This window comes from Bdellovibrio bacteriovorus (assembly GCF_048286975.1).
Taxonomy (GTDB): domain Bacteria; phylum Bdellovibrionota; class Bdellovibrionia; order Bdellovibrionales; family Bdellovibrionaceae; genus Bdellovibrio; species Bdellovibrio bacteriovorus_H.
In genome coordinates this window covers 398653-455532 of the sequence record NZ_JBLVRT010000001.1, presented here as the reverse complement: position 1 = coordinate 455532, position 56880 = coordinate 398653, and the positions used below count along the sequence as shown (strand labels likewise).

The window sequence follows — 56880 nt, the reverse complement described above, 5'->3', positions numbered from 1 at the left end:
GTGATGCTGGCCCTGGCCCTGTATTGCGGAAATGCGCGCGCTGAATACTCGGAAGCCGAGTCGGAGTCCAAGGAAGGCAAATGGGAAAAATCCTTCATCACCGGCAATATCGCCATTTCTGAGTGGTTTGATGGTGTGGCCGAAGGGGTGGATTTATTTCTGGCCGGTCAGCAGTACACCACCAAACAGAATAAAACCGCTTTTTTGATTGAGCCGTCTTTTTATTACAATGAAAAAGAAGGCTACACCGATGCCTTTGGTTTCAATTTTAATTTGCGACTTCCCAATGTGGAAGAATACTGGCAGATCACCTTTACCAGCTATGACGAGACCAAAGAGCGTGGTATTACCCAGACATATCTTCGTCAGACCCCGCGTGAGCGCGACTATGGTGCGACGCTGGGTTTTTTCCGCAAGCTGGGTGATGTTAAAGCATCCTTCCAGCCCCGTATTAGTTTTGCCGGATCTTTTCTGATTTCCCACTCTCTGACATTTGAAAGTGTTGTTGAACGGGGCAAAAACTATCGGGTAAATCCGAAACTGCAGTTTTATGCCGAGGCCGACAGGGGGACCGGGATCTTCCTGGCTTTCAACTTTGCCTTTCAACTATCCCAGCGCTTCAATCTGACTTTTGTGAATGAGGGTGATTATGAAGACCGCGCGCATTTGTTCACGGTGACCAACGGTGTGGCTCTGGGGCACTGGTTCTCGAACCGGTCCAACATGTCTTATAATATTTTTGTGACATCAACAAATCGGCCGAACTATCAGATGAAAAGCTACAATCTTGGTGTGGCCTGGAGCCGCATTCTTTACAAGAATATGCTCGACGTTCAGGTGATCCCGAACGTCGATTTTGCTGATAAATACGATTACGAGCAAAATCCCGGCATCACGCTGAACTTCAATCTGAAGTTTTAAAGAACGCCTTCTTTTGTCAGCAGATATTCTTTTACTTCCGGGCCCCAGTGATATTTCAAAAGATTGCTGCCTTTGCCAATCACACGGTGGCAGGGAATCCAGTAGCTGATGGGATTTTTTCCCACTGCCGTGGCGACAGCGCGCACCGCCGACCCCTTGCGCAGTTTTTTGGCCAGTTCAGAATAGGTGACGGTTTTACCGGCGGGAATTTTTAGAAGCTCCAGCCACACTTTCATTTGGAATTCGGTGCCTTGAAGTTTGATCTGGTGCTGAGTTGTCCAGAAATTACCCTGGTTCCATTTGGCAGGCTGGAAAGAGCCGATTCGCACGGAATAGAATTTTTCGATCAAGGCGGCAAGGTCACCTTCCACCAGCTTTTTACCGGCATTGTAGCTGCCCAGAAAAATCAGCTGGTCGCCTTCAAAGGCTGCCAGCCATTCGCCGAATTCCGAAGGTACTTTGTAAATATTGAATTCAAGGTCGGTCATCTGTCACCTCACAGGGAATGTGACAGATGTACCTTAGATAGAAGGCTTAAACAACCTCTTCAATCGCGATGCCCGTGCAGTAGCGAATATCAAAGGCCTTGTGTTTTCTTAGGATCGGTACCGCCACGTCTTTTTCTTCGACGTTCATGGTCACCAGGCACATCAGGATATGCCCTCGGCGCAATTCATCGTCGGCCTCGGTCAAAAAATGCCATTCGGCCGAGTCTGAAAATTTCACAAATTTACGATAGTACTTTTCCATAAGGTCGGCGTGGATTGAATCCAGATCCACGGCTTCAACTCCATCGTCGCCTTCAAAGACATTGAGGTCGGCTTCATGAAAGCCGGCATTGACCAGCTCTGAGGCAGCTTTGCGAGCGTCCTCGGGGTTGGAGAAAAAGGCCAGTGTGTGATGGTTCAGAGAAGGCAAGCGGCTGGGGTGAGGCAGATGCTCAAGCTGACTCATGGTTTCCTCCTTCGGCTATGATGTTTTTATTATAGTAAAAGAGAGGATCAAGACCGACGCAAAAATCAATCTTTGCTGATTTGCAAATCAAGGCCGGACATTACTCCGGCCTGATGTGAGTTTATTCGAACATTCCATCCATGGTGATGTACTTTTGATTGCCACTGGTCATACGAATGGATTGATAGAAGCTTTTCTGGCACTGACCGCGCAACAAAGCATCCACTGCCCCGATCATCGCGGTATAGACATAGTCCACGTTCAACACATCCATCGAGCTGATGACTCCGGAATTCGGCGCCACAGCCCGTGTGCGGCGCAGGAAGTGATCTCGGGAAGCGCACGCCATCAGCCCAACCACCGGAGCCTGCCGGGAAGAATCCAGTGCACTTAGCATCTTGTTAAACCCGGGGCGCTTGGCTTTGTAATAGCCGCTGTAGTTCAGCTTGTTGGTGCCGGGAATAAAAACGGGAGGATAAAAATCCGGTCCTCCGCCATTTCTGGCATGCCCAAAGTAAAACACGGCGTCAGCTTCCCGCAGAGATCGACTGAAGAAGTCGTCTGCATAGCGGGAGCGTTGATTTTGAGTGTCGCGATATCTGCCCAGGTTTTCGGACAGGATTTCCGTCGCTGATGAGAAGCGAATTTCCACACGGGCCAGCACTTTCTTGCCATGGATTGTGACTTCGCGGGTGAATAGTGAACTGTTCTGCGGATCTTTGCGGAAGCCGCAGAAGCGGGCCTTGCCACCACAAGAGGACGTCAAAAGATCTTTCAGGGCCTCATAAGCACCGATGTCCAAAGAAGGACTGACGCCGTAACTGCGTCCGGCGTAGTGCACGTTGCTTCCTGTTGTCCAGTCGAAGTAACCGATGGCGATGCGAATGTCCAAAGTGTTGTCATTGATGATGGTGCCATAGCGTTTGTAGCAGGCATTGCGCTGGGATGATTCCAGGGTTTTGGGATCATCCGTGCTTTTGTCTTCAAGCAGGGACAGATAGCGCCATCCCATGGATGAAAAACTGGTTTCGTAGATGTAGCCGACGTTTCGTTTTCCGAATCCGAAGCCAGCTAAAGATTCTTGCGCAAAAGTGAACAGGGCAGCGGTCAGCAGCAGTGCTGATGGCAAAATCATTTTCATGGGTCCCCTCCAGGATTCCCAGAATAGAAAATGGGGCCGGATTCAGCTACAAAAACCAAAGCTTGTTGTGTAAGTGCAAATCAGGAACGGTAGATGGAAAAATGCGCGAAATGCTGAGGCTCCTGAATGGCCGTCAGCCAAGGGTGGTCCTTGTGAATGCAGAATCTGGACAGTTTTCCCCGGGCCACCACAGTGATGGACTGGCGTCTGGCAAGGTCTTTCAGGTCGTTCAGGGTTTTTTCAACTGATCTTTGATTGCCGAAATCAAAGATGAAATAAATGTCTGCCGCCGGGGGGATGAAATCAGCGGCCGACAGATCCTGTGCCAGGGCATTCAGATTTTTTCCCGTGTGATGGAAATAAACCCGTTGGGCCTCGTGCACACGTAAAGCTTCCAGTTCGAAGCCAGTGAAGCTGCAGCCGGGATAATGGCGATGCAGAACAAAGGCCATGCGCGCATAGGCGCAGCCCAGATCCACGATATGTTGACCGGGTTGTGGCTGCAAAAGATCCAGAATGTTGTGAATTTCGCAGTATGGGGTTTGAAACGCCTGCAGCGAAAGGTGTTCCCAGTTCTGATGTTCGCCCGCATTTTTCGGCAGAGAGCGGATTTGATTTTCCACCTCAAGGCACTGAAAGCCCAGCCACTCGTCCACCAAAGCCGCATGGGCTTGAGCTTCGTGATAGGCATAGTCCGTCAGGGGTCTCAGGGGGAAAGGGTTTTGCGGATCAAATATCATGTCAAAGGGGTTGCGACACTGTTCAGGAATTTTTCCAGCGTCGGCGCATATTCGGATTTGAAATCACGCAGCCCCGTCAGGTGACCGGCTTCGGGCAGTGACAGTTTGGTCCAATCCAGATTCGTGTGGGGTTCAAACACGTGGTCGATGTGATCCGGTGGAATCAGCAGGTCCTTCCAGCCACGAATGGAAAGAATCTTGAAGCCTTGCGGGAAAGTCTTTAGGTCCTTGTCCAGATCCTTGTGCAGGAACGGGCTCCAGGCAAGACTCAGCACCGGGGTCAAAGCCAGACGCAACGGCAAAGGGCGGATCTTGTATTCGTGCGTGTAAAGGTTGTAGGCCGACGGAATGAACTTTCCGGAGGGCCCGCTATCACACACCAGTGCCACAGTGTCGCTGCAATTGCGTCGTGCCATCGCTTCAATGGCCGAAGCCGTGGGATTTGAAAACGAAAAGATGATTTTTCTGCCCGGCACTTGATTCAGCAGGGTTTCGATCTGATCAGCATAGATATGTTTAAGCCCGAACCCGCCTTTGGAGCTGATGGGAAGCTTAAGTGATGTCAGATCTTTGTGGGTGCCGGTAAGATTGAAGGCGAAGGCATCAAAGCCCATTTCGTTGACGAGCTTGATGTGACGAAGCAGCTGTTTTTTGCTGCCTTCGAAGAAGTGGACGAAAAAGACGACTTCTTCAAAACGTTTGCTGCGGGAATAAAAGAACTCCCCATCGAAGGGGAGTTCTTGTTTTTGCGTTTTGCGCATTAGTGTTTCTGGCTGTGAGTTGCGGATGGCCACAAATCAGTCCAGTGAGCGGCCTTGTGGGAAGCTTGGTTTGCTTCGCCCAATGCCTGTTCAGAAACCATGACTTTTTCAAGAGCGGTCTCAGAAAGAACCTTGCCGCAAGCTTCAACGATCGAAGCGTCGTCAAGGTGGTGGTACTTGAAGATCTCAGAAGGGCGACCGCACTTGGAGTGCTTGCGAACTGCAAGGCATTCCTGGCGAACACCAATGATAGAACCCAAGTTATCCAACAGACCGGCTTCACCATCGTGAACGCTGACAATTGGAACGCGGCGACCCGCAACCGTGATCAGATCACCAGTGGAGATCTCTTCTGCTTTTTTCAGATAAAGATCCGCATTGATGCCCAGTTCGTTGCGTAGATAGTGGTAATCGTTTTCGTGAGCCTGGATACCAGTCAACAGATCAGATGAAGTCACCACGATCACGTTGGCATAGATACCACGAGCCAGAAGAGCTTCAGAAGCTTTCATGGCTTCAGCCACCAGTGCACCCATCGCGAAGATATTGATCACGTTGTCGCCCGGCTCGTAGCCAGCGTAACCACGGTAATCAATCAGGAAGTACGCGCCTTTCAGAACGTCTTCACGAACAACAGCGAACATTTCTGCCTCGCTCATCGCCGCCACTTCTTCTTCGTTCACCGCGCCCGCCACCGGGAATTCCGCGCGGGACAGTTTGCCTTCCAGACCCACTTTGAAGCGAGCTTGTTTGGAAAGATATTTCGTGAAGTCTTTTTGTTCTGCACCACGAGTCACCAGACGAAGCAATACGCCAGAGCGGCCTGCGTTGTCGTTCAATACGTGTCTGCGGATCGCATCCACCATGATCCAGTCAAGCTCCTGGCAGAAGTATGGTTCCCAAGTGATCTGATTTGGAATCTGAACGTCAGATTTCCAGCCGTGCTGAGCACCTTCCGGAGAAAGTGTCACACCTGATGGAGTACCCACGCAGATGAAAGAGGATTTCCAGTAAAGGTTGTAGAAGTACTGATCCAATGCACGTTTCAGGAAGAAGTCATAGACGGTCATCAAAGGGATGATTGGCACGCCCACGATATCACGCATTTTTCCGAATGCGCCCACGCATGACATAACGTTGCCTTCCGCGATTTCAAAACGCAGGAAACGATCCGTAACGTCTTCACCAGGAACCAGATCCGGAAGCTTGCCGTCTTTTACGCCCAGCTCAGCCTCGATGTCCTGAACTTCCTGAGCACCGAAGATCTTGCCATCCATCGCTGGATTCAAGTTCGTGGAAGTACCCACGTCCGGAGCCATGGAGATGAACAGCTCACCTGGCAGTTTGAATGGTTTTTCATTGTCCGTCAGGGCTTTTTGGCCCGCTTTCAATTCAGACTCATTCAAAGAAGTGTTGGAGATACGAGTCAGTTTTGCAGTCAATTGGCCCAGCATCCACTGTGTGTGCGGGTAGCTTGTCATCTTCGTGTTGATTTCCAAAGAAGATGGCATATCGCCGAACTCAGCAAGTTTGGTCAGGAAGAATTCCTGGTTTTTTGCTTTCAAGGCGTTTTGAGCCTTGATGTCAGCATAGATCTTCTCGCCACGAGCAGCCAGGAATTTGCCTTCAACGGATTTGTCATCAAAGCGAGCATAAAGTGTATTGCCAGTGATGCCTTGTTTTGCGCGCAGTTCTTCAACTTCATCTTCGTGTGGAAGAGAAGAGTGGTTGCCCTGCTGAGCCGCCGCCTTCAAGCCCCAGCCTTTAAGGGTGTGAGCGATGATGATGGTTGGTTTGCGCTTGGACTCTTTGGATTTCATCATGGCTTTCGCCAGGGACATCATGTCGTGTCCACCGAAATCACGAAGTGCTTCATAAACGTCCTGGTCTGCAGTTGCAGTCAGGAATTTTTTAAGTGAAGGATAGTCCTTGGCCAAAGTGTCTTTAAGCAGCTTCAGGTCATGAACCAAAAGCAACGCTTGAAGATCATAGTCAGTCAGTTCTTTTTCAAGGAAGTTTTTGAAGGCTTCGCCTTCTTTTTTCGCGAACAAGGCTTCACGCTTGCCGCCGTGACGAACCTGGATCACTTCCCAGCCGTTGGCAGCCATTGTTCTTTCAACACGGTCTGCATCCGTACCACCCAGGATCGCGTTGTTCACCAGACGGTGACCATCCAAAGACTGACGGTTGTAATCAAGAATCCAAGTCAGGTTGCCGATCTCACGTTCAGAGAAGTCAGGCACCGCTTCGTACATGGAACCTTCACGGAATTCAGAGTCACCGCAAACAGCCCAGAAGTGTGCGTCTTTAGGCACATCGTAACCGTGTTCAGCAGCATAGCGGTAAGCCAAAGCCATGTAACCGGCCTCAACAGGAGGAATGCCCACGGAACCAGACGGGAAGAAGTTGTGCTGATCCGGGTCATACGCAGAATGGTAGGACTGGAACACATATTCGTCACCGTTGGAGAACTTGCGCAGACCGTGCATAGCCTGGTTGGCTTCTTCCAAAGAAAGTTTGGAAAGATCGGACTTCAGCAAATTGTCCAAAAGATAGTTGTAAGCGTGATCTGTTGGGGAAGCATGCGGTTTGTTCGCGATGTGATCGAAACCTGATTTTACCAACAGGTGCAGCGCACCCATGATGTGAAGGGAGCTTGCGCAGCCGGCCGGGTGACCACCAATTTTTGGGTCGCCTTTTTCTTTGTCGGTGCGGTGATTGGCTTGCCAGATCATCTGGGTAGCCAGGTAATGGGCGCGTCTCGCGATAGAGTCCAGAACCTCAGGTTTTGCGTTTTTGAGATTAGTGTTATCCACGTGGTTCTCCTAAGTTTTTTCAGTCTTTTATAGCGACTGCAAACTAGCACTCTACAGAGGAGGAGTCCATGCCTTTAAGCCCCGCAGCAAGAGTTCTGGCTCTATTTAGGACGAAGGGGCTGCACCCTGCACAGCCCCGAATGAATATTTTTCAGTTTAGGGGGCCTGTTCTTCGTGGCTTTCCTCTATGGTGCCTTCGGGAGTGTGTTGTACGCGGCCCACCTCAGGTTTTGATGGTTTTTGATGTCGCCCGGTTTCATGCAACGGGGGGCTGCGTTTTTGTGTGGGTTTGCCTGCGGAAGGGACGGGTTTGGTTGGATGATGCTTCACGGAGGACCTCCTCTTCATCAATTTTGATGGATAAGAAGGCCGTGGATGCAAGTTTTGCGCTGTCTGTGTTCGGCTTAAATTGAGTTACACGAAACAAGGCAGGGCAGAGTGCCCTGCAACCGGGGAAATGTGCCCGCAGACGATCAGACGGTTTTTTTCACCAACAAACGATGCAGTGCCAAGGCCAGCACGCCACAGAAGCCGATCATCGCACACATCGGCAAAGTTGTGCCATCATGCAAACGACTGACAGCCGCCGACGACAGCGCCGCAATCCCGTACTGCAAAGTTCCCAATAGGGCAGAGGCACTGCCCGCTGCCTTTCTTTGTGTCGCCATGGCGCCCGCGGTGGCATTTGGGAAGGTCATGCCCAGGGCCGCGATGAACAGGAATAACGGGATTGCCAGACCCCAGAAGCCCCAGTTAAAGATCCCGGCCATAGCCAGGATTGCGCCCAGCACCCCAAGAACGACAAAGATTTTTTCTAAGATCACGTCATAGCTCAGGCGTTTCAGCAGGCGGGCATTGATTTGTGAACAGGCAATCAGGCCGATGGCGTTTGAGCCAAAAACCCAACCAAAGCTCTTCGCCGGAATTCCAAACAGGTTGATGAACACGAACGATGAGCCTGTGATGTAGGCAAATAATCCCGCCTGGGCCGCGCCGCCAGCCAAAGCATAACCCATGAAGTGGCGGTCTTTGATAATCTGCACATAGTTTTTCAAAGAGTCTTTGATATGCACCCGTTGATCCGGCTGATGTGTCTCAGGAAGGAAGATGGCCAGCATCACGATACAGGACGTGCTGATAATCACCATCAAAGCAAAGATGGCGCGCCAGCCGAAGAACTCAGAAATGTAACCGCCAAAGAACGGAGCCAGAATCGGAGCAACCCCCATCACCAGCATCAAAAGTGAAAACACACGAGCGGTTTCCTGGTGGGTGAACAAATCACGCACGATCGCACGTGAAATCACCACGCCCGCACAGGAACCCAGAGCCTGCAGGAAGCGGAACAAAATCAGCATCTCCACATTTTTGGTGAATGCACACACCAAAGACGCCAACGCGTAAATTCCCAAACCCACGTACAAAGGTTTTTTGCGCCCGAAACGATCGGTGATCGGACCATAGAAAATCTGACCGGTGGCAAGGCCGATAAAGAAAGAGGCCAGTGACATCTGCACGGAAGACAAAGGCACATTCAGATTTTCTGCAATCGCCGGAAACGCCGGCAGATACATGTCGATGGAAAGTGGGCCGAAAGCCGTCAGACTGGCCAGCAGAAGAATCAGTAATGCGAAGGGAGTGTTGGGCTTTGCAGAAGTGGATTGCATAGGCCCGTCATAACAGGAAGCGAAGTGATTTGCACGAGGGAAGTCGGCAGAGGCTTTTTAATGAAAAAGCCTCACGAAAAGAGCTTAGGTTTCCAGAACAAAGTCCCAGCGGATTTTCACAGTGCCGTCACCTTCCACAATGCCTTTTGGCGGATTCGGGAATGGAGCAGCAGCGCGGAAGGCCTCGATGGCAGCGTCATCCAGATCCTGCACGCCAGAATCACTCAGAACCTGAACACGCACCAGGGTTCCTTTGTCATTCAGAACAATCATCAGTTTTGTGATGCGATCCTGATTGGCAGCAGCTGGAGCACGTCCTTCTTTGAACATTTTGCTCAGTTTATCACGCACGCGGCCTTCCCAGTGCTGGGACAGCTGTTTGCGAATGCGGTTGTAGTAAGAGTAGTACTTGAACTCGCGAGTGTTCAGCAAAGTCTCAAGACCCACTTCAACGTCTTTAATATAATCATTGGATTGGCTGGCTTCAGCGCCGGTTCCGGTGTTTTGTTCACCGGTGCCACGACCTTCACCCAGTCCAGTTTTTTGGTCAGCAACCTTCTGTCTTTCGATGGCCTCATTGGCATCAAAACCTTTGAAAAGATCCTTGGCGATTTGTTTCTGGGACTCTTCAGACTTGGCCACATTTTTCTGGCGGCCATCGCCTTTTGGACCCGATTTTACAGCCTGGTCTTTTTTGGTGTTCTGGAATTGACCACGTTCAGCGGCGATAGTTTGCTTGTTAACCTTCTGATTTTTGGCGGAAAGGAAGCGCGTGTCGACCTCTTCCTCATTCGCAGAGGTCTCACTTTGCTCTACAATCTGATTGGCAGGCACCTGCAAAGCCTTCTTTTGCAGGGCTTGTTCAGCTTGGGCAAATTGTTGCAATTGTTCCGGCGTCAGAAAATCAATACTGACAGTCTCTTTCAGGGGGGCTTCTTCTTTTAGCAAACTCGTGATGTAAAAGCCTCCTACGACCACAAAGTGCAGAAGCAGGGACAGCACAATATATTTTCTGAAAGTCGGTGACTTCTTCATAAGACCTCACCCCTTTCTATCGGTATTATGACACTTGAAATTGAGAAGATGGTGAGCCGGACTCAAAGATTGCGACCCAAGTCTAGGGCCAGACTTTGACTCTTCTGTCGGTAGTGGGTGAAAATGATACAACTATGAAATTTGACTCGTGGTATCTGACAGATAAAGGTCTTCGTCGTGATTCGAACCAGGATTCCTGCCTTATTAATCGGGAACTGGGTTTGTTTATCGTGGCGGATGGAATGGGTGGCCATATGGGCGGGGAAGTCGCTTCCAGCATGGCTGTAGAGACGGTTGAAGAAATCATGCTTCAGCCCGAAGCTGCAAAAAAATCGCCGCGCGAAATGATTTTGCACGCTTACGAAGAGTCTTCAAAACGCATCTTTGACAAGGCCGCCAACGAGCGTCCCGAGCTTGCCGGCATGGGCACCACCATGGTGATGGCTTACATCCGCGGCAAACATCTTTATGTCGGAAACGTCGGCGATTCCCGCTGTTATTTGTTCAAGCGTCCGAATCTGTGGCAGATCACGGAAGATCATTCTTTGATCAATGAACAGCTGCGTGCCGGTGTGATGAGTGAAGAGCAGGTGCGCCAGTTTGTGGGGCGAAATGTCATCACCCGCAGTGTGGGTTATGAGCGTGAAGTTTATCCTGATATCATTGAGCGCGAGATCTTCCCTGGGGAAATTTTCCTCATGTGCTCTGACGGACTTTCCGGTTTGGTGGAGGATGGAAGAATTTCTGAGATTTTAAATCAAAATACACCTGACAAAGCCGTTAAAGCCTGTGTAGAACAAGCCCTGGCAAATGGTGGAGATGACAACGTCACAGTGATGCTGGTGCATTTTCACGAATAACTCTGGTGAAGACATCTAAGTAGGGGTCAAGGTTTGGATAAAAAGAAGGTCACGCTGTTTATTGTGAGCAATCAGACGGGGAAAACCCGTAAGCTTGTGCTCTCGGCTGCCTGGCTTAAAGCCATCTCCTTTATTTCCGCCATCGTTATCATCATTTTTGCCGCCGGTCTGGTGGATTACTTCGGTCTGCTTCTGCAGGCCATGGAAAACAAACGCCTTAAAGCTGAAAATGCGCAGCTGATCAAACAGTTCCAGGTGGTTGAAAGCAAAGTCAGCGCCTTGGAAAACTCTTTGGAGCGTGTGAAGACCTTCACCACCAAATTGAAGTTGATCACCAACGTCGATGCCGACGACCGTATCACCAAGCTGACCATGGGTCCGAAGCCTGCTGCCGGGCAGCCGGTGGAAGAATACGAACCTATGGAACAGCGTGAAAGCACGGACGTCCTGGAAGAACAGGATCAGGTCTTTGCCAACAAAAAGCCTTTGAATGATCAGGCGGGAGAGCTGGCCAACGAAAATGCGGATAAGGACTATGCCTCTTTGGTGGTTCGCATCGACAAGGCCGTGAAAGAAACCCAGTTGAAAGAACAAAGTGTCATCGATCTTTGGGAAAGTCTTTCTGAACGTCAAAGCTTGTTGAATTCCACACCGAACATGAAACCTGCCAAGGGCTGGATCACCTCACGCTTCGGTTATCGTGTGTCTCCGTTCACCGGCAAGACGGCTTTGCACGCAGGTCTGGATATCGCGGCAGCTCCGGGTTCACCGGTGTATGCTCCGGCTGACGGCGTGATCGTCTTTGCCAGTTACGATGAATCTTACGGTAAGCTGATCACCATCGATTACGGTTATGGTGTGACGACTCGTTTCGGTCACTTGTCACAGATCTATGTTCAAGTGGGTCAACGCGTGAACAAATGGGACGTTGTGGGCGCTGTGGGTAACACCGGACGTTCAACAGGCCCGCATTTGCACTATGAAGTCCGCATTAATGGCACCGCAGTAGATCCAATCAACTACATCTTGGACGAATAGACCGGAACTGTTGAAAAAAGGCCCATCCGACTGCGTTGCCTTGCGGCTGGACCTTTTTGAACGGTCCTCGTTCTTGGTTTTGGCAAATATCATGGAAAATCTTTGAGTATAATTTTTTGTAAGCACTAAACTTGAGGTGAGGTGCTTATGAAGGTTCTATCTTTTGTCTTGGTTCTTTTGGTGTCATCTGCCGTGTGGGCGGCGTTGCCTCCGCAGTTTTCGGAGTGTTTGCAGCAGAATTCGGGTTCGAATATGACGGCGGCGGATGTGACCGAGATCGCGAAGGTGTCGCGTATCACTTATTGCCAGAACCAGGTCAGTTTGATTGGCAAGGCAGAGCTGCTTTCCATGCTTTCCAATCCCAATGTGAACATAGGCCTTTCAGTCAGTAAAACCAGTTATACCAGTCAGGACTTTATCGATATGGCGGCGGCAGGCACTTATGTGCTTTATGTCGATAGCAGTCGTCTTTCCCGTGACAATCTTGTGGCGCTTTTGAATGCGGGGGTGCAACTGGTGGTGATGTCGGGAAGCTCAGGGCTGTCCCGCGGGGATCTTTTGATTCTGGCGGCGGCTAAACCGTTTATTTACAATGTTAATTCAGTGGTGCTGAAGACGGACTTGCAGGACTATGTGCGTGCCGGGGTGCAGGTGGTGATTCGCACGGCGCAGGCGGGTCTCAGTCGTCAGGATATCCTGGATGTCGCTCAACTGAACTCGGAGCGTGTTTCCATCTTCCCTTAAAAAAAGAAAAGGGCCTCTTTTCAGAGACCCTTCACTTGGCATTAATTTAAGAAACTCTTATTGATTCATTACGGAAACAGCTGGCATTGGGCACTGAAGCTCTTTCAGCTTTTTGCTGACCAATGTAGCTTCGTTCTGATAGCCCTTAGTGCTAAGAACTTGCTTCGCCAGATCCACAGTGGATTTAACGTAGCCACGGCCATTTAGCTGAGCGTTACCACGGCAGGAAGTCACAACAGACGCATCCATTTTAACATCCAAAACCGGATCGATCATATCACAGAAGAACTGGATCGCACCGATATGGTCAATCGCTGCAGACCAGTCCAACCAAGCGGATTCAAGTTGCTGACACGCGATTTCGTTTTCACGAGAACCCACTGGCAACTGATCCAGAGTGAAGTTCGCCAGGTTCTGGCTGATCTTCGCACTTGCGACTTGAATTTTAGGGTCGGTATAGTAACCGCCCGCCGGAGTGATGATCAAGCCCTTGCCCAAGCCAGCGTCAGTCAGGCTGTAAGAACCTGCGCGCAGTGCTTTCATGTTGGCGATGAAGCCGGAAACAGCCTGGTCATGCATGGTTTTAGTGTGGTTGATCCAAGCCAGAACCGGTGGTTTACCGAAGCCCCAGGAGCTGCGGGAACCGAACAGACCGGATTTCAAATTCACCATACGCTGAGCCAGCTCAGAGCGGTCGATGATGGAATTGTCCTGAGACAACTGTTGCATTGCTTTCTCAACACGTTTGATCGTAGTTCTTTCTGTTTCGATCAAAGTGTACTGAGCTTTCCACTGACGGTAGTCCGCGCTGCTGGAAAGTTGAACTTCCAGATCAGACTTGGATTTAGCCACCACGTTGCCAGTGGTGTTCACAGCCTGACGAATGCCCTGGATCCAGGAACGGCCGGTCTGCGCACAGGCTTTCAAAGCCGCTTCGTTGTCACCGGATTTTGCTGCGTATTCAGCAACACGTTTCATGGAATTGGTGTGCAGGGTTTTCAGCGTCAAAGCCTGAAGTTTTGTTGTACGGTCCGATTGAACTGTCGCACGCTCCAGGTTCAAGATCGCAGAAGACGGGAAGGTCTTGCCATCCGCACCCCAGTTCACCAGCTCGTTAGCCAGTGTACAAACCATCAGGTCGTCGTTGTTGCTTTGGATTTGTTCTTCAACCGTTGTGATGTCCGCTTTATCGCTGACAAACTGATTGCCCACGGCTGCCAGGTATTTCTCGGAAGAATCCTTATACTTCAGCAGGTTTGCCAGTTCGCCAGTTGGCTTGGCAAATTTCGCGTTGTAAAGGTCCACATTCTTTTCAAGCTCCTGAGTGATCTTTTCGATCTTGCCGGATTGAGCCAGTTGCATGAAACGAACTTTTTTCGCCACCTTCGTGTATTGGCAGGTGTTCTGAAGAACCGCTTTACGGTGCTCAGGATTGCTCATGTCCAGAGTGTTCTGATCGATCATTTTGGCAATCGCAGAAATACCGCTGGTAGCAACCGCACCACCGATAACAAATGGAAGTGCCGGACCCAACGCCGCGTTCATGGAAACTGCGAACAATGCGTAAGGAGCCAGACCATTGATCACGTCGTTCAGTGCCAACAGAACTTTACCAGTGGACATCGTCTGACGACCACACTTGGAGTTCAGGAAGTTGTTGTTGTTGACGATATCACCCAGATTGCCCACCGCCGTCAAAGCAGACGCCATTGTGGATTCGATGGAGTTCACATTCACCTGGGAAGGATCCTGCGCCGTCATTAGTTTTTGAAGAGCAGAAATGCTTTCTTTGATCGCATTACCGTTGTCTTCCAACGATTTCGCGGAAGGACTGCCTGTACATTCCGGAGAAGCTTTCACCTCTTTGGACAGGGAGTCGATGGCAGAAATAAGTTCTGCGTGAGGTCTGTTGTCGAAGAGTGGACAGCTGTAAGCCTCCGGAACCTTCGCCGCATTCATTTTACCCGGCGTGGTTGAAGTCGCTTTCACCGTCGAAGAACGAGGCTGTGAAGAAGAGCCGCTGGAGCTTGAGTTGGATTTGCCGCCGCCAGCACCGCCTGTGGATGGAATTGTCGGGGATGTCGAACCCAGGCCTGTATCGCTGTTGTCGTCATCGCCAAATAAATTCAGCGGGAATGTTGATGTGCTTCCAGCCGCCCACACCTGTTGAGGTGTTTGGGGGACGATGAAGCTCGCTGTCAGCGCAAATGCCATTACGCCACATTTAACGTTCTTGAGTTTCATAGAGTCTCCAGTGTTTAACTTTTCGACAAGTAACTAATTTTGTGTGCCGTTTTGAGCCAGTCAGCAGGACGGCTGTGATCTAAGTTCTTGAAATCACAACAAACCCGCTGACTGAATTCTTAGGACCCACAAGTTCACGCACCATAGATGCAAAACCGGTGCGCAGATGAATCGTTTTGAAACAAGTCCATCGACTGGCTGACAATTAGTTGTCATGTGAAGTGCCGCTGGACGTCCTTGGTCTTAGATCCCGCTCTACTGCTGTTATTTGCTCATTATCTCCGCTTTAAAGGGACTGGAGTCACTTTGGGTGGAATGCTCTTTGTATATGGAGGTATGTATGAGACTGCTGGTTTCTTGCCTTCTAATGATGATGGGTTTTTCAGGTGCCTGCTGGGCCAAGGTGGACTTGCGTACCACGAAGCCTCTGGTGATTCCTGAAGATAAAGTCACACCAAAAATCACCAAAGAAGACGTCGCTAAAATCATTCCTTTGGACATTCAAAGCAACGAAAGCACGGGTTCCGTGATGAGCCGAATTGCTGACCGTGGTTTCAATATGTGGTTCAATTCTCCAATCATAAAAAACAGCCTTTTGGGGCGTGCTGTGGAAGAAACCCAGGAAAAGCTGAAAACCGACGTGGTGGTGCCGGCGGCAACTCCGCGCGGAGTCAGTCACAAGTTCTCTTTCCGTGTTGAAGCCTTCCAGGCTTTGGCGAAGGTGGAATATTCCGGCTGGGTGAAGGCTGCGGTCAATTATGATGCGAAAGCTTCGGCAACCGATATTCAATTCAAAGACAAAGTCATGAACAACAAAGATCTGGTTGTCAGTCACAAAGCCAACAAAGAACAGGGCCTGTCGATGATTGGCCTTGCCTGGTCCTGGTAAGCGTCCTACCCTTAGGGCATGGAAAAAATCGTATTTATATCTGGAAAAAGAACTCCCTTCGGAGCCTTCGGCGGCTCATTGAAGGACGTATCAGCAACGGATCTGGGTGTCGCTGCCGCTAAAGCGACTCTGGAACAAGCCGGTCTATCTGCAGACAAGATTGATCACGTGGTTTTTGGCAACGTGGTTCAGTCCGGTGCGGATGCAGCCTATCTTCCAAGACATATTGGTTTGAAAACCGGAGTGCCGGTCGCGGTGGGCGCTTTTGCTGTCAACCGTCTGTGTGGCAGTGGTTTCCAGTCCTGGGTGAATGCCGTGCAGATGATCCAGTGTGGGGAAGCCACCGCTGTTCTTGCCGGTGGTGTCGAGCAAATGTCCCAGATTCCTTATGTGGCTCGCAAAGTCCGCTTTGATGGCATGCGCATGGGGAACTTCGAACTTGAAGATTTGATGACCTCGGCGCTGACGGACGCTTACGCGAAGATGCCAATGGCAATCACCGCTGAAAATCTGGCAGTGAAGTACGGAATCACTCGCGAGGAATCTGACAAGTATTCCATCCAGTCCCAGCAGCGCTTTCATGCCGCGGTTGAAAAAGGTTTCATGAAGCAGGAAATCTGCCCGGTAACTGTTGAAGGTCGTAAAGGCACGGTGGTTGTTGAAAAAGATGAACATCCAAAGCCAGATTCCACTTTGGAAAAACTGGCGACGCTGAAACCTGTCTTCAAAAAAGACGGGATTGTGACAGCGGCAGCGGCTTCTGGAATCGTGGACGGGGCGGCCTGTTCATTGCTGATGAGCGAATCCAAAGCCAAAGAACTGGGCATGAAACCAATGGCGCGTATCGTGAGTTACGCTTCTGTGGGTTGTGATCCTACGATTATGGGTATTGGTCCAGCGGGCGCAGCTCGTCTGGCATTGCAGAAAGCCGGACTGACTCTGGATCAGATGGATCTGGTGGAAGTGAACGAGGCTTTCGCGGCCCAGTACCTGGCGGTTGAAAAAGAATTGAAACTGGATCCGGCAAAAACCAATGTAAACGGTGGTGCGATTGCGGTCGGTCACCCCTTGGGTGCTTCCGGCACCCGCATTATGAATCACCTGGTGTATGAGCTTCATCGCCGCAACGCCAAGTACGCTCTGGGCTCTGCTTGTATTGGCGGTGGTCAGGGTATTGCGATCATCATCGAGAGAATCTAACAGCGAAGGGGCCGTTACGGACAACGGCCTCTGGAACAGGGGCTCATGGAATTTAATTTAAGAGAGCGTACGGCACTTATCGTTGGACCATTTACTTCAACTGTTCAAAGTCTGGTGATGGGTTTGACCCAAATGGGTTCTGACTGCGTGCTGCTGGATTTTGATAACAGTGCCAGCCAGCGTTTTTGCAATCAGATCAATGATGCCCGTGAAATCAATCCCAAGTTCGGTCGTGCCCTGGGCATCAAATCCCCGATGAAGACTGCGGAAGACATCAAGGATGCGGTGGGCTCCGCGGCTCACTCGTTTGGCAGTGTGGATCTGTTCATCGATGCTCAGGCTTATAACAAACCCAACCGTTATAAGATCGGCGACAGTATTGATTATCTGGATGATGAAATTCAGCATAACTTCAAAGCTTCGGTGATGCTGACCCATGCGGTGTTGAACTTCCTGAAAAACCGCAAGCGCGGTCGTATTCTTTATCTTTTGAATGAAGTTTATCCGGATCCGATTCTTGCGGGTTCCCGCGGGGCGCTGGTGCCGTTTGCGCAAAGTCTTTCCAAGCAGGTGGCTGAACACAATATCACCGTGAATGTGTTGAAACTGGGTTTGACCGAGGAATTCATTCTGGCGATGCACCCGGAAGCAAAGTCCATCAAAGAAGCAGTGGAAACTTTAAAAGTGAAAGAACCACACTTGCGCATCACGGAGCCTGAGAAAATCACCAACACCGTGACCTATCTGGTCAGTCAGTTTGGTGCGGCAGTGAATGGTCAGGTTATTTCTTTAAGTTAGGTTTTTAAAATGCAGGCGACTGGTAAAATCAAGATCACTCCTCATTCTCCGATGTTCCAGTGGTGGGACTTCATTCCTCATTACACACTGAAGGATTTTTGGAACAAGGCGACTTTGGAGCTGGATCTGTCGGAAGTGAAGGCGATTTACAAGCGCGGGCCCGCGTATTTGATGGCTTGCCAGCGAGATGGCGTGGATTATCTGATTTATATGGGCTCTGTGCCCGAGATGCTGGGTCACATCCCGGTTACGGATGTTGGGCCCTTTGAAGTGGTCAAAGTCATCCGCAAGTTCCCGTCAAAATGGAAAAAGGCCTTCCCCAAGCTGTTGGGTCTGGCCTTTGTCACGATCATCCTTTTAAAGATGTTCTTTTCTTTCCGAAACTAGAAGCAGGCGGCCTTAAACGGGCCGCTTATAGTTTCAGGCTTTTCAGAATCAATTCTGCCTGTTTTAGATTTTCAGGTGCCACATAGATTCGGTCGATGATACGAGCGCCTTCATAGCGCTGGAAGATCTCCGTCGTCTGATTGATCGGGGATGGCTGCGCCCAGCGGTCATACTGGTCCACCACGTAAATTTGCAAAGCACGCTCTTCCGGGGAAGCCGTGTGATACTTCGACAGACGCGCCTTGGAACTGGTGCGGATCACTTCAATGCCGTCAGCTTCCAGGGCCTTTTTGATCGCTTCCGGGCTTTCCGATTCCGCCGTGTTGTGCTGCTCGATCAGAACCTTGAACGGTTTTCTTTGCGCGATTCTTTGCGCCCACGGGTTGTTGGCGCCGGAAAGATGTTCGTGCAGGCGATAGTCGTTGTATTTGGTATACTCGTTGATATCCCCCGGCAGCACGAATGTGCAATCCGGTGAAGTCAGATAACGGTTCAGCATTTCCTCATAGATGATGCTCTTGTGATGGCAATACACCATCAAGTGCATATGGTGACGGGAAATCAGGAAGTCATCGAAGGAATAAAGCGCCCGGCGGTTCAGGCCCAGATACATTTTGTTTTCACGACGGTGGAAGGTCATGTTCTGAATCAACCAGGACAGATCGATTTTTCCGTAGTTTGTGCCGCAGAAATAACTGTCACGCTCAAGGTAATCCATGCGGTCCACATCCAGCTCACTGGACACCAGCTGGCTTAGGATCGGGCGGAAGTCGACGCCATTGTCGACAAAGAAATCATCCGGGCAGTGCAGGGCCTTGTCGATCAGGCACGCCACGTGGATCGGCTGAATGTCAGGGAAGTTCGTGCGCAGGGTTTCGGAGATCGCAGAATCCGTGACGTATTTAATTGTATAGTCTTCGTGATTGGCGCGACGGTTGTGATTCATCACCGTGTGCGCCTCTTCGCCGTATTGTTCTTGTTCTTTGTATAGCTGAATCTTCAGCTCGGACAAATGCGGCATCACTTGCTCTGTGGTGTGGCTTAAAGGCCCGTGGCCAACGTCGTGAAGCAAAGCCCCCAGGCGCAGCACCTGACGGAAGCGCGTTTTGACTGAGGGTTTTGAGAAGGGATAAACGCGGAAAATCGCATCGAACGTTTCACCGGCAAGATGGCCCACACCGACAGAGTGAATGTAGCGGTTGTGAGTCGCACCCGGGAAGCTGAACTCGGCATAACCCAGTTGTTTGATCGCTCTTAGGCGCTGATATTCTGCCGTATCAAGCACGGCGACTTCCTGTTCAGAGTAGTAAATAGAGCCGTGAACGGGATCGCGAATTTCCATGGGGTCTCCTAGCAGTGAATCTCAATTAGCTGTCATTCATGGGGACTGTCAAACAGCTTCATCTATAGATAAAGGAGGTCTTTGCACTTGCCTAGATATGCCTGTTTGATACAGGACCAAGGGCTAGATACAGGGTTTTTGCCTCTACAGGCTGCGGCGAAAGGGTTTGAAAAAACTTCATTGATAATAGCTATTTAGCTTTGATTTCGGGTGGTGGGGCGAGGGTGCTTGATACAAGCCCTCGGTCCAGAAATGTAAAAAAATGAGACGTATCACTTTAGGAATTTCTGGGGACTCCGATGAGTAAGGTAAGCAAATGAACCACCCAAGGGCACCAAACAGGTGCACTGAGTTTCAAGGATCGAAACTCAGCAAATCTTCAAGGAGGAGGAAACATGGGTCTCAGAATTAATACGAACAGTGCTTCGTTGAATGCTCAGAGAGTTCTCTGGGGGACGAAGATCGGTCTGGATAAGAGCATGGAAAAGCTCGCTTCCGGTTTCCGCATCAACAGAGCTGGTGATGATGCCGCCGGCCTAGCGATCTCTGAGAATTTGAAAGCTCAGATTCGCGGTCTAAAACAAGCATCCCGAAACGCTCAAGACGGTATCTCTCTGGTCCAGGTGGCCGAGGGTTCCATGAACGAGATCTCTTCGATCTTGATCCGTCTGAGAGAATTGTCCGTACAAGCAGCTTCCGATACTATCGGTCCTGTAGAAAGACAGTTCCTGAACGTGGAATACGATCAGCTGGTTTCCGAGATCGACCGTATCTCCGAAGGTACAGAGTTCAACGGAACTCAGTTGCTGGCGGGTGTAGGTTCCATCCTGGACTTCCAAGTTGGTACCAGAAATAATCCTGAAATCGACCGTATCTCTTTCGACGCTTCCAAAGCCGATGCAAACTCTGCCGCTTTGGGTGTGAACCTGACCTCAGTTTCTGACAAAGCTTCTGCACAGAACGCTTTGGCGGCGATTGACCAGGCGATCGTGAGTGTCTCCGCGATGCGCGCAGACTTCGGTGCGATTCAGAATCGTCTTCAATCTACAGTTTCAAACATTCAAGTGTCTGTAGAGAACATGTCAGCCGCAAACTCTCGTATCAGAGATGTGGATGTAGCTGAAGAGACATCTGAAATGACCAAGAACAACATCTTGTTGCAAGCCGGTACTTCCGTCCTAGCACAAGCGAATTCCCAAGCTAACGTAGCACTTGGACTCTTGAACAAGTCATTCCAGGGTTAATCCTGGAGTGACCTAGGTTCCCGATCTTGACTGATCAAGATCACCCTCAAGTGTAACGACCCGAGCTCTGTAAAACGAGCTGACAATTTGATCTGTTTCCTGCGACGAGGCCGTCTTTCACGGCGGCCTCATTTTTTCAGTCAGCCACTGACTGGCGGGGAGTGGAATACGCGTTTCTTCTGACGAAGACCCATCATGGGTGACTTTGTCCGCCACTTTTCAAAGCTGCATTTTTCTGTCGCAGCGACCGAATTTTCAAAAAGATTTTCCTCAGCAAAAAATAAAAAAGAAAAGACAAAAACTGGACTCGAGCAGTTGTATTATTTTTCCGAAAAGTAAGCAGGGAACTGTATCGCAAGTTCCGAATATTAATTTTACAGGTGCACGGATCGCGCCTTATGCCAATGGATGGCACACTTTCACGGAGGAAGAAATATGAAGCACGGAGGATAGAATGGGATTAAGAATCGGTACCAATGTGGCAGCGTTGAATGCACAAAAAAATCTGTACATGACTAACATCAACGCAAACAGATCAATGGCAAGATTGTCCTCTGGAATGAGAATCAATCAAGCTGCTGATGATGCTGCAGGTCTTGCGATCAGCGAAAACCTCAAAGGACAAATCAGAGGTTTAAGACAGGCCAACCGAAATGCCAACGACGGTATTTCCCTTGTGCAGGTCGCGGAAGGCAGCTTGAATGAAGTATCCAATATGCTCATTCGTTTGAGAGAATTGGGTGTACAGGCTTCCTCTGACACAATTGGTGACACAGAAAGAAAGTTTTTGGACGTTGAGTATCAACAGCTGAAATCCGAGATCCAGCGTATTACTGAATCCACGGTCTTCAACGGTTACGAACTGCTCAACGGTACTGGTGGGATGATTGACATCCAGGTCGGCGTAAACAACGACGCTTTCCGTGACCGTATCAGCTTCAATGCTGGCGCGGCCAACGCCTCCATCGATGCCCTGGGATTGACGGCAGAGAATGTGGGGACCAAGGAAAGTGCTCAATTGAGCCTGGGTACTATCGATTCCGCTTTGACATCGGTGAACGCGATTCGCGCGAACTTCGGTGCGCTACAAAATCGTCTGCAATCAACATCGAATAACTTGTTGATCGCTGATGAAAACTTGTCAGCCGCGAATTCCCGAATCAGAGACACTGACGTGGCGGCAGAAACCTCCGAGATGACAAGAAATAACATCTTGTTGCAGGCGGGTGTGTCAGTCCTGGGTCAGGCGAACCAGTCACAACAATTGGCTTTGAAGCTCTTGGGCTAAGGCTGAATTACAACCAAAACCAGAAAACGGCTTCCTTCGGGAGGCCGTTTTTTTTGTTCCCGTCGCTGCAAGCGATCATTTGCATTTTCAACGCGTTTTCATTTAGACATTTCCAACCCCGGCCAGAGCGAATATTGTTGAATCAAAAGCCTCTCCAAGGAACAACCAATCCTATGAAACTGCTAATGATTCTTCTGACCAGCATGGCTGTGCACGCTCAAGCGGCGTGGGACTTGAACGATGTCACTTATCTGATGCCTTTGCCCCAAACAGTGGGCGGGGATGGTCTGCTTAAACTTGAAAGTCCGGCACGTGGGGGCGCTTTGCTTCCGGTGGCCCTGGTCAATCAGCTGCCGGTTTTGGCGATTGATCGCACTCGTCCGGAAGTGAACAGCACTCTGCGTGTGATGGCTGTGCGTATTGATCCGTGTTTTCCGCTTCCGACTCCGCAATCATGCCAGCGTCAGATCCGTCTTGCGTGGCAGCCGATTGAGCTGAACCGCCGCAATGAGGTTGAAGCCGTCGATGCGGCTTTACACAGCTTTTATGTTTTGCAGGACTGGGAGTTTGCAAATCTTCTGAAAGAAATCGACGCCTGGAAATCCAAACACTCCGTGAATACCAAGTATATGCCTTTGCAGGTGCATCCAGCGTGGGCGGCGGAAAAAGATTCTTCTTCGGCACTGGCGGACTTCCAAAAAATTATTCTGAAATATGCCGGGGTTCAGAACTTCAGCCGGGTGACGGCGATGGTTTTGCGTGGCAATGGGGACATGTGGGCTTTTGCCGGGTTTGAACCGCGCAATAGCAAGCTGGAACTTTTGCCGATCCCTCGTTTGAACCGTCTGTCCCAGTCCTTTATCAATATGGCGGTGCCAGCGGATCATTTCTCTGGCGGCGGAATTTCTCCGATTCCAAAGGGAGCAGACACTTTCAACAACATCGCTGCGGAATCCATTCGCATGGGTGAAGGCACTGAAGACACCATCCGCGAGGAAGTTCGCGCCGCTTTCCGTATCGAAAATCCCAAGTTCTTCAACCCGGAAAACATGGACTGCGTCAGCTGCCACGTGGCCCAGCCAGCGATTCACTGGGTGCTGAACAAACGCCCGGAACTGCAGGTTGAAAAACTGTGGAGCCAGGAAATTTACGGCAATCCAAAATATGATCTGAAAAACACGAGTGTAGAGATCTGGAATACCCAGCAGATTCGTGCGTTGGGTTATTTCGGGAAGAACGTGGCGATCAGCCAGCGCGTGATCAATGAGTCCGCCGAAGTGGCGGACTTCATCAACAGAATTACTGCGCCAAAGTAAGAGGAATAAGGTCGACCGCGAAGCGGGCCTTGTCCTGGTACTTGTACTCGATATCACCCGGAAGCAACACAGAGTTGTTCTCCGGATCGTAAGTCCAGCCACCGTTAGCTTTGTTTGGGATCACCTGACCGCGACCGGCATTCAGCTGTTCCGGAGTTCCGTAACGAACGCGGATTTGCAAAGAACCGTCAGCCGTCGCACGTGGACGCTGAGTCAGGAAGATCTCTTTAGCCAGAGTCTTTTTGGTGATGTCAGAACCGATGCGGGCCAGATCCTCACCGAAGTTTTTGTTCACGATACCCACGATGTATTTGGATTTGATCGCGTCCGGAGCACCTTTGTCCTCGTTGGCGCGAACAATCAGCTCTTCCAGCTTCTCAGGGCCAAAGCCGGTGCAAGTGCCGTTGTTCTTAGGCGTCTTCTGAGTCATATCAAAGCACTGTTCGTTGTACTTAGGGTGAATACGCAAAGCCCAGTCTTTGTATTGATCAGAATCTGAAGCCTTCACCAAAGCACCATAGACCGCCAGTTTGTTGGCCTTGCCTTTTTTGAAGTCCAGCAGAGTGCGGGCCATTTGTTCCGGAGTGATACGGGACTGTTTGAATTCGTCCGCATCCGTCAGGAACACCACAACCAGTTGGGCGTCTTCACGGAAGAAACCTTCATTGACACCGCCACGGCCGGACTTTTCCAAAGCCGCTGTCAAAGGAGCAAAGAATTCTTCATCCTCGGGGCCACCTTGAGCGTACGGGGCCACACCCAGATCCAGCGTGGAAGCCAGAAGGTGCTTTTCTTTTTTGGTCACGAAGCGCTTGTTGTAGTTCTGGGACTTGCCGTCTTTGATATGGCGAAGTTCGCCGATGCCGTATTTATCTTTTTTGGTTGCAGAGAAACGCTCAGAGCTGTCCCACGTGGAGATCACACCGATCTGATAATCGATCATGGCGTTTTTGTTGATCCCGTTGGTGAAACGATCCAAGTTGCGCACCAGATTTTCCTGGGCGGACTTCATGGATTCAGAGTTGTCCGTCACAAATAAAATGTCCACTTGCGGATTGAAGTCCAGCTGACTTTGGCCGCCGTCTTCGGTGATCCACTTGAATTCCTGCTGAGCCGGCATTTCATACTGCGGGATCTCAACCGGTGTTTCAGGGATAGGATCCTGCTGGACCATGAGGCCCGGAGATTCAGGACTGCAGCCCGCAACCAGCATCAAAGCAGATGTGTAAATGCAAAGAGCGATGATCTGTTTCACATTTTCCTCCTGATGTTCTGCGGGCAGGATTTGGCTGCCACGTCGTACTTATCAAGTTCATCAATCCATGGACGACCGTCGTCCATGAAAACCAACTGATCTTCACCGGACTTTTTGAAATCGCCCTTGGAGTAAAGCTCCTGAGCCAGTTTCATGTCGGTGTGAATTCTTTGAATGGCTTCAACCTCAATCAGGTTCAGTTTCTGCACGATGCGGAAGTTTGCATCGGTTTCTTCCTGAGCCAGTTTTTTCAGACGGGACTTCATCTTGTCCAGGCTGTCTTGTTGAATTTTGCTGACCTGTGACTGTAAAGTCGGGTGAGTGCCGCGGTTTTGCAGAACCTCCAGAGCTTTTTCAGCCACCTTGAAACGCAGCATCTGACCCTGCAGCTCGGTGTCTTTATAGTAAAGAACCGGAAGATCCAGCAGGGATTCTGCCACGTCGGAAGCTTTAACCGGGAAGCTTGTCACCTTGGTCAAAGCTTTAGCAAAGGCCGCATTCATGCCGGTCTTGGAAAGGTTTTGAACTTCCAAAATACGGGCCTTTTGTCTTTCTTTGAAAATCTCGTGAGTTTCAAAGACGCCTTTGTAGTCACAAATACGCAGCTGAGTCAGGGAACGCAGGAAGTACGCTTCTGAGTTCACGACTTCACCAAATTGCGGGCTGACCAGAGTTTTGGTTTGCGCCAGGGCTTTTTCAGAGTCATTTTGGCGGAAGTAAGCCCAGCCTTTTTCCTCGACAGCCTGGAACCAATAATCACTGCCTTTAGGCACCTGATTGTAAAGCTTCAGGGATTCGTCAAAGTTGCCTTTGGCAAAAAGAACGCGGGCTTTTTTAATCGCGTCCTTGCTGGAGCAGTCCACGCACTTTGGCAGAGCGTCTTTTTCCAGATTTTTGAAGTCCAGCATCTTCAGAGCATCAGAGGAATTTTTGGCATCCAGGGCCGTCTCAAAAGATTTGCCCCAGTCCTTGATGGACAGCTTGTCGGCCGCGCCTGCCACAGAAGCAGAGCTGACCAAAGCCATCATCAGAATGTTTTTCAGGAACAAATTTCCGGAAATCATAAAATCCATCCAAGTCCCAAAGAACCCGTCACAGTGTCCAGAGTTCTGGAACCAGTCACTGGTTGATCTTTGTAAGTCTGGTATCTCATTTCGGCACGAGCAGAAATATTTTTAGTAATCCAGGCGCCCACACCGGCACCCGCCGTCATCAAAGCCGTTGTGCCGCTGGAAAGAGTCATCTGACCGCCACCTGCCAGCAGGTATAGGTCAAACTGAGTCACGCCCATATCAAGGAAGCTGGTTTTGCCATAGATTGGGTACCAGTTCACAACTGCCAAAGCGGCATTTTCAGGATAGTCGATATCCACAGCGTAAGCGCGGCCGCCAGCTTCGTAGTTCTTACGAGCTTGTTCGAACACACGTTTACCTTCGTCCGTCAGGTTGTTGCCGAAGTCCATATAGCGAACACCCAAAGACCAGCGCGGAGTGATGTGATAGTCCATCGCAAGGCTCAGGGACTGAGTTTTCACGTAAGAGTCACCACCGAAAGTGGAACCATAAGCCAAGCCGAACTCAACGCGGTTTCTGCGCTCAACGATACGGTCCTGCACGATGCGAGTGCGAGTCTGGGATTTGATGTTTTGAGCCATCTCTGCCAGTTCTTTGTTGCCGCCCAAGGAATCAATATCGTCAGCCAGTGTCGCTTTTTTAGCGGACGCTTTGCCTTGAGCCATTGCCGGGGAGGCCATAAATGTTGCAGCGATTACAGACAGGGAAAGCAGTTTAAGTGTTTTCATGACTATTGTGCTCCTGTGGTTGCTTGACCCACCGCTGGAGGAGGAGTTGTTGGCTCCTGGGAAGCAAAGCGGATTTTAAGCTTGGACAAAGTCTCTGGGGTGGAGAGGCTGTTCGGGCTGTAAGCTTTAAAGCTCAAGCGAACACGCAGGCCGTTGGCGTTGACCATGAATGAACCGTCTTTCGCCAATTGTGGCTGTACAGAGATATTCTTGGTGTCGAACACCAAAGAGAATTTCCATTTGGAATCACCCAGGTACTCGGGGTCTTTTTTGTTTTTGTCAGCAACAACGTGACGGGAACCATCCAGCTCCAGGAAGTCATTGCCTGTGGTGTAGCTAACACCGTCATAGCTGATAACCAGACGCGGTTTTTGCGCAGAACGACCGTCGATGCCCGGAACTTTCACTGTTACAGAGAATGGAATTTCCTGACCTTGAGCCACTTCAGCTGCAAGACCATCAACTTTCAGTTCAGAAGGAGCTTCCTGGTTTTTGAACAGGAACAAATTCACTTCACGCTCACGAACCAGGCCTTTGAGTTTGTCGGCGTTCTGCTGGCTGGAAACAGAAGTGATTTCAGCAACCAATTTCACGTTGAAGGTCTTCATGTTTTCATTGGAAGAAACCGTGTAAAGAGCCGGATTCCATTTCAAAAGATAAAGATCTTTTTCAGCCTGGGAAGCTGTCAAAGTCGCGCCTTCCGGCAGGTTTTTCGCCGTCAGGGAGATTTGCACACCCGGAACCAGAACGCGGGCATAAACTTTAAACACACCTTCTTGACCTTCGTTGAAAGTCATCTGCGCATCAGGCGTGATGACGATGAATTTCTGGTCGATGGTGGATTCTTCTTTCACCACCACAACCGGTTTTTCAACGATAACGGTGTTGGTGATTTCACGGGGTTTGTCCTGGCCGTGAGTGATCACGTCCTTGGAGTGCTTTCTCAAAGTGTCCAGATCGAAAGCCTCACCTGTGGAAGTCTTTGATTCCGGAACCGGGTTTTTATTCCAGTCACCGCAGCCAGACAGCACCAAAGTGACAGGGACAGCTAGAAGAGTGGTTTTAAGAAAGTTCATATTCTACCTCGCTTAGCGACTGCTTACGCGCATGAGTTCGAATGGATAAAGAACATCTACATTTACGTTTCCAACCGGACGGGGGAACTGCCATGTTTTCATGCGTTGAAGCATGCAGTTTTCCACCATGCGGGAGCCCAAAGAGGACTGCGCCACTTTGGCTGTGGTGATGCGACCTGCAGGGCCGATCACAAAGTCCACCGCCACACGACCACCGATGGATGGCTGGGCTTGCAGACCTTTTTCATAGCAATAAACGATTTGACCTCTGTTTTTGTTGATCACGGCGATGATCTGATCGCGATCCAAACCGCCTTCAACGCTGGCTTCTTCATCCAGAGGCAGGCTCACCGCGGAAGTGCCACCGACCAACGAGATTTTGCCATTACCAGCTCGGCCACCGCCGATGCCTGCTGTCCCGTAACCGCCAGCGCTGACAGCTTTGCCGCTGCCTTCACCCGCAGAACCGGCAATCAGACCGTTGCCTGGCATATAACCTTTGATACCACCGCGACCCGCAGAACCAACGCCACCACCACCGCTGCCAACACCGGCAGAACGAATGGCTTTCATGGAGTTGTTATCAAGACCCTCGTAACCACGAGTGCCCTTTGGAGTTCCACCCAAAGCAGCCAAGGCGCCGAAACGGGAAACGTCTTTGGCTTTCGCCGTGTTGACTTTGTATGGCTTGGTTTTCAGTTTCGCCTGAGCTTTCGGGCGATAGACTTTGTTGGTTTGTTTGATTTTCTTTTGAGAGACCTGAACGTGCTGACGTGGCTCCTCTTTTTCCACCGGTTTTTCCTGTGGAAGTTCAATGGTCACCAGCATTGGTTCTTCAGTTTTAGTAAAATAAGACGCCCAGATCCAGGCGCCCATCATCAGGCTCAACACCGCGGCCAGATGAGCCAGCGAGGTCTTTTTGAGCATGACCTTAAGTTGTTCATCGTCCTGTTCATCCGCCAGCTGATAAGTCGGGCTGTTTTGAGCAGAAGCATCAGCCAAGCGCAGACGACCCAGGCCTTCAAGCGCCACACCCTGATCACCCATCTGGGAAAGGTTCACGGTCTGCAACAGACGGTATTCAATGTCGTTGGAATCAAGAGCCTGCAGGTTGGAAACAGCCTCAATGCGACGGCTGTTTTTCAGGTAAACGATGTTCAGCGATTCGGAGTCCACAGCAAAGGTGCGGACTTTTTGTCCTAACCTGTTTTCGAGAATTAACAACTTTGCAGTACTCATATTTACGTCCTAGTTTCTTTTCTCGTCTTGGTCGATTTTGTCATCGAACCGGTTTCGGCCACCCAGGAGATCTTCAAGAAGCTTGTCGTTCTCTACGGTGGCTTTCGTATTCAGTGAGCTCTGGTACTTGCCTCTCAGCGCACTGCCATCAAATTTGAACGAGGTGCCGAGTTTGGGCCTGTGGCTTTGCTCTTTTTTCACCTTATTCGATCCTGTCGCTTTTTGAGACGCCAGGGAGGGTACCGCTAGTAGACTAAGCAAAAGGGGGGCCACAACAATCAGGGATTTCATAGGCTCTTTCCTTTCTGAATTTGATTTAAACGGGCTTCCAGATACGACGGCATCAGCGGATGGCCCATTTTTGTCTCTAGGTATTTCAGGTTTTCCAAATCACGCACATTGGACGGGTTTTCAGACACGGATTTACGTGCAGACACCAGATCACGGCTAGAGAAGGAAGAAGAACCCAAAGCATCAGAAACCGCTGTTTTCATACGGCCACGGCCTGGAAGGTCTTCCAGAATCTGCATTTCACGCAGAAGCAGCTTCTGGATTTCAGGGCGCGCCATTTTGTATTCAGCAGCCAGTTGACCCAAAGCCGGGGACTGAGCCCACAGTTCATCCATCTTCTGCTTTGCCGTGCGAGCCTTCAGCAGGTACGGCTTGGAACGGCCTTTCAACAGGTCCACATACTGACGCTGTTCTGCCGGGCTCAATCCCTTTGGCATTGGCAAAGAAGCCAGGTCTTTCACCAGACGCTCATTTTCAGACGCCACGATATTCAACATAATGAGCTGAGCTGTGATGTCTTTCAGTGCCAAAGATTCTTTAAGCATGCCGTCGGCTTTCGCGGTCAGGTTCATTCGCTCCTGAATGGATTTCTGAACAGTGCGATCGTTCTTGCCATTCAACTGGTGGGAGGCAATCTTAGGATGGAAGTTAGCCACCTTGTTGTAGAAGTCCTGCTTTTGGAAGAACTGCGCCGCGGACTTGCGACGAAGCTCTTTCATTTCAAACACGGATTTCAAACCGGATTTGTCCATGGTGCGGGCGTAAACCAGCAAAGCGGTTTCGTTCAGCAGATCCGGCTTCTGTTTCAAATCTGGCGCCTGAGCTTTCAGCTCTTTCACCGGGTTGGAAGAAAGCAGAACCAGTCGGGATCTCATGATCAAAGAGCGTTCACCTTTAAGACCGGCTTTCAAAGCAGCCTTATAGTGTTTTTCCGGATTCATTTCTGCCAGATCCGCCAGTGTGCCCAGACGGAACTCGCGGTCTTTTTCAGACACTTTCGAGCCACGCACCTGAGAAGCCATGCGGTAAGCATTTTTGAAATCCAGATGTTTTTCGTAGTGAGCTGCCAGTTGTTCACGCAGTTCATCTTTTTTGGAATCAGAAACTTCGTTCATCGCAATCAAAGCCAGAACAGACTGAACATAGATGCTGTCTTCCCCGGTTTTCTGAGCCAGAACACTGGCATTGGTATAGAACAGAACCTTTTCAGCAGGTTTTGCTGTCGCCACATCCGTGTTCATCACTTTCTTCAGGGCTTTTTTCATGTCTGAAGAAGACGATTTTGGATTGTTGGCGACAGAGGCCACCTGGTTCATCAGAGCCTTGCGTGCCAGTGCTTCAAATTCTGCACGGTGTGCCGGGAAAATCTTTGCATAGTCCCAAGCCCATTTTTGCAGGGATTCTTCATCCTTCAATTGCGCCGCCGAATCCAAAGAAAGATCCGCAGCTTTCTTGCGAAGATCTGCAGAGCCTTTTTTGTCTTCTGCCAGGTCATTGAATGCAGCCGCCGCTTCTTTCAGCTGTTTTTGCTGATAGCTCAGGTAAGCCAGCTGGTAACGAACCTCGAAGGATTTTGCGTCGTTGTCGGAATACTTCAGATAGTGAACATAAGCTTCACGACGCAGATTCAAATCCTGGGATTTTTCCGCCGCGGATACTTCATTGTTCAAAGCCTCTTCACGCTCTTTGGAAGAGAACTTACGGCTTTCGCTGATGCTGCGATAGATTTGGATCGCCAGAGGATATTTCTTCATGTCCATCGCGATTTGGGAGCCACGATTGGCCATTTCGATATCAGTCGGGAAGGTCTTGTTATAGATAACGTAAGCGTTCAGCAGATCCTGATCCGGATTCAGCTTTTTCAGACGGTGAAGCTCTGTTACATAACGCTTCATTGTCTTTTGCAGTTCTTCACACTTGGATTCATCATCACAATCGGTGGTTTTGAAGGCCGCCGCCGCTTTGGCGAAGTCTTGCGTGGATTGAGTTGTTTGACCACGGTCATAGTTCACTTGTGCCATACGTACAAATGCAGACAGGCGCTCTGATTTGGTCAGATCCGGCTGTTCAAGATAGCGGTTCAGGATTTTGTGTGCGGCTTGTTTTTGCCCCAAACGGTCGGCTTCACCGGCAAAATGGAACAGCAGTTCCTTGCGGTTTTGCGGCGGAGCGAGGGTTTCAAACTGGGCAATTTCCTTGTCGTTGATGTCTTTACGGGAATAGAAAGTCGCCAGATCACGCATGATATCAGCATGGAAAACCGGGTCGTACTTGGAACCCTCTTCCGTGTCGCGGGTGATCAGGTGTTTGTTTTTAAGAAGCGTTTCCAGAATCGTGATCGCAGAGGAAAGTTTGTCCTCGTTGAAATCACACCAAGCCATGTTGTAAGTCACCAGGGCGCGGTTTTCCAGTTTGTCGTCTTTAAGAGCGATCACATAGTGATAACGGGCATCTTTGAATTTGTTCTTTTGGAACAACAGATCGCCCAAAGAGGCGTGGGAACGGGAAACAATCGCCGGATTGATTTTCTTGGCTTTGGCTTCCTTGATGATTTGTTCAAACAGACGAATCGCGTTTTCGTTCTGGCCGGCCATTTCGTACAAATGAGCCAGTTGGAACAGGATAGGACCATGTTCGTTCAGGCTGACCTGACGAAGCAGTTCCTCATAAATACCAATGGCTTTCTGACGGTCGGCTTTCGAGCCTTTGCAGCCGTCACAATTGGCTTCGACTTCCAGCATGAAGCGGTCACGCGCACGTTCAGCCAGCAAATCGGCCAGGCGCTGCTGGGTCGGAACCCAGGATGGATCTTCTTTGCCAATGGCAGATAGGACCCGCTCCATTTTCTGGATAACCAGGTCCTGCGTTCCGGCGTTCATCTTGTCAGCAAGGGCAAGACGACCATTCAGAGCACCAAGGACTACGATACTGATCAGAGTGATTCGTCTTAGATTTTTCATTTGCCCGGCACCACAGCGAATTTAAGTTTTTCGATACCGGCCAGGGATCCGGCTTTTAACAGAGGATCCAGGTCGGCGTATCTCATTTCCGTGTCTGCTTGAACCATCAGCTCAAGTTCTTTTTCCTCGGTGTTCTTTTTCAGTTCCGCCAGCTTGTTTGTGAGGTCGTTGGCGGCAACGCGCTTGTCATCAAGGAAGTAGCTCCCTTTTTCGATGCGCAGAATCGGGGTGATCTTTTCCACACCCTGGCTGTGATTGGCCGAAGGCAGAGTCATTTTATTTGGAATCTGTGTTTCCATCCCGCTGTTTTGAGTCCCGATCAGCAGATAGATCACGATGATCGAAAACGCATCGATTAAGGACGTTAGTGGCAAAGCCAGAGCCAGCTCACGACGGAACAGGCCTTTCTTTTTACCACCACTGCTCAAAGTCAGCGATTCAGTCATTGGCGAACGTTTAGGGGATGCCGCATTTTCCAATAGTGATTTTCTCATAGTTCCTACCCCAGCGGGGACAAGCCCACGCCTTCAAAGGCACTTTGTTTCAGGCGGTCCATCACGCGAATCACATCACCGTAGGAGGTGTTCGCTTCCGGGCGCACAACACTTGTTTTAAGATCCGGATACTGATCTCGCAGAGCCTTCAGCTTTCCTTCCAGCGCCTCCCAGTTCACACCCTTGGTGGATTTGGTAATGCGGGACTCAAGAACCTTGGCCTGGGGAAGATCACGCAAAGAGAGCTGAACGCCACCGTCAGCAGCCATCGTCACCCACAGTGAAGGGGGATTCTTGGCGCCGGCTGTGGAGTTGTCTCCAATAGCCTGCTTGGTATCCAGTGTCCCGATCTGGATCCACACCGCAGTCAGAAGCAAGAAGCAAATCATGACTGACAGGATGTCCAGAATGGGCAGGATGTTGATTTCGAAGTTCAACTCTTTATTGCTGCTCATACAAGAGTTCTTTCTTTCTTGTCAGAAACCGGAGCGTAGTGGAAGCCCAGTTGGATGAACAAATTCAAAGACGCTTTATTAAGATCTTCTGACAGTTTGGTCGCACGATTCTGCAACACTGCATACATGATCAGAGCAGGCACGGCGACAATCAGTCCGTAAGCAGTTGTATTCATCGCCAAAGAAATACCATTGGAAAGAATCGCCGCTTTTTCAACCGGGTTGGCATTGGCAATACCGGCGAAAGAATGAATCAGACCGGTGATAGTACCCAACAGACCCACCAGAGTGGCCACGTTGGCAAACATCGCCAGGAAGCCGATGCGTTTTTCAATGCGGGAGTTTTCTTCAAGCAGGACTTCGTCCATCTTTAACTGGATTTCCTCTTTGCCGCCCATATCAATAGCCGCCTGGATACCAGCGGAAGCAACAACTCCCAATGGCTCTTTGGCGCTCATTTGCAGGGATCTGCGCAGAGCCTTGTCCAAGTTACCGCTTTTAATGTCTTCAGCGATAGTTTTGGAAAGGTCTTTTTGGTTCACCTTGCGGTTCACAAAAAGAGCGATAGAACGTTCGGCGATAATCGCCACGGACACTACCTGGGCAGCCAAAATAGCCCACATCCAGAAAGCGTCAGAAGAAGTGAAAGCGCGACCAAGTGACAATAGGAATTCCATAAGTCCTCCGTTAAAAGAATCCGGAATCCTTATGAGCAAGGGGGGTGCCAGAGCCCAGTGTCTCAATACGAGGCCCCCACAGAGCCCTGTGTGAATAATTTCAACAGTGGTGACGTTTTATGGCGTCACCGGCCCGTCACTGTGAGGGAAAGTGGAATCATTCCTCGATAGCGGAAATAATGTTTTCCCAGAGCATGGGATTGAGCAGTTCGGAGCCGATCATCATCACGGGTTCGGCATCTTTGGCGCGACCGCGTTTTGCTTCGGTGGGAAGATGTCCGGTGCCACCGTGTTTATCAAACCAGGAACGGCGGATCGCCAGGGAATTGGAAACGAAGACATGAGGGAAGTGTTCCAGTTCACGCTTGTTGGCGCGGCCGTATTCGAATGTGGATAGAACATTGAATTTTTTCGAGGATTCAATGTGCTCCAGTTTCTGGAAGCCCAGCTCCATCAGATATTTGAACTTCTGACGGCCCGGTTGTTTGGAGGTGAAGATCAGATCCAGATTCCCGGAAAGGAAGTTGGCCTCCAGCTCATTCAGATCAAAGATATCCAGGGTGATCTTTTTAACGCCGACTTCTTCAAAACAAAGACGGGACGTGTTCAGGGCAAAATCGGAAAGCCCTTCCAGGGTGCCGATATGCAGCTCACCCACCATCTGGTTGTTGCTGATACCCTGAAGTTCGGTTTCAAGACGACGGATGGATTTTTCAAAGATTTCAGAAAGCTGGAAGGCCACGGTGGTCCATCCGGATTTTCTTTTAGCCGAACGATCCAGCAGGACGATTTTCAGTTCGTCCTCGATCTTGGCGATGATACGGGAAAGCTGGGGCTGGCTCAGTCCCACGTGCAGGGCGGCAGCAGAAAGATTCTTAAAGTTGACTGCTTTGGCCAGGACACTGAGTTCATAGTACAACTGTTGCATCTTATCTCCGTATCAGGGTTTTCTAATATAATTGAGAAACGCAAACATGCCCAGGAAGCCTGCGATGATATAGCCGATAAAGCTGATCGTCGGCATTCCGGCAATGTGGCTGACCGTATCGTGAACGTATACAAACGAAGCGCTCATGATCAGCGCTGCGATAATCACACCCAGGAAAAGCAAATTGGAAGAGCTTTCCACCGAGCGTTTCAGTTCCTTGATTTCTGTGACGTTCAATTTAAAAGCATGGTCCGGACTATTCACCTTGCGCAGGAAGAAGTTCAGCTGGCGAGGCAGGGCGTTCAGGAAGGTTTTTGATTCCCGCGCCATTTGCGACATGTCGTTCAGAATTCTTTCCGGGCCGAAGTGGGTTTTGGCCAGATCACCGGCAAATTCCAAAGAGTACTGAAGGAAATCAAAGTCCTTGTGAATCTTGCGGCCCATGCCTTCGATGGAAACAATCGACTTAAAGAACAGCATCAGATCCGTCGGCACCTGAATATGGTGGCGGGCGGCGATACCGGAAGAGCGCATCAGCACTTTTCCCAGGTTCACATTCTTCAGTGTCAGCCCAAAATACGGCGCAATCAGTTCGCGCAGGTCCTTGGCGAAAATATCAATATTCACCCGGTCCGTGAACGGCGCCAGATCGACGTATTCATAGGCCAGGCGTTCATAGTCTTCACGTGACAGCGCCAAAAGCATATTGGCAATCGAGGCTTGCGTGCGTGTGTTCAGGCGTCCCACAACACCAAAATCAATCAAACCGATTCTGTTTTCAGGAAGGACAAAGAAGTTTCCGGCATGCAGGTCCCCGTGAAAAAGACCGTCTTGAAAGACCATCTTCAGATAGGCTTTGAGCCCCCTGCGAATGACTTCCTCGGGATCGATGCCCGGTTGCTGTAAAGAAGCTTCCTGGCTCAGCGGAACGCCCGGCAGGGCTTCCATAACCAGAACCCTTTCTGTGGTCAGATCCAGATAGACTTTGGGGATTTTAACATTTTCATCATCGGCGAAGTTTTCCTGGAAACGGCGGATGTTGTTGGCTTCAACAACAAAGTTTGTTTCCAGTTCCAGGGTGCGGAAGTATTCATCCACAATGCCCACTGGATTGTAAGTGCGGGTTTCGGGGATATAAGTGACCAGCAGTTCAGCCAGCAGATAAAGAACATTCAGGTCATCATTGATGGTCTGAATGATTCCCGGGCGCTGAACCTTGATGACAACGCTTTCGCCAGTGCTCAGGCGGGCACGGTGAACTTGAGCAATACTGGCAGATCCCAGAGGCTCCTGTTCGATGGTTTCAAATTTTTGGTAAAGGGAGTTTCCGAATTCCTCGCGCAGAACGGTTTCAACCGTTTCGAAGGACAGGGGCTGTACACGGTCATGCAGCTTTTCAAATTCAGTGACATATTCATCCGGAACCAGATCCGGACGGGTGGCAAGCAGTTGTCCCAGTTTTACGAATGTGGGACCCAGTTCCTCAAAGCTCATTCTCATCCGCTCTGGCGTCGAAAGTTGTTCGACGTCAGAGCTCGCGTTCAAACGCTGGATGATGAATTTACCGAGCTTTACCTTTTCCGCGACCTGGTGAAACCCGTGCTTTGCGAACACCCCCACGATCGTTCTCAGTCTTGCCGCGTTTTTTAGGGTCTTTCCGATCTGGCGTCCGGTGTTTAAGGCTGTCACTATTCTTCTCCGAATTGTCGTCATTATCCCGGAGTTTAGACTGTTCGGCAAACATCAATTTTTTACTGAGCTTTGGTTTGTCTGCAGCGTCTCCGTTGACTTGCTCACGGTATCTCTCTGGACCAAGGATCATTTCGAGCAGGGACTTGTCTGGACCCCGCTTTTCCTCATTGTCCAGCTGGCGTGGCTTCAGATTGTACTGCTTTTCCACCTTGCGCAGCTTCTCTGAGCTGCCTTCCGGGGCATCCTTGCGAACGTCGCCAAAGAACTTGGACTTTCCTGGCTTCTGCTTGAAGCGGTCCGGTCCTTCCTCGCGGAAGTTCTTTTTGCCGAATTCTTTCTTTTTGCTGCCGAAATCCTTGTCTCCACCTTTTTTGTCAGCGCGCTTTTCGCCGCGTTCAAATTCACGGTCCTGATGTTTCTTCTTACCGTGACTGATGTGATCTTTCGGTCGCTTTTCGCCATGCAGACGTTTTAGAACTGCTGATGCAGATCTTTCCGCCGGAGTTCTGGTGTCGTCATGCTCTTCTTTTTCAAGTCCAGCCACGGCAAAGTTGATCTGACCTTGTTCCGGATCCGCGGCAACAACCTGAATACGGATGTTGTCCCCGATCGAATAGGCAAAACCAGAACGTTTCGCCACCAGGCGCAGGTTTTCTTCGTCGAATTCAAAGCGCTCACCACCCAGGTCATCCAGGCGCACCAGACCATCGATGTCGTATTCACGAAGCAATACAAACACACCGAATTTCGCCACCGAGCTGATCATGCCGTCGAACTCCTGGCCGACGAATTTCTGCATGAAGCGGGCTTTCTTGATGGACTGAACCTGACGTTCAGCTTTGGTGGAACGCTGCTCAGCTGCGGAAAGAATGGTCCCGGCCGTAGCCAGATCATCCTCGCTCATCAGACGATAGCGGGAATTGGGCATCACTTGGGTTTTAAGCAGGCGATGCACGATCAAGTCAGGATAACGACGGATCGGAGAAGTGAAGTGAGTATAGAACTCAAAACCCAGACCGAAGTGGCCGAGGTTATTCATGCTGTACTTCGCCTGACTCATGGATCGCAGGGTCAGGATATTCAGGATCTGTGCTTCTGGACGGCCTTCAAACTCTTCCAGCGCCTTGGTCAGTCGTTTTTGCAGCTTGCCGCTGCCCAGTTTGGTTTTGCCACCGAAATTTGCCAGGTATTTTTCCAAAGTGCGAATCGCCATTTCATTCGGCGGTTCGTGAATACGATACAAAGCGGGAATCTCGCGGCTGGAAAGGAACTTTGCCACCGCGACGTTCGCTGCAAGCATCATCTCCTCGATCAGGCGATGGGCAAACAGACGTTCAGAGCGCTGAATGTCCACAGGCACCCCGGCTCCGTCGATGACCAGTTCGGTTTCCGGGATTTCCAGATCCAGGGACCCTTCTTTAAAGCGTTTGGCCATCAGGATTTTTGCAAGGTCTGAAAGACGCAGGATGTGCTCTTTGACGTGTTTGTGTTTCTCAACTTCGCTGCCGTCAATGATTTCCTGGGCTTCACCATAGGTGACACGCGCTTTGCTCTCCATCACGGCTTCATAGAAGTCGGATTTGACCAGCTCGCCAGTGAAATCAAACAGCATCTCTGCAACCAGGCACAGGCGCGGCACATGAGGATTCAGGGAACAAAGTCCGTTACTCAGAACTTCCGGCAGCATCGGCACCACAAAGTTCGGCATGTACACAGAAGTGCCGCGTTCATAGGCGTCTTTGTCGATTGAGGTTCCGATTTTTACGTAATGACTGACATCGGCGATGGCGACATAAAGCAGGAAGCCCTCATTCAGGGTTTCCACGTATACGGCATCGTCAAAGTCTTTGGCGGTGGCGCCGTCAATTGTGATCAGGGCTTTTTCGCGCAGATCGCGGCGGCCTTTGAAGTCTTTTTCGTCAGGAACTTCTGTGAAGTGTTCGGCCTCTTCCAGAGTGGCTTTTGAAAACTCCAGAGGAATGTTGTTGGCGCGAATCACACGTTTCAGGTCAGTCAGGGGATCCATGGCATCACCGATGATTTCAGTGACTTTGCCGGTGAACGGTTTGCCGTCGTCGGGATAACTGGTGATTTCGGCAGCAACCAGCTCCTTGTCCTTGGCTTGCATGGAGTCTTCGATCTTGATTTTCAGATCCTGACCCCAGCCCTTGCCTTCATCACGGATAAGTCCGGTGCGCTCGTTCATTTTGAAGAAGCGGCCCACCACAGTTTTGGTTCCACGATGCAGAACACTGACCAACTCGCCACGGAATCTTTCGCCACCTTTTTCAGGGGTGACTTCCACAGAGACCTTATCATTGGTCATGATGCCTTCCATGGAGTGGCGGGGGATATAGACGTCGGGGTGTTCTTTGTCGTCGGGGATGAAAAATCCAAATCCGTCAGGATGTCTTTTGATGGTGCCGTTGAGGATTTTTTTCTTTTGCATTACAGGCTGTATTTCCTTTTATTTGAGATTAGCACAAGTTGCGCAGGCTTAAAGTAGAATCTTTTTTTGCTGACTTGTGATCGAACAGTGAGTGGAACTTAGAGATTGGATCAAGATTCTCAGACGAATCTTTTCTAAGAGATGTGGCTTTAAGATAGCGGAATTGCCGAAAAAATGCAACTGCGGACTATTGTGAGTGCTTTCGGTAGCTTAGATAAGACGGGGAGCTGAAGTCCCCGTCGAAAAGTGCGGATACTAGAAGTGCGCCAGTGCGCCCAGGGTCACAACGCTGGCCTTGTCGGTAGCGGCGCCATCGCCGTCCACGAAAGCATCTTCGTTGGACATGTCCTGACGATACTCCACATACAGATTGAAGTTTTCATTCAGAATGAATTTGTCGGTGACGCTGATAGAGTTCACAGTGTCAGCCGCTCCGTAGCCGATCTCATTGGCGCCACGAACCATTTCATAACGCAGACCCAGGTTGTTGCGACCTAGACCATAAGTCAGGAGAACCGTCGTTGCATCAGACCAGTGCAAACGATCGCCATCTGGTTTTGTCGTCAATGAGTCATAGATCAACGCTGCCAGGAAGTTTTCGGTGATTTGATAGGAAGCCCATACGCTGGAGGCGGATCTTTCGGTTTTTACGCTGGATGGATCGTCAGTGCCCAGATAGTAACCTGCAAACCAGGTCAGACCTGCCGCTTTGCCGGTTGCAGACAGCTCTGTTGTTTTGGTTGGAGCATAATCTTCACCAAAAGCGCCGTAAGCTGCTTGGTTATAGGTGGACAAAGTTGCCGTCAGCCAGTCGCCAGCCACATACTTTGCACGCAGACCTTCTCCGTAACCAGGCACGATGCTTTGGTAGGCGATGGTTGTACTGTAGAATGCATTTTCATATTTCATCAGGGACTCATAACCCATGGTGGTCAGGAAGCGGCCGAAGCCTATATATAGATTAGGCATGGCTTTGTAGAAGATCTCTGCCTGGTCCAGCATGCCGAAGTTCGCAGTTTTATTATCAGTAGGTGAGGACTGATACGCTGTAGGGGCGTAGTTCAAACGAGTTACGAAATAAACTTGTTCGGTTTCCTTACTGATCAGCACTTGAGCATTGCGCAGACGGTATGCTTCGTTCGTAACGCCATCTGAGTTTTGAAGAGCGGTGTCTTTGGTGGAAAGGAAGCTGTAATCAAAAGCAACCTCGCCGTTAACAGTCAGGCCGGAGATTTCTGCGGCTTGCACGTTGAAACTGCCAAGCACCAGCAAAGCGGACAATAGCATTGGGATCTTCACATGAACTCCTTATATATAAGTTCAAAAATTGGTTAAGTTTGGGAAAAAGATTATGACCGAGGTCTTGTTGTGTAACGTAAAATGTTTGTAAAGCTAGACCTTGATCCAGCATTCCAGACCTAAATGGAGCTTTTGCGTCAATTGTCATTTTCACATTTTATTTTGGACCAACAAACAGCAGACAATTCACAACTATGCATCTTTCCCGAGGAAAAATTCGTGGTTTTACTTTTCCAATGAAAGCCGCTACTGGCGCGAGTTTGGCTGGAATAAAAACTTTATAAAACCGGATTTTTAGGCCGTGGCACTTGGTAACAAAGTCCTGTGGAGTTGAAGTCACAGTCTTGATGCGTCTTTCGGCTTTTTAGGAGGGGTGAAAACGCGCTGAAAATTTTTGTTGTTGATCTTGGACTGGGTCCTCATTAGCATTTTTTGTGTAAACGATTAAAGCTTTTAATGGATTTAAAAGTTCATAAGATTGCAACGAAACGAAAGGATGCAACAATGAAAAAGATTCTAGTAGCAGCAGCTTTGACTATGGCAGCAGCTCCAGCAGCAATGGCTTCTAAAGCACGTGTAGAGGCTTTGGCTAACTCACGTCACGTTTTGGATTTCCAAACTGCGTTCGACAGACCTTACCAATTCATGGCGCTTTCTGAACAAGCGACTATCGAATGGGGTGATAAAGGTGAAGGTACTCCTCACGCTGAGGGCGGTTTCGTAAAACGTCACGGTGATGACTCTGCATTCGGTGCTTACTTCGGTCGTCGCTCTGCAGACTTCTCTGAAGCAATCACTACTGCAAACACTTTGGGTGCTGGTACTTTCTTGAAAGAACAAAACGGCTTGAACGTGTTCTACGCTTCCAAAATGGGTGACTGGACTTGGGGTGCGACTCTGAAATACTCCAACGGTAAAGACGATGCTAATGATCAAAAAGTTTCTTCTATGGGTGCGGCAGTTGCAGCTTCCAACGGAACTTGGGACTTCGAATTGGTTCAAGGTTTCTCTGGAAAATCTGAGAACGCAAATGCTGAAGTTGAATCCAAAGGTTTGACTAACTTGACTGTTGGTTACCACATGTCTCCAGAAATGGAAGTTTACGCTAATGCGAAAATGTCCAAAGTTGAAGGCGGCGGTGCGTTGGCTGCTGTAGAAGTTGAAACAACTTCTTACAAAGTGGGTATGGTTAACACTCTAGTTAAATCTGAAGAAGGCAACTTCTTCTACGGTGTTGAACTTGCTAACACAAAAGTAAAAGACGGCGATGAGACTATGGCTCTTCCAGTTTACATGGGTGTTGAGCACAATGCGGCTTCTTGGTTGGTTCTTCGTACATCCGTTGCTCAGAACGTGATCTTGAACGAAACAAAAGCTGACAACGGTGACAAAACTGACCTTGATTCCACTACTGTGGCAGCTGGTGCAGGTTTGAAATTCGGCAAAAGCATGCTAGATGTTACCTTCAAAGGTGTAGCTGGCGGCGCATTTGACACGAACAACAACATGTTCTCTCAAGTTGCTTACACTTACACTTTCTAAGACTTAGTCTTAAAGTATAAGAACTCAAAGCCCAGGTAACCCCTGGGCTTTTTGTTTTTTAAGCCCTTAATCCTTTCTTTTCCGCTCCTGCTCGCCCGTTCGGCCGATATCTTTCTGTTCATTATTCTGAAAAACTCAAGAAAAACTCAAATAGATGAGTGAGATAAACTCTTATAATGTCTGCTGACTAAGTTGATGTTAGTTTACTTTTTGACATAGCTTTAACAATAAAGCGTTGAACACATTTCTTTAGTGGTAATATTGAACGTTGGAAGGAGCCATGGAGAAAAAGATACTTCTTGTTGATGACAACAAGGATTTCGCCCTGCTTTTTCAGGCTAAATTCAGTCATTTGGGTAAGATTGAGTGTGCTTCCACTTTCGCGGAGGCGAAGCGATTGATCGAAGATCAGTCCTGGGATCTGTTTTTTTTGGATCATACGCTGGATGAACACACTTGCTTTGAACTGATTCCTGCGATTCGTGAGCGCAGCCCGCGCGCCTTTATCATGATTGTTTCTGGAAATGCTGACAAGGACATGGCGATTCGTGCTGTTAACAGCGGTGTCAGTGGATTCCTGGAGAAGCCCATCAATGAAGGCGATCTTCAGAACCGTCTTGCCGCCATTGGCTGGTATGAAGCGCACATCTCTTTGGACGATAAAAATCGCAGTATTTATGTGTCCGGCAACAGTCACTCACTGACAAAAGTGGAATACATGATTCTAAGAATCCTTATGGATAAAAAGAATCAGCTGGTCACGCGCATTGAGCTGGAAGAAAACATCTGGGGTGGACGTCACATCGTGAAGAACTCTCTGGACACTCACTTGTATAATTTAAAGCGCAAGGTTCCCGAGTTGAAGGGACGACTGTCTTCGATTCACGGGACAGGATATTTGCTGAAGATATAAATAAAACCCCACTCCGAAAAGTGGGGTTTTTTATTTTATCTAACTGGTTGTTGCGTGAAGCAAATGTCTTTTGCTGTAGGGCCTGCTGCTGTAGAGCCGTCAGCATATTTCAGTGTGATCGATCCGCCTTTCAAGCAACGGTCGGTTTCGTCAAAGTTGTATCCTGAAGAAGCAATGCTCAAGGTTACAAGGCCTTTTCCTTCTTTGTAGATTTGGATGTAACCTGTTGCCGTGGACGCCGCGCTGGTTTCCGGGTCAGTCACCGCCAAAGTAAGCCAGAATGCCATATAACCATTTTCAATCTTTGGTTCGACGGCATTGTTGAACCCGCCATCTTTGTAGTTCATGGTCATGGTTGCTTTGGCGATATCAAGATTCAGGCTTCCTGCTGCATAGCCTTTGGCAATAACAGTCCCTGAGCCATTTTTCCAAGTCGTGTCACCTTTGCCTGTCATTGAACCATTTGACGCTGGTGAAGAATCGTTGGCATCAGTGGAAGTCAGGCTGGAATTTTCAGTCCAGGTCAAACCCGCAAAGTCGCCGGATTCTTCAGTCTCAGTGCAGTTAACGAACTTCACACTCAGGTTCTTTCTGAAACCATCCTGATCCTGGTCGACCCAGTCAGATTCAGGAGTGATTGCCTGCATGCAAGAGTCGCCGCCGCGGGGTTTGTGGAATGCCGGGATCTGATTTGTGAATGTACTGATATCAAATGAATTCACCGCATTGTTCAGCAGAGTTGTGGTTTGAGCGCCACTGCCGGTGATGGTGTCCATTTCGGCAGAAGTCCCTTTAGCCGCGGTTGGAGGTGCCGTGATATTTGAATTCGGTGCCGCCGCATCACCACTGGCTGCACCACCACCGCCTCCGCCGCCACCAGAGCAAGCTGCAAGAGAAAGTAAGGCCACAGAAAGAGAACACTTCAGGATTTGAGTCTTCATCAAATTAATCTCCTATTTGTTTGATGGAATACTCATGTTAGTTCGCAGTGATTTGAATTGGCCATTCAAGGAGAGTTCAATCGAAGACCAGTGGTCCTGAAAAGGGAAAACCCAAGCCCTGGGGGGAAGGCTTGGGTTTGGGGGAACTTGAATTAAATTAACTAATTACTGGATGCCAGAGTTTGTAGCAGTCTTAACAACTTTCACAGTCGGGGAGAACTTGGACTGGGAAGCTGTGTGAGCGTGGCGACCCATGTTTGCTTTGTCTGCACATTTAGTAGCGCCGAAAGAAGCTGTAGCTGACATTGTGATGATTGCTGCTGTGATGATTTTAGTGAATGTCATTTTGAACTCCTTTGTAACAAGCGGTATACATACACCTATTGCTATGATCGTGCCATGGCGGGTGTTTAAAGATGAGAATCCTTCGGCCTGCTGTCAGGCACTTAGCAAGCGCGATTCTCAGTGTGAGACTGGCCTGACACTTTGGGCCCAAGAGCGCGCGCACCTGTTAGAAAAGTGACGGAGAGTACCCGAGTGCAACCGCTGTATAAATCCATCTATCTCATTTTGATTGCCATGGTTTCCATTCAGTTTGGCGCATCGGTGGCGAAGGGCCTTTTCCCAGTGGCGGGGCCTGCGGGAACAACTGCGCTCCGGGTTTTCATTTCAGCATTGATATTGGTTTTGGTGATGCGCCCATGGCGGGAAAAATTCACAGCAGCCGGCCTTCGCCGAATCGCCGCCTATGGTATTTCGCTGGGTCTGATGAACCTGCTGTTCTATTTTGCTCTTGAACGTATTCCTTTGGGAATTGCGGTGGCATTGGAATTCACGGGACCGCTGACAGTGGCGTTGCTTTCTTCTAAGCGCATATTGGATCTGGTTTGGGCCGTGCTGGCGGGCCTGGGTATCTATTTGATTTTGCCTTTGTCTGAAGTCAGTCAGGCTTTGGATATGGTCGGAGTGTTGCTTGCACTGGCCGCAGGATTTTTCTGGGCGCTTTACATCGTCTTTGGAAAGTCGACGGGGAAAGAGAACTCTTCCTCTGCAACAGCGGCGGTGGGAATGTGTTTTGCGGCGGCAGTGACTTTTCCGGTGGGTCTGTATACGAATTTTGATCAGGTGGTGGATCCGTCATTGTGGATGATGGGATTTGTGATTGCGATTCTTTCCAGCGCCTTGCCGTATTCACTTGAAATGAAGGCCATGCAAAACATGCCGGCAAAAACCTTTGGAATTCTGATGAGCCTTGAACCTGCGTTTGCAACTGTCATTGGGATCTTGTTCCTGAGTGAATCGTTGATGCCTTCGCAGTGGGTGGCCATCGGTTGTATTATGGCAGCTTCGGCGGGAAGCACGCTCACCGCACGTTAAACGGTCTTTGTGGGAAAGCGCATGGACACGTGCAGTCCTGAAGATTCTAGGCTGATACGGGCTGAAATACCAAGGTCATGCAAGTCGGCATGCAGAATCTCAAGTCCAATTCCGGAGTTTCCACCTTCATTCTTGATGTCGGAGGAAGGTGTGCCCGCATTATCCTGATAGATCAAAGTTTCATTCTTCCAGAAAACTTTGATGGCAGGTGATGGCGTCTTCCTTCTTTCAAAAGCTTCCACGGAGTTTAGCAGCAGATTAAAGAATACGGATCTTAGCACGTCCTCATCAGACAGAACCAGTCGGCTGGGTAATGAGCTGATTTCAATATTTTTCAGACGACGCTCAAGAATCTGAGAGGCGTTGCCAAAGGCCTGGGAAACGCAGACCTCGCGAATGTCTTTTTGCGGTTTGGACATCAGATTTACCGAGCGCAAAACATCCCGCACATGCTTCATTTCATTATTTAGAATTTGCACCTGGGCCTTGTAGCCTTCAAAGGTCCACTGGCTGCCATCGGCGTTGATGGATTCAAAAAGCAGGATGGGCGACGACAGCATGCCTTTCACATCATGAAGCAGGCGCTGGGTTTCATGCCCAATGCGGCTTAAGCGCATCAGGCGTTCCCGCTCGCGTCTGGAGGTATTGATGGCGTACTTTTGGATAATCCACGTCAGAATGAAAAAGAATAGGATGATCGTTACCCAGTCTTTGCGTGAAGGCGGTGGCACTGTCCAGTTTAAATGATCCTGAAGTTCGTACATGAACAGGAAACCCAAGACACCAAAACCAAAGACTGAAGGGAACAGCCATTGTCGTTTGGTTTTGATGAAGGCGCAGCCGATCGCGCACTGAAGATAGGCCGCTTCGTACAAAGGCAGAAACCACATCATAGACAGGCAGTATGCAATACAGGCCACAAAAAGAATAAAACGGGGAGTGTCGCTTGCGGGCTGGCGATTGAAGTAAAAGTGTATTGATATCGCGAGACTTAACAGGATAAAGCCCGCCTTGCTTGCCAGATAAAGGCTTTGCAGGTGGGGTTCCACTCTGAAGACATCGGGATAGATGGTGACCGAAGTCAGCAACGCCGCGGCAAGGGAAACTGCCGCAGGAAAATTGAATGAATTAATCTTCATAGCAATAGCCGCGACCGTGAATCACCTGAAGACTGGTGCGGAATGGAGGAAGCTTGTTTTTTATATTCAGCAGATGCGTATCAAGTGCATTGCGACTGACGTGACTTTCACCCCACAGATGTTGGATCAGCCTTTCGCGCTCAACCGTGGTGCCGCGATGGCGAATGAAGAAGCTGACAATCTGTGACTGGGTTTGGGTCAGAACAATGTCTTCGTCCTTGTATCTGACGGTGCGTTTCTTCAGATCCAGTTCGAAGTGACGTCCTTTGATGATATCGCTTTGCGTTCCTGTAGAAATCGCACTTTCAAGCAGACGCAAAAGATCCGACAGGGACAGAGGCTTTTCCAGGAAACCAAAGACCTGCAGATTCAAAAAGCCAATGGCCATCTTTACGGTGACTTCACCGGTCACCACAATAACCGGTGGCCGCTGTGGATCGGTGTTCAGGGCTTTCAGGACTTCGTGCCCGGTTTCATTTCCCAAATTGAAGTCCAGCAAAATGGCCTGGATGCTTTGTTCCTTCAGGATCTGCCGGGCTTGTTCCAGATTGGCAGCACAGTGCAAACGATAACGCGCCTGAAGAGCCGTAGAAAGGCTTTTCAGGAAAGAGAGGTCATCATCGATAGCAAGAATAGGGACCGGGCTGTTCATCAAATTAAAGTATTAAACGTGCCCTAAACGGTTTCAAGTATAATGGACAGCAAAAGCCCGGCAGGACGAGATTTGAATTTTTCTTGAATGAATTTCGTTATTCACCAGTCCGCACTTTGGACGCATTCAATTCTTTTTCAAGCGCATCAAGTTCAAGAGGGAACTTCCGAAAGTATAACGGCTTCACACATAGGAGGACGTTTATGTCTTTGGTTATCAAAAGTTGGAAAGTAAATCACAACCCGGCTCCGAATGAGCCTATGATCTCTATCCAGGGCCGTCAGGCGGGCTTGATTGGCTTTATGCTAAGTCTGGTGGGTATGGACCCCACAGTGAAATTCACCCTGAGCAACGGAAAGGTGACTTACACCGCATCCTCCTGGGGCGGCACGCGTCGTGTGGTGATTCCGGTTTCAAAAGTTTGCACAGGCTATTTCGGTTACACTCGCCCGTGGAAAGAGGCATTGGTTATCGGCATGTGTCTGCTGCCGGTGTTTGGTATCGGGCTGATCGCGGGTCCTTTGTACTATTTCCTTAACAAGCGCCTTGAGTTCGGCGTGCGCGCTACTTCCGGTGAAGGCTTCCCGTTCGCCTTCCAGCGCAGTGTGATTGAGGGCCAGAATATTGATGAACAGGCCGGTCATACTATTTTGGACATGATTGAAAAGCACGTCCAAGAACACAATCAGATGCCGATGACCAGAGCTGCTTAAAAAACAAAAGACCCGGTTTACACCGGGTCTTTCTTTAGGGCATTGGAGTGAGTTGAACGTCTAGGCAGGTCCCGTGCTATTCCAGGCTAAGCAATCTAATAGATTTTGCTCGCTGATCTTGCGCGAACTTAGCTACCGCGACAAGACCATCTACAATCACCTGTTGAGGTCCAGGGCACTCAGGAGTAGATCTTTCGCATTGTATCTTCGTGGACATTTCAGAAATTTCGGTGCCAAAAATATCCTTCTCTGTAATGAAGTAGCTGGTGTTTGCAGCATAATCGTAGCGTACGCCCTCGAATTCCTTGTGCTTCTCTCCCTCAATTGGGAAAAAGATGGCCTGGAATAGCTCGCCGCTTAGAGAGTATCTTTCTTTTTCCGTAGCTGAGAAAATCGGTAGGTCCCGAGAATCTGTCTTTAGATAAATCCTGCCCCAGCTTAACGGGACGCCAACCAGCTCGGCAACCTGTGCAGAGGAATCCATTCGTTTTACAATAAGTGCAATTTCTTTATTCGCTAAACCCAATTTAGAAAATAGGACATTAAATCCACTGACAGTGTTGCTTCTGAGAAGAAGTAGGAAGCTCGCTAGTCCATGAATGTTGAAGGAACTATGCTTCGATCTTGCCTCCCAAAGGGAGTTCAAGATCTCTTCGGATTGGGTTCGAACTGGAATTGCATCGCTTTCTGACAGAATGTCGAAAAAAGCTTTTGATTCTGACTCTTTTAGAGCATTCAGAATCTCGGGTGGTGTCCACAGGCTACTGAGGGTGGAATGCAAAGATTTAGCATTGGTTCGAAGAAATCCTTCCAGATCGTACTTCATTCTTTTCGCCATGATCAGGCTTGAGAAAACCTTGCCGCTTTTCTCGAACGCAATAATAGACAGCTTCAATAGGTTTAGATCGTTGTTTTTAACCGCTAAAGATATGGGAGCTCCAATGACGGAAAAATTGATTTCCTCCAAAGAAGGTGTAATGAAGTTGTTTCGAAGAAGAGTGCTTAATAGATTTACCTCGTCTTCTGATACTGGAGTTGAAAGTGTACTGCGAAGTTGAACAATGTCAGCGGCACTGTAAACTGCGCGACATTGCTGTAGAGTGCTTAATGTGTGGGCGCTAATTTTCTTTGATCTCAATAGAATCCGAAGGGATTGATCCGAACACAATTCTGAGAGTGTTACTTTGTTTGCCAGAGCTTCGAAGTACGTTAAATAGTCATCTTGAGATAAGTGATCCGTATCAACGAATAGAAATACTTTGCGCGAAACAAAGTCTCTATTCGCCAATAAAATATTATTCTGTTGAGAGGAAATGAGATTGTTGATGCGTATCATTGTTTGATGGGAAGTTCCTTCATTGGCCGCTGTAAATTGAGAGGCCCAAAGACTGAAGTCACTGAAGTCCTTGGAGTTATGATCAACATTTCTTGTTTTTACTATAGTCAGGGTGGATTTAAGTATATTGTTGAATATCTCTTTGTCCTTGGAAATCAAAAGGCCCTTGCTGCTTTTTTGTCTAAATTGAATAATGGCTTGGCACAGCTCATCTTCTTTGTTGCTTGTGCTAAATGCTAGCAATTGAGAGTCGGGAATCGAATCGTCAGGTATAGCTCCCTGACAAAAGAACGTAGGGGTGTTGGATTTTTCTTCTACAATGACTGGTTGCTTTTCGTTTTTATTTTTTTGAAATGAGCATGCTCCGGTCAGGGCAATGACCGGAACAATGAATGCCGCTCTGATTGAATTTAGCATGCTCATTTTCAGCCTCACTTAGTATTTAAGTTCTGGGTGTTTGCGAACGCCTAGGATTTCATTTCTTTCGTCCATTTCGTTGAGAGACTGCCAGGCGTTTTCAATGCGGGAAGAAAGAATTTTTAATCCATGAAGATCTTTTTCTTTGATCTTCTGGTCTCTAATTACCACTGCATCTGCCAGAACTCGTTCGATTTCCGTATTTAGTCTCGGCTGGGAAGAGTCTCTCATTTTGCTAATTTCTGAAAGCTTAAAGTTGATACTTCTTTCTTCAGTTCGAATCTGTGAGGATATCAACTTGATGTCATCTTCGGCCGCATACGTCTTAGTGAGTTGATTCTGGATGTCGAATTCATTTTCTTCGGCATCAAGACGCTCATTCATTTCGCGTGTCGCCTCAATTTTGCTAAGCTGATTTTCGATGTCTTCTTGGGAATATTCTTCCGCCATCGCTTTAACAGAACCCAGAACCATAATGATAGCCATCGCCAATACAATCTTCTTTTTCATGCTCTCTCTCCTTAATAAAAGTTTTTCTCCAACTTTGAAGAGTGCGAGCTTTATGCCCCGGTCAAACAGAGCCTGGAAGAACTGGGCGTCTAAAGATATGACAGGGGCCTTGCAACGGCATACAGCTGTAAATGAGGGTTTCAGAATGAGACAATAAAAAAGCCCGCTTTTGGCGGGCTTTTCGGGGAGCTTAGTTCTGGTAGTTTCTTTGAATATCAAAGTCTCTTTCATCATACTGGCGGACGTCCTTGTTCGGATCGCCAAAGACTTTTCGCATGCTGTATTCAGCCGCTTTGTAAGCCACCGTTCCAGCGACGGCAGTTCCCACTGCAGCCGGTGTCAGGGCTACGGGACCGATATCGCGTCCGCCCACTTTGGGTGGATCGGCGGGCAGCACTGGCACCGTGCCGGGACGAATATCAAAGTATTCTTCCTGAATATAACGGTCTTTCGGGCCGTTACCAACATAGCGATCCCAAACATACTCGACAACGGAAGCGGCGGCGCCTGCTGCAGCGGCTGCCACAAAGGCATTGGCGTTAATTCCTTTCGGATCCATCTCAGAATACTTGTCCAGTGAAACCAGGACAGGTCTTCCCAAAATCTCTTCCAGCTTGCGGTCGCCCAGTTCCTGCCGGAGTTCTTTCAGGCGCTCTTTCACGACGATGGGTGGAACAAAGCCGCCAGCGGGGCGGGTGACCGGACTGCACAATTGCGCGTGCGCTGTTGAAGAGACTAGGACCAAGCCTGCCAGAGCCCCTGAGATAAACTTTTTCATTTTTTCCTCCTTAATAAAGGTATTGTTCAAATGCTTCGGCCTTGTCGGACCAGTGTTTTATAAATTTATAGTTGTCAGTCAGAATCACGATCCTCAGGTCCGACTCCGGTATCACCGCGACGAGCGAGTAAAATCCCGGAGTTGCCCCGTTGTGCCAGTAAGCCTGATAAGACTGCTTTTCCGAGCGCACCCACCCCAGTGAGTAGTGCTTGTCCTTGTTCAGCTTCGGCAGTGTTTGTCGCTGTTGCCCCAACCACTGCATAAGATCCAGGGCTGACGACTTGATGCCTCCGGCGCCGGCGGATTTGTACAGAGAACTATCCTTGTTCAGTTCCCATTGGATGGAGCTTCCCGGGACCAGTGCATAAGCCGGAAGTCTGTCACCTTTTTGAATCGCCGCAGTTGTGGAAGTGGGGACATGCTCTTGCAGGATCTGGGAAAAGTTTTTCTGTTCAATGATTTCCAGAACCCGGGACAGAACCAGATATCCAAAGTTGGAATATCCGAATTCTTTCCCGGGCGCTGAGTTCAGGTCCTTGTCTTCCAGAACCAGTGTGTCGATATCCTGCAAGTTCCAGTCAGCACTCAGGGAGCGTTTTAAAAAGCTGACGAGGCTCAGATCCCGGCCAAAGCCGGACTTATGATCCAACAGCTGTTGCAGAGTGATCTTCTGCAAGTCTCCGGTGCAGAAGTTTTTCAGCCAGTGGCAGACCGGGGTGTCGAGTTTTAAACCCTGCTGCGATTTGTGAAAGTAAATCAAACCCACAAAGGACTTCGAGATGCTGGCGATGGGATAGACCTTATTCAGGTCGCCGTCGGCAAACAGAACTTCAGAGCCTTTTTGGATCAGGATGCTTCCGTGAATCAGATTTTCTTTCTTTAGCTCCTGCCAAGTATTCTGCAGGCGGGTGGCTAATTCTTTTTCCTTCACTTTCTGAATATCGGGGCTGCACGAAAAGAACTGCAGGCCCACCCAGGAATAGATCAGGACGGTGAAAGTATGGCTTAAAACTTTTTTGATTTTCATGCCCGCACCCTTTTTAGTAAGGATCCAAACAGGCCCTGTTCTCCGTCTTCATAGAAAAAGAAGTAGCTTACGCACATGGCGAATCCGAACATGAACAGACCCATCACCAAAGAAATTGAAAGATGCAAAGCCGTTCCCATCAGTACGATGTAAGGTCTCCAGTTGCGCTGCCAGATCAGATAAGGCAGCGAGATTTGGAACAGAACAGTTCCCAACGTCATCGCCGCCAGCAGCAGGGGATAGTTGGATAGGGTGTTAAATATTCCGTGGTTGCCGTATTCACTGACTCCCATGGTGTAGTAAAGGGCGACCCCTTTGTTCCACAAAGGTCCCATGACCTTCAAAAGACCAGCCGTAGCGTAAACCAGAGTCACCTGGATTTTGATCATCAGCGCAGCAAGGTTCGTCAGGGTGATTGAAAATGCGGATTGTGTTTCTTTTGTGTTGATGAAGATCAGATAGAAGGTCACCAGATGCATCAGATTGTTACCGCCATCCAAAGTCACGAAGGCCTTATTATCCAGATTCATCATCAGAAAATAAACCACCGCTGCAGAGGCGCGCGGGGCTTTTTCAAAGAAGGCAAAAGCCGTCGCAGCCAGAATTAACGCGAGGAACACGGGATAAGCGTCGGCGAAGGGCCCCCAGTGCAGAAGGTTCAGGGATTTTTCCAACAGATTCAGACTGTCGAAATCCTTGGCCGGAATGTAAGCACTGCTGGAATAGAAGTAGGCGGCCTTTGTCGCAAGGATCGCGTAGTTGATAAATGCCCAGGCATACACCAGGCGGCGGGCAAAGCGCAGTGCCTGTAGAGATTTCACTTTCAGATGTAGTTCGAGATAGAATTCCTTAAGTTGCTGAATCAGTTCCATGCGAAGGACTCCTGTTTGATGCCGAATGTGAAGGTTTCAGTGCGGACTTCCGTGTTGGTGAAGCGCTTGGAATAGTCTTGAGTGAACACCCTCTGAATGCGCACTTCTGCTGCGGCTTGTTCGCCGCACTGGTCTTGCAAATATCTTTGCAGGATGTGCAGTTCATCCATGGCCGCGTCTGTTTTCTTTAGAATCTTGCTGTTAAAAATTTCGCGGGCCAGGTGTTGCAGAACGTAGGTTTGTTTTCCTGTGGCTGTCACCGGCAGGGATTTGTGGTCTTCAAGCATGTCGTTCAAGGGAAAATTCCACGCTTGAAGGCTGTGGCAGCGATAGGACAGCTGCAGGCTGGAGGTCGCCGGTTCTGGTGCAAACAAGTGCCAGTTCTGGGTGAAGAAAGTTCCCATGTAATTGTCGACGAAGCTCATATATTGAGGTGTCGCGGGATTGTTGGGCGCCAGATAAAGGGCATGAATTCCCAGGTGAGCAACCAGGGTGCCCACCAGAGTCAGTTTTAATATATGTAGAAGTGGCGTGTTCATTTGTACTCCTGCGGATGCCATAAGTCGGATAGCACCGGACGTGCCGCGGCCATCTGCAATAGGTTCCTGCTGAGGGCGGATTTCGCTGGTGACTATCTTAAAATCGAGATTCGGTCCGAGAACGTGGAAGAAGACCAGTGGCGTCCGGCACGGCCGGGGGCGGGCCAGTTTGAGTGGGTTGGTCAACGGTTGTAGAATGAGCGCTAGGAGGTGACTATGGCTACACAACAAACTTCCGCTTCGCCGCAGAAGCCGAATCCTTCGACCGCCTTTGCAAAGGTCAGCGGAACTCTTAAGTCGCTGAATTTCAGTTCTGCCGATGAGGTTCGTGAGTTTCCCAATGGCCGTCTGGAGCTGGTTCGCTTCGGGGAGGCTGTTGTCGGACGGGCGATCTTGCAGCCAGGCTGGCGCTGGTCCAAATCAGTGAAAGAGATCGCGCAAACGGACAGCTGCGAAGCTCCGCATTTTCAATACCATGTTTCAGGAGTACTCAGAATCAAGATGGATGATGGAACGGAAATAGACTGTAAGCCCGGAGATGTATCTTTGGTTCCACCAGGACATGATGCCTGGGTGGTGGGTGATGAGCCCGTTGTGATTGTGGATTTCCAGGGAATGGTGGACTACGCGATTCAAGCCCACAAACATTAAAGCGAAAATGTCCACCGCCGGAAAAGCAGTGGACATTTTTTTGAACTATTTCTTTTCTTCGGTTTTCGGAACTTCGATATAGTCCGGAGTCACGAAATCAACAGTGAACGGGTACTTGTAGGACTTGTAGGCCCCGATTTTTGGTTTGCCAGCAGAAGCATAAGCTTCATCCCAAAGCGCTGCCAAAAGAACCGCACCACGAGCCATTTCAGTCACGATCATCGGTTTCATTTTTTTGAAGGCCACAGAGGAAGGCTGGCGTTCTGCTGCCGTCTTAAGTTCCATGCCTTTTTCCTTTACCAAAGTGGATTTTTTGGTGACCGGATCCATTTTCAGGATTTTAGGAATCTCTTTGTTCGAGATCACGCTAAGAACTTTCATTTTTTCAATGGCGGTTTTCGGTTTCATGAATTCCGGATTTTTCATTGCGCGGGCTGATTTCAGCACCAGATAGTCAAGGTCGCCATCGAACTGGCCAACAACCTGATCTTCAAAATAAGCGTGGATGCCGCCGTGACCAGCAGCATAGCCGTCATAGTCGGCTGTGGTGTGGAATGGCTGGCAGTTATCGCCAACAAAGTGACCCATCAAACCCATGGACACAACCATATCGTAAGCCAGCTTGTTGTAAGGAAGCTCGTTGTCCTGTTCTTCTTTGAAGTTCGTCGGAGCTTTGGCTTTCGCGAAGTCCTCTTTCAGGCCGGCGATGTGGCGCATGAACTGGTCGGCTCTCCACCAGGAAGACCCGAATTCCTGAGGGATGGACTTGATCGTGGAGCCGTCATTTTTGAATTTGTTCGGCTTGCCGGTGAAGTCCGTCATCAGTTGTTTGTAATCAACAGTGATGTCTTTTACATCCAGGCCAATAACTTCGATGTCGATGAAGTGGGTGGAGTTACCCAGCTTTGCAGCGTCGCCACCCAGGCTTTTCCAGTAAAAGTCCGGCATGTTGCACAGGTGTCCCATCATCTGGGGTTTGTGTTGCATGTATTCTTTCAGGCCCGGTTCTTTCACCAGGAAGGTGGCAACACGGCAGATGGTGTCGTGACCACGGCCACCCCAGGCAAATGCCTGAGAAGATCCAAGAAGAAGCAATGCCAACAGAATATTTCTCATAGAGACCTCTTAAATTATTGGTGACCCAGTGCCTTTGGAGCCCGGCTTTTGCCGATAAAGCCCGCAAGAGCAATGACAGTCACGATGTAAGGTAAAATCTGAACAAACTGAACTGGAATTTCCACGCCGCCGATTTGCACACCCTGCAGACGGATCTGCACGGCATCAGCAAAGGCGAACAACAAGCAGGCCGCAAAGGCCGGAACCGGCTTCCATTTACCGAAGATCAGTGCCGCCAGGGCCATGAAGCCACGGCCGCCCGTCATCATCGGGGAATAAGACGAAGCCAGGAACAACGAAAGGCTTGCGCCACCCATGGCGGCGAAGGCTCCACTCAAAGTCACCGCCGACCAGCGGACTTTACGAACACTGACACCACTGGCGGTCAGTGCTTCCGGATTTTCACCGGCAAACAAAACCCACAGACCAGAACGCGTGCGGAACATCCACAAGCTGATCGCGACGACCAGCAGACCGGCCAATAATAAAGGCTCAAAGGTAAAACGGTCTTCCACCAACAAAGCCGGGGTCGACCCGGTGGAGCTGTAAAGAATCTTCGTCACAAACGGAATAAAGCCCATGACAAAAAGATTCACGGCCATGCCCGTGATGATCTGATCAGCTTTCAGTTCAATCACAAACAACGCATACACAGCACCGATAGCAAGACCTGCCAATAAGGCAAAGCCCCAGCCCATCCAGGCCGACGCAAAATACTGACCGGCAATCGCACCCGCGAAGGCACCGATCAGCATGAAACCCTCAAGCGCCACGTTGACGACACCCGAGCGTTCACTCATCAATCCACCCATGGAGGCAAACACCAGCGGAGTCGCCAGGCGCAGGGTGGCCAAAGTCAAAGCCAGAATCCAGGTCATTGTTTCCATCTAACCTTTCCTCCTTTTGATTTTGATCCATTCCCAATAGCCTTGTGCCACCACACCCAAAATCACCAGTGCCTGGATGATGCGGGAAAAGTCACGGGTGATCGTGGTCGTTTCAAGATCCAGATCGGAAGCGCCTTTGTGAAGCGCGCCCATCAGGAAGGCTGCCACGATAATCCCCAACGGGTTGTTGCTGGCCAAGAGGGCCACTGCGATACCGATAAAGCCATAGTCCGGAGAAAACCCCATACGATACTGTCCGGCGCTGCCCAGAACTTCAGACAACGCGACAAAGCCTGCCATCACTCCGGCCAAGGTCATCGCCAGAATGCGCACTTTCTTTTCTGAAATTCCCGCACGGTGAGCGGCTTCGGGATTAGAGCCCACCGCCCGCAATTCAAAGCCCCATGTGGTTTTCCAGAGGAATATCCACATCAAAACAGCCAGCACAATCGCAAAGCCCAAAGAGGCATTGGCCGGGGTGTCCGGGAACAGACGGGCAATCAGATCATAGTCCTTAAACATGTACTGAGGCGCGACCATGGCGGTTTCAGGATTCTGGGATTCAGGATTGGGAATGATCTTCAGGGTGAACCAGCTGGCAAGACCTGCGGCGATAAAGTTCATCATGATTGTGATGATGACTTCGTGGCTGCCCCGCACGGCGCGCAGCCATCCCGCGATCCAGCCCCACAGCCCGGCGGCCACAAGACCCGCGAACAGGGCAATGACTGGAGCCAGTGGGAAAGGAATTTGCGGGAATAGCACACCGATAGCTGCAGTCGTCACCACGGCCATGGTCAGCTGACCTTCAGCGCCGATATTGAAAAGACCGGCATGAAAGCCGATGGCAACGGAAAGACCACAGAAAATCAAAGGCGTGGTGTAAGAAAGGGTCAGACCCAGATCGTACATGGAGCCAAAAGCACTGCGCACCAGAATCATAAAGACATTCCACGGATTTTCACCCGCGAACAAAGTCAGCAGCAAAGCCAGTGTCAGTCCCAGGAAGAAACCAAAGACCCGTTTCAATGTCCACCTCCCATGGCTTTCCCAAGGGAAATTTCATTGAAGGCGGAGCGGGTGAATTCGGCCACCAGATGGCCTTTGTAAAGAACAACAATGCGATCCGAAAGGGCCATCAGTTCATCCAGCTCGGAAGAGATCAAAAGCACACCCGCACCTTCATCGCGGCAGCGGCGCAGTTCATTGTGAATAAATTCAATAGCCCCGATATCCACGCCACGGGTGGGTTGAGCGGCAATAATCACATCCGGCTTTTGAGTCAGGGCGCGGGCCACGACCAGTTTTTGCTGGTTTCCGCCGGACAGTTTTTCAAAAGGCAGATGTTCATCGTGAGGACGGACATCGTATTCCTTCATGATCTCGCGGGTGCGCTCAATCAAAGCGCGGGTTTTTAGCAGCAGGCCGGAATTGAACAGGCCAGAGCGCTGTTGGCCCAGCAGGAAGTT

At 49.7% G+C, this 56880-nt stretch carries 55 protein-coding genes (2 of these 55 cut by a window edge); 16 read left to right on the top strand and 39 right to left on the bottom strand.

Translation table 11 applies throughout. The features are described from left to right. Nucleotides 1-921 carry the 3' portion of a hypothetical protein gene (locus ACNQKP_RS02230; RefSeq protein WP_417862569.1) on the top strand. Its footprint begins 54 nt before the window's first position, so 921 of the gene's 975 nt are visible here — the last part of the coding sequence; its start codon lies off the left edge, out of view; its stop codon occupies nucleotides 919-921. Here the strand turns inward: ACNQKP_RS02230 and ACNQKP_RS02225 are convergent. The 9 genes from ACNQKP_RS02225 to ACNQKP_RS02185 all read right to left on the bottom strand — a co-directional run bounded on the left by ACNQKP_RS02225 (nucleotide 918) and on the right by ACNQKP_RS02185 (nucleotide 10035). Beyond that, nucleotides 918-1409 (bottom strand): methylated-DNA--[protein]-cysteine S-methyltransferase, encoded by a 492-nt coding sequence (locus tag ACNQKP_RS02225; protein ID WP_417862567.1) that lies wholly within the window; start codon nucleotides 1407-1409, stop codon nucleotides 918-920. The two genes, ACNQKP_RS02230 and ACNQKP_RS02225, sit on opposite strands and share 4 nt — an antisense overlap. A gap of 46 nt (nucleotides 1410-1455) precedes the next feature. Beyond that, the gene (locus ACNQKP_RS02220; RefSeq protein ID WP_417862566.1) at nucleotides 1456-1875 is read right to left on the bottom strand and encodes a hypothetical protein; all 420 of its coding nucleotides are present in this window, start codon (nucleotides 1873-1875) and stop codon (nucleotides 1456-1458) included. 121 nt (nucleotides 1876-1996) lie between these two features. Further along, nucleotides 1997-3016, bottom strand: a complete 1020-nt coding sequence (locus ACNQKP_RS02215) for a hypothetical protein (RefSeq protein WP_417862565.1) — start codon at nucleotides 3014-3016, stop codon at nucleotides 1997-1999. An 80-nt stretch (nucleotides 3017-3096) separates the two neighbouring features. Next, a complete protein-coding gene (locus ACNQKP_RS02210) occupies nucleotides 3097-3756 on the bottom strand; it encodes an SAM-dependent methyltransferase (protein ID WP_417862563.1) in 660 nt (219 codons plus the stop codon). Further along, nucleotides 3753-4517: a hypothetical protein gene (locus ACNQKP_RS02205; RefSeq protein ID WP_015089577.1), complete on the bottom strand. Its 765-nt coding sequence runs from the start codon at nucleotides 4515-4517 to the stop codon at nucleotides 3753-3755. Before ACNQKP_RS02205 ends, ACNQKP_RS02210 begins: the two co-directional genes overlap by 4 nt. Continuing rightward, nucleotides 4517-7333 carry a pyruvate dehydrogenase gene (locus ACNQKP_RS02200; RefSeq protein WP_417862561.1) on the bottom strand — a complete coding sequence of 939 codons (2817 nt, stop codon included), beginning with the start codon at nucleotides 7331-7333 and terminating at the stop codon, nucleotides 4517-4519. Before ACNQKP_RS02200 ends, ACNQKP_RS02205 begins: the two co-directional genes overlap by 1 nt. Nucleotides 7334-7489: 156 nt before the next feature. After that, entirely contained in the window at nucleotides 7490-7663 is a 174-nt protein-coding gene (locus ACNQKP_RS02195; protein WP_157865630.1) for a hypothetical protein, read from the bottom strand. 143 nt (nucleotides 7664-7806) lie between these two features. Then, nucleotides 7807-9000: a Bcr/CflA family multidrug efflux MFS transporter gene (locus ACNQKP_RS02190; RefSeq protein WP_417862560.1), complete on the bottom strand. Its 1194-nt coding sequence runs from the start codon at nucleotides 8998-9000 to the stop codon at nucleotides 7807-7809. Between the two features lie 84 nt (nucleotides 9001-9084). Further along, nucleotides 9085-10035, bottom strand: a complete 951-nt coding sequence (locus tag ACNQKP_RS02185) for an energy transducer TonB family protein (RefSeq protein WP_417862558.1) — start codon at nucleotides 10033-10035, stop codon at nucleotides 9085-9087. Between the two features lie 134 nt (nucleotides 10036-10169). On the opposite strand from ACNQKP_RS02185, the gene ACNQKP_RS02180 reads away from it, so the two are divergent. The 3 genes from ACNQKP_RS02180 (at nucleotide 10170) to ACNQKP_RS02170 (ending at nucleotide 12677) form a co-directional block, all read left to right on the top strand. Further along, nucleotides 10170-10895, top strand: coding sequence for a Stp1/IreP family PP2C-type Ser/Thr phosphatase (locus ACNQKP_RS02180; protein WP_041576855.1), 726 nt, complete (start codon nucleotides 10170-10172; stop codon nucleotides 10893-10895). Between the two features lie 33 nt (nucleotides 10896-10928). Then, nucleotides 10929-11933, top strand: coding sequence for a M23 family metallopeptidase (locus ACNQKP_RS02175; protein WP_417862557.1), 1005 nt, complete (start codon nucleotides 10929-10931; stop codon nucleotides 11931-11933). A gap of 147 nt (nucleotides 11934-12080) precedes the next feature. Next, a complete protein-coding gene (locus ACNQKP_RS02170) occupies nucleotides 12081-12677 on the top strand; it encodes a hypothetical protein (RefSeq protein ID WP_417862555.1) in 597 nt (198 codons plus the stop codon). Nucleotides 12678-12734: 57 nt separating this feature from the next. On the opposite strand, the gene ACNQKP_RS02165 is transcribed toward ACNQKP_RS02170, so the two are convergent. Next, a complete protein-coding gene (locus tag ACNQKP_RS02165; protein ID WP_417862554.1) occupies nucleotides 12735-14921 on the bottom strand; it encodes a hypothetical protein in 2187 nt (728 codons plus the stop codon). 340 nt (nucleotides 14922-15261) lie between these two features. Between ACNQKP_RS02165 and ACNQKP_RS02160 the strand changes: the two genes are divergently transcribed. From ACNQKP_RS02160 to ACNQKP_RS02145, 4 genes are read left to right on the top strand one after another with little or no spacing between them, the layout of a single operon-like run. Next, on the top strand, nucleotides 15262-15810 hold the full coding sequence (locus ACNQKP_RS02160; RefSeq protein WP_088566430.1) for a hypothetical protein: 549 nt from the start codon (nucleotides 15262-15264) through the stop codon (nucleotides 15808-15810). A gap of 18 nt (nucleotides 15811-15828) precedes the next feature. Further along, nucleotides 15829-17010 carry an acetyl-CoA C-acetyltransferase gene (locus ACNQKP_RS02155; RefSeq protein WP_374034690.1) on the top strand — a complete coding sequence of 394 codons (1182 nt, stop codon included), beginning with the start codon at nucleotides 15829-15831 and terminating at the stop codon, nucleotides 17008-17010. A gap of 45 nt (nucleotides 17011-17055) precedes the next feature. Further along, nucleotides 17056-17808 carry an SDR family oxidoreductase gene (locus tag ACNQKP_RS02150; RefSeq protein ID WP_417862551.1) on the top strand — a complete coding sequence of 251 codons (753 nt, stop codon included), beginning with the start codon at nucleotides 17056-17058 and terminating at the stop codon, nucleotides 17806-17808. A 9-nt stretch (nucleotides 17809-17817) separates the two neighbouring features. Next, nucleotides 17818-18195 carry a hypothetical protein gene (locus tag ACNQKP_RS02145; protein WP_417862550.1) on the top strand — a complete coding sequence of 126 codons (378 nt, stop codon included), beginning with the start codon at nucleotides 17818-17820 and terminating at the stop codon, nucleotides 18193-18195. A gap of 25 nt (nucleotides 18196-18220) precedes the next feature. Here the strand turns inward: ACNQKP_RS02145 and ACNQKP_RS02140 are convergent, their stop codons facing one another. Continuing rightward, complete coding sequence (locus ACNQKP_RS02140; RefSeq protein WP_417862548.1) at nucleotides 18221-19537, bottom strand: HD domain-containing protein; 1317 nt, start codon at nucleotides 19535-19537, stop codon at nucleotides 18221-18223. A gap of 395 nt (nucleotides 19538-19932) precedes the next feature. On the opposite strand from ACNQKP_RS02140, the gene ACNQKP_RS02135 reads away from it, so the two are divergent. The 3 genes from ACNQKP_RS02135 to ACNQKP_RS02125 all read left to right on the top strand — a co-directional run bounded on the left by ACNQKP_RS02135 (nucleotide 19933) and on the right by ACNQKP_RS02125 (nucleotide 23385). Continuing rightward, complete coding sequence (locus ACNQKP_RS02135; protein ID WP_011162997.1) at nucleotides 19933-20781, top strand: flagellin; 849 nt, start codon at nucleotides 19933-19935, stop codon at nucleotides 20779-20781. A gap of 454 nt (nucleotides 20782-21235) precedes the next feature. Further along, complete coding sequence (locus ACNQKP_RS02130) at nucleotides 21236-22069, top strand: flagellin (RefSeq protein WP_417862545.1); 834 nt, start codon at nucleotides 21236-21238, stop codon at nucleotides 22067-22069. 173 nt (nucleotides 22070-22242) lie between these two features. Then, nucleotides 22243-23385 (top strand): hypothetical protein, encoded by a 1143-nt coding sequence (locus ACNQKP_RS02125; RefSeq protein WP_417862544.1) that lies wholly within the window; start codon nucleotides 22243-22245, stop codon nucleotides 23383-23385. Here ACNQKP_RS02125 and ACNQKP_RS02120 read toward each other — a convergent pair. The 14 genes from ACNQKP_RS02120 to ACNQKP_RS02055 form a co-directional block, all read right to left on the bottom strand. Continuing rightward, nucleotides 23369-24640, bottom strand: a complete 1272-nt coding sequence (locus ACNQKP_RS02120; RefSeq protein ID WP_417862543.1) for a hypothetical protein — start codon at nucleotides 24638-24640, stop codon at nucleotides 23369-23371. The two genes, ACNQKP_RS02125 and ACNQKP_RS02120, sit on opposite strands and share 17 nt — an antisense overlap. After that, entirely contained in the window at nucleotides 24637-25704 is a 1068-nt protein-coding gene (locus tag ACNQKP_RS02115; RefSeq protein WP_417862541.1) for a hypothetical protein, read from the bottom strand. The genes ACNQKP_RS02120 and ACNQKP_RS02115 overlap by 4 nt, the downstream gene beginning before the upstream one ends. Beyond that, nucleotides 25701-26441, bottom strand: coding sequence for an outer membrane beta-barrel domain-containing protein (locus ACNQKP_RS02110; protein WP_011163003.1), 741 nt, complete (start codon nucleotides 26439-26441; stop codon nucleotides 25701-25703). Before ACNQKP_RS02110 ends, ACNQKP_RS02115 begins: the two co-directional genes overlap by 4 nt. A 2-nt stretch (nucleotides 26442-26443) precedes the next feature. Continuing rightward, nucleotides 26444-27517 carry a hypothetical protein gene (locus ACNQKP_RS02105; RefSeq protein ID WP_416479572.1) on the bottom strand — a complete coding sequence of 358 codons (1074 nt, stop codon included), beginning with the start codon at nucleotides 27515-27517 and terminating at the stop codon, nucleotides 26444-26446. 12 nt (nucleotides 27518-27529) lie between these two features. Next, complete coding sequence (locus tag ACNQKP_RS02100) at nucleotides 27530-28756, bottom strand: TonB family protein (RefSeq protein ID WP_417862539.1); 1227 nt, start codon at nucleotides 28754-28756, stop codon at nucleotides 27530-27532. A 9-nt stretch (nucleotides 28757-28765) separates the two neighbouring features. After that, complete coding sequence (locus tag ACNQKP_RS02095) at nucleotides 28766-29047, bottom strand: hypothetical protein (RefSeq protein ID WP_041576864.1); 282 nt, start codon at nucleotides 29045-29047, stop codon at nucleotides 28766-28768. Continuing rightward, complete coding sequence (locus ACNQKP_RS02090; protein WP_417862537.1) at nucleotides 29044-32007, bottom strand: tetratricopeptide repeat protein; 2964 nt, start codon at nucleotides 32005-32007, stop codon at nucleotides 29044-29046. The genes ACNQKP_RS02095 and ACNQKP_RS02090 overlap by 4 nt, the downstream gene beginning before the upstream one ends. Next, on the bottom strand, nucleotides 32004-32501 hold the full coding sequence (locus ACNQKP_RS02085) for an ExbD/TolR family protein (protein ID WP_011163007.1): 498 nt from the start codon (nucleotides 32499-32501) through the stop codon (nucleotides 32004-32006). The genes ACNQKP_RS02090 and ACNQKP_RS02085 overlap by 4 nt, the downstream gene beginning before the upstream one ends. Nucleotides 32502-32506: 5 nt before the next feature. Next, the gene (locus ACNQKP_RS02080) at nucleotides 32507-32956 is read right to left on the bottom strand and encodes an ExbD/TolR family protein (RefSeq protein WP_011163008.1); all 450 of its coding nucleotides are present in this window, start codon (nucleotides 32954-32956) and stop codon (nucleotides 32507-32509) included. Continuing rightward, the gene (locus ACNQKP_RS02075; RefSeq protein WP_038450741.1) at nucleotides 32953-33633 is read right to left on the bottom strand and encodes a MotA/TolQ/ExbB proton channel family protein; all 681 of its coding nucleotides are present in this window, start codon (nucleotides 33631-33633) and stop codon (nucleotides 32953-32955) included. Before ACNQKP_RS02075 ends, ACNQKP_RS02080 begins: the two co-directional genes overlap by 4 nt. Nucleotides 33634-33790: 157 nt before the next feature. Continuing rightward, entirely contained in the window at nucleotides 33791-34561 is a 771-nt protein-coding gene (locus ACNQKP_RS02070; RefSeq protein WP_417862535.1) for a LysR family transcriptional regulator, read from the bottom strand. A gap of 12 nt (nucleotides 34562-34573) precedes the next feature. Further along, entirely contained in the window at nucleotides 34574-36181 is a 1608-nt protein-coding gene (locus ACNQKP_RS02065) for an ABC1 kinase family protein (RefSeq protein WP_417862534.1), read from the bottom strand. Then, entirely contained in the window at nucleotides 36123-38702 is a 2580-nt protein-coding gene (gene rnr / locus ACNQKP_RS02060) for a ribonuclease R (protein WP_417862532.1), read from the bottom strand. The genes ACNQKP_RS02065 and rnr overlap by 59 nt, the downstream gene beginning before the upstream one ends. Nucleotides 38703-38957: 255 nt before the next feature. Continuing rightward, the gene (locus tag ACNQKP_RS02055; RefSeq protein WP_417862531.1) at nucleotides 38958-40001 is read right to left on the bottom strand and encodes an outer membrane beta-barrel protein; all 1044 of its coding nucleotides are present in this window, start codon (nucleotides 39999-40001) and stop codon (nucleotides 38958-38960) included. 504 nt (nucleotides 40002-40505) lie between these two features. Between ACNQKP_RS02055 and ACNQKP_RS02050 the strand changes: the two genes are divergently transcribed. Together ACNQKP_RS02050 and ACNQKP_RS02045 are read left to right on the top strand one after the other, a co-directional pair. Further along, nucleotides 40506-41543, top strand: a complete 1038-nt coding sequence (locus ACNQKP_RS02050; RefSeq protein WP_417862529.1) for a hypothetical protein — start codon at nucleotides 40506-40508, stop codon at nucleotides 41541-41543. A 280-nt stretch (nucleotides 41544-41823) separates the two neighbouring features. After that, nucleotides 41824-42456: a response regulator transcription factor gene (locus tag ACNQKP_RS02045; protein ID WP_417862527.1), complete on the top strand. Its 633-nt coding sequence runs from the start codon at nucleotides 41824-41826 to the stop codon at nucleotides 42454-42456. 35 nt (nucleotides 42457-42491) lie between these two features. Here ACNQKP_RS02045 and ACNQKP_RS02040 read toward each other — a convergent pair whose 3' ends face one another. Together ACNQKP_RS02040 and ACNQKP_RS02035 are read right to left on the bottom strand one after the other, a co-directional pair. Beyond that, a complete protein-coding gene (locus tag ACNQKP_RS02040) occupies nucleotides 42492-43400 on the bottom strand; it encodes a hypothetical protein (protein ID WP_417862525.1) in 909 nt (302 codons plus the stop codon). Between the two features lie 162 nt (nucleotides 43401-43562). Further along, nucleotides 43563-43742: a hypothetical protein gene (locus ACNQKP_RS02035; RefSeq protein WP_088566413.1), complete on the bottom strand. Its 180-nt coding sequence runs from the start codon at nucleotides 43740-43742 to the stop codon at nucleotides 43563-43565. A 234-nt stretch (nucleotides 43743-43976) separates the two neighbouring features. Here ACNQKP_RS02035 and ACNQKP_RS02030 point away from each other — a divergent pair, with 234 nt between their 5' ends. Next, nucleotides 43977-44774 (top strand): EamA family transporter, encoded by a 798-nt coding sequence (locus ACNQKP_RS02030; RefSeq protein WP_417864079.1) that lies wholly within the window; start codon nucleotides 43977-43979, stop codon nucleotides 44772-44774. On the opposite strand, the gene ACNQKP_RS02025 is transcribed toward ACNQKP_RS02030, so the two are convergent. Further along, nucleotides 44771-45913 carry an ATP-binding protein gene (locus tag ACNQKP_RS02025; RefSeq protein ID WP_417862523.1) on the bottom strand — a complete coding sequence of 381 codons (1143 nt, stop codon included), beginning with the start codon at nucleotides 45911-45913 and terminating at the stop codon, nucleotides 44771-44773. The two genes, ACNQKP_RS02030 and ACNQKP_RS02025, sit on opposite strands and share 4 nt — an antisense overlap. Beyond that, nucleotides 45903-46565, bottom strand: coding sequence for a response regulator transcription factor (locus ACNQKP_RS02020; protein ID WP_417862521.1), 663 nt, complete (start codon nucleotides 46563-46565; stop codon nucleotides 45903-45905). Before ACNQKP_RS02020 ends, ACNQKP_RS02025 begins: the two co-directional genes overlap by 11 nt. A 203-nt stretch (nucleotides 46566-46768) precedes the next feature. Between ACNQKP_RS02020 and ACNQKP_RS02015 the strand changes: the two genes are divergently transcribed. Next, entirely contained in the window at nucleotides 46769-47278 is a 510-nt protein-coding gene (locus ACNQKP_RS02015) for a hypothetical protein (protein ID WP_417862519.1), read from the top strand. A gap of 76 nt (nucleotides 47279-47354) precedes the next feature. Here ACNQKP_RS02015 and ACNQKP_RS02010 read toward each other — a convergent pair whose 3' ends face one another. The 6 genes from ACNQKP_RS02010 to ACNQKP_RS01985 form a co-directional block, all read right to left on the bottom strand. Continuing rightward, on the bottom strand, nucleotides 47355-49037 hold the full coding sequence (locus ACNQKP_RS02010) for a hypothetical protein (protein ID WP_417862517.1): 1683 nt from the start codon (nucleotides 49035-49037) through the stop codon (nucleotides 47355-47357). Between the two features lie 12 nt (nucleotides 49038-49049). After that, entirely contained in the window at nucleotides 49050-49541 is a 492-nt protein-coding gene (locus ACNQKP_RS02005) for a hypothetical protein (RefSeq protein ID WP_417862516.1), read from the bottom strand. A 190-nt stretch (nucleotides 49542-49731) separates the two neighbouring features. Then, the gene (locus ACNQKP_RS02000) at nucleotides 49732-50319 is read right to left on the bottom strand and encodes a hypothetical protein (protein ID WP_417862514.1); all 588 of its coding nucleotides are present in this window, start codon (nucleotides 50317-50319) and stop codon (nucleotides 49732-49734) included. Nucleotides 50320-50329: 10 nt separating this feature from the next. Beyond that, nucleotides 50330-51346, bottom strand: a complete 1017-nt coding sequence (locus tag ACNQKP_RS01995; RefSeq protein WP_417862513.1) for a serine hydrolase domain-containing protein — start codon at nucleotides 51344-51346, stop codon at nucleotides 50330-50332. Then, nucleotides 51343-52218 carry a hypothetical protein gene (locus tag ACNQKP_RS01990; RefSeq protein WP_417862512.1) on the bottom strand — a complete coding sequence of 292 codons (876 nt, stop codon included), beginning with the start codon at nucleotides 52216-52218 and terminating at the stop codon, nucleotides 51343-51345. The genes ACNQKP_RS01995 and ACNQKP_RS01990 overlap by 4 nt, the downstream gene beginning before the upstream one ends. Beyond that, a complete protein-coding gene (locus tag ACNQKP_RS01985; RefSeq protein ID WP_417862510.1) occupies nucleotides 52209-52757 on the bottom strand; it encodes a DUF5819 family protein in 549 nt (182 codons plus the stop codon). Before ACNQKP_RS01985 ends, ACNQKP_RS01990 begins: the two co-directional genes overlap by 10 nt. A gap of 216 nt (nucleotides 52758-52973) precedes the next feature. Here ACNQKP_RS01985 and ACNQKP_RS01980 point away from each other — a divergent pair, with 216 nt between their 5' ends. Further along, a complete protein-coding gene (locus tag ACNQKP_RS01980) occupies nucleotides 52974-53408 on the top strand; it encodes a cupin domain-containing protein (protein ID WP_417862508.1) in 435 nt (144 codons plus the stop codon). A 45-nt stretch (nucleotides 53409-53453) separates the two neighbouring features. Here the strand turns inward: ACNQKP_RS01980 and ACNQKP_RS01975 are convergent, their stop codons facing one another. The 4 genes in view from ACNQKP_RS01975 to ACNQKP_RS01960 are tightly spaced (at most 14 nt apart) and all read right to left on the bottom strand, a layout consistent with a single transcriptional unit that may run on beyond the window. Next, nucleotides 53454-54524 carry a hypothetical protein gene (locus ACNQKP_RS01975; protein ID WP_417862506.1) on the bottom strand — a complete coding sequence of 357 codons (1071 nt, stop codon included), beginning with the start codon at nucleotides 54522-54524 and terminating at the stop codon, nucleotides 53454-53456. A gap of 14 nt (nucleotides 54525-54538) precedes the next feature. Beyond that, a complete protein-coding gene (locus tag ACNQKP_RS01970) occupies nucleotides 54539-55411 on the bottom strand; it encodes an ABC transporter permease (RefSeq protein ID WP_417862504.1) in 873 nt (290 codons plus the stop codon). Continuing rightward, nucleotides 55412-56440 (bottom strand): ABC transporter permease, encoded by a 1029-nt coding sequence (locus ACNQKP_RS01965; protein WP_417862503.1) that lies wholly within the window; start codon nucleotides 56438-56440, stop codon nucleotides 55412-55414. Next, nucleotides 56437-56880 carry the 3' portion of an ABC transporter ATP-binding protein gene (locus ACNQKP_RS01960; protein WP_417862502.1) on the bottom strand. 1041 nt of this gene lie beyond the right edge of the window, so 444 of the gene's 1485 nt are visible here — the last part of the coding sequence; its start codon lies off the right edge, out of view; the stop codon is at nucleotides 56437-56439. Before ACNQKP_RS01960 ends, ACNQKP_RS01965 begins: the two co-directional genes overlap by 4 nt.

Coding starts and splice junctions, on each gene's coding strand:
- ACNQKP_RS02130 (WP_417862545.1), top strand. CDS start 21,236: ATGGGATTAAGAATCGGTACCAATGTGGCAGCGTTGAATGCACAAAAA.
- ACNQKP_RS01995 (WP_417862513.1), bottom strand. CDS start 51,346: ATGAAAATCAAAAAAGTTTTAAGCCATACTTTCACCGTCCTGATCTAT.
- ACNQKP_RS02030 (WP_417864079.1), top strand. CDS start 43,977: ATGGTTTCCATTCAGTTTGGCGCATCGGTGGCGAAGGGCCTTTTCCCA.
- ACNQKP_RS02215 (WP_417862565.1), bottom strand. CDS start 3,016: ATGAAAATGATTTTGCCATCAGCACTGCTGCTGACCGCTGCCCTGTTC.
- ACNQKP_RS02045 (WP_417862527.1), top strand. CDS start 41,824: ATGGAGAAAAAGATACTTCTTGTTGATGACAACAAGGATTTCGCCCTG.
- ACNQKP_RS01980 (WP_417862508.1), top strand. CDS start 52,974: ATGGCTACACAACAAACTTCCGCTTCGCCGCAGAAGCCGAATCCTTCG.
- ACNQKP_RS01990 (WP_417862512.1), bottom strand. CDS start 52,218: ATGGAACTGATTCAGCAACTTAAGGAATTCTATCTCGAACTACATCTG.
- ACNQKP_RS02140 (WP_417862548.1), bottom strand. CDS start 19,537: ATGGAAATTCGCGATCCCGTTCACGGCTCTATTTACTACTCTGAACAG.
- ACNQKP_RS02115 (WP_417862541.1), bottom strand. CDS start 25,704: ATGATTTCCGGAAATTTGTTCCTGAAAAACATTCTGATGATGGCTTTG.
- ACNQKP_RS02085 (WP_011163007.1), bottom strand. CDS start 32,501: ATGAGAAAATCACTATTGGAAAATGCGGCATCCCCTAAACGTTCGCCA.
- ACNQKP_RS02155 (WP_374034690.1), top strand. CDS start 15,829: ATGGAAAAAATCGTATTTATATCTGGAAAAAGAACTCCCTTCGGAGCC.
- ACNQKP_RS02220 (WP_417862566.1), bottom strand. CDS start 1,875: ATGAGTCAGCTTGAGCATCTGCCTCACCCCAGCCGCTTGCCTTCTCTG.
- ACNQKP_RS02150 (WP_417862551.1), top strand. CDS start 17,056: ATGGAATTTAATTTAAGAGAGCGTACGGCACTTATCGTTGGACCATTT.
- ACNQKP_RS02110 (WP_011163003.1), bottom strand. CDS start 26,441: ATGAAAACACTTAAACTGCTTTCCCTGTCTGTAATCGCTGCAACATTT.
- ACNQKP_RS02205 (WP_015089577.1), bottom strand. CDS start 4,517: ATGCGCAAAACGCAAAAACAAGAACTCCCCTTCGATGGGGAGTTCTTT.
- ACNQKP_RS02070 (WP_417862535.1), bottom strand. CDS start 34,561: ATGCAACAGTTGTACTATGAACTCAGTGTCCTGGCCAAAGCAGTCAAC.
- ACNQKP_RS02125 (WP_417862544.1), top strand. CDS start 22,243: ATGAAACTGCTAATGATTCTTCTGACCAGCATGGCTGTGCACGCTCAA.
- ACNQKP_RS01985 (WP_417862510.1), bottom strand. CDS start 52,757: ATGAACACGCCACTTCTACATATATTAAAACTGACTCTGGTGGGCACC.
- ACNQKP_RS02095 (WP_041576864.1), bottom strand. CDS start 29,047: ATGAAATCCCTGATTGTTGTGGCCCCCCTTTTGCTTAGTCTACTAGCG.
- ACNQKP_RS02210 (WP_417862563.1), bottom strand. CDS start 3,756: ATGATATTTGATCCGCAAAACCCTTTCCCCCTGAGACCCCTGACGGAC.
- ACNQKP_RS02000 (WP_417862514.1), bottom strand. CDS start 50,319: ATGAAAAAGTTTATCTCAGGGGCTCTGGCAGGCTTGGTCCTAGTCTCT.
- rnr (WP_417862532.1), bottom strand. CDS start 38,702: ATGCAAAAGAAAAAAATCCTCAACGGCACCATCAAAAGACATCCTGAC.
- ACNQKP_RS02035 (WP_088566413.1), bottom strand. CDS start 43,742: ATGACATTCACTAAAATCATCACAGCAGCAATCATCACAATGTCAGCT.
- ACNQKP_RS02160 (WP_088566430.1), top strand. CDS start 15,262: ATGAGACTGCTGGTTTCTTGCCTTCTAATGATGATGGGTTTTTCAGGT.
- ACNQKP_RS01975 (WP_417862506.1), bottom strand. CDS start 54,524: ATGAGAAATATTCTGTTGGCATTGCTTCTTCTTGGATCTTCTCAGGCA.
- ACNQKP_RS02185 (WP_417862558.1), bottom strand. CDS start 10,035: ATGAAGAAGTCACCGACTTTCAGAAAATATATTGTGCTGTCCCTGCTT.
- ACNQKP_RS02050 (WP_417862529.1), top strand. CDS start 40,506: ATGAAAAAGATTCTAGTAGCAGCAGCTTTGACTATGGCAGCAGCTCCA.
- ACNQKP_RS02080 (WP_011163008.1), bottom strand. CDS start 32,956: ATGAGCAGCAATAAAGAGTTGAACTTCGAAATCAACATCCTGCCCATT.
- ACNQKP_RS02225 (WP_417862567.1), bottom strand. CDS start 1,409: ATGACCGACCTTGAATTCAATATTTACAAAGTACCTTCGGAATTCGGC.
- ACNQKP_RS02025 (WP_417862523.1), bottom strand. CDS start 45,913: ATGAAGATTAATTCATTCAATTTTCCTGCGGCAGTTTCCCTTGCCGCG.
- ACNQKP_RS02075 (WP_038450741.1), bottom strand. CDS start 33,633: ATGGAATTCCTATTGTCACTTGGTCGCGCTTTCACTTCTTCTGACGCT.
- ACNQKP_RS02005 (WP_417862516.1), bottom strand. CDS start 49,541: ATGAAAAAGAAGATTGTATTGGCGATGGCTATCATTATGGTTCTGGGT.
- ACNQKP_RS02165 (WP_417862554.1), bottom strand. CDS start 14,921: ATGAAACTCAAGAACGTTAAATGTGGCGTAATGGCATTTGCGCTGACA.
- ACNQKP_RS02180 (WP_041576855.1), top strand. CDS start 10,170: ATGAAATTTGACTCGTGGTATCTGACAGATAAAGGTCTTCGTCGTGAT.
- ACNQKP_RS02145 (WP_417862550.1), top strand. CDS start 17,818: ATGCAGGCGACTGGTAAAATCAAGATCACTCCTCATTCTCCGATGTTC.
- ACNQKP_RS02020 (WP_417862521.1), bottom strand. CDS start 46,565: ATGAACAGCCCGGTCCCTATTCTTGCTATCGATGATGACCTCTCTTTC.
- ACNQKP_RS02015 (WP_417862519.1), top strand. CDS start 46,769: ATGTCTTTGGTTATCAAAAGTTGGAAAGTAAATCACAACCCGGCTCCG.
- ACNQKP_RS01970 (WP_417862504.1), bottom strand. CDS start 55,411: ATGGAAACAATGACCTGGATTCTGGCTTTGACTTTGGCCACCCTGCGC.
- ACNQKP_RS02190 (WP_417862560.1), bottom strand. CDS start 9,000: ATGCAATCCACTTCTGCAAAGCCCAACACTCCCTTCGCATTACTGATT.
- ACNQKP_RS02100 (WP_417862539.1), bottom strand. CDS start 28,756: ATGAGTACTGCAAAGTTGTTAATTCTCGAAAACAGGTTAGGACAAAAA.
- ACNQKP_RS02135 (WP_011162997.1), top strand. CDS start 19,933: ATGGGTCTCAGAATTAATACGAACAGTGCTTCGTTGAATGCTCAGAGA.
- ACNQKP_RS02105 (WP_416479572.1), bottom strand. CDS start 27,517: ATGAACTTTCTTAAAACCACTCTTCTAGCTGTCCCTGTCACTTTGGTG.
- ACNQKP_RS02010 (WP_417862517.1), bottom strand. CDS start 49,037: ATGAGCATGCTAAATTCAATCAGAGCGGCATTCATTGTTCCGGTCATT.
- ACNQKP_RS02090 (WP_417862537.1), bottom strand. CDS start 32,007: ATGAAAAATCTAAGACGAATCACTCTGATCAGTATCGTAGTCCTTGGT.
- ACNQKP_RS02170 (WP_417862555.1), top strand. CDS start 12,081: ATGAAGGTTCTATCTTTTGTCTTGGTTCTTTTGGTGTCATCTGCCGTG.